At 69.5% G+C, this 55,914-nt stretch carries 50 protein-coding genes and 1 pseudogene (2 of these 51 cut by a window edge); 24 read left to right on the plus strand and 27 right to left on the minus strand.

The window, feature by feature from the left end:
* Positions 1–749 carry the 5' portion of a PilT/PilU family type 4a pilus ATPase gene (locus ACW5E8_RS01070; RefSeq protein ID WP_456963657.1) on the minus strand. It extends 370 nt beyond the left edge of the window, so only the first 749 of its 1,119 coding nucleotides appear in the window; the start codon lies at positions 747–749; the stop codon falls past the left edge of the window.
* 164 nt (positions 750–913) lie between these two features.
* Here ACW5E8_RS01070 and ACW5E8_RS01075 point away from each other — a divergent pair, with 164 nt between their 5' ends.
* The 10 genes from ACW5E8_RS01075 to ACW5E8_RS01120 all read left to right on the plus strand — a co-directional run bounded on the left by ACW5E8_RS01075 (position 914) and on the right by ACW5E8_RS01120 (position 13,718).
* A complete protein-coding gene (locus ACW5E8_RS01075) occupies positions 914–1,234 on the plus strand; it encodes a DUF4398 domain-containing protein (RefSeq protein ID WP_456963658.1) in 321 nt (106 codons plus the stop codon).
* Positions 1,231–1,833, plus strand: coding sequence for a hypothetical protein (locus ACW5E8_RS01080; protein ID WP_456963659.1), 603 nt, complete (start codon positions 1,231–1,233; stop codon positions 1,831–1,833). Before ACW5E8_RS01075 ends, ACW5E8_RS01080 begins: the two co-directional genes overlap by 4 nt.
* 355 nt (positions 1,834–2,188) lie before the next feature.
* Positions 2,189–2,407 carry a YdcH family protein gene (locus ACW5E8_RS01085; RefSeq protein WP_456963660.1) on the plus strand — a complete coding sequence of 73 codons (219 nt, stop codon included), beginning with the start codon at positions 2,189–2,191 and terminating at the stop codon, positions 2,405–2,407.
* Between the two features lie 157 nt (positions 2,408–2,564).
* The gene (locus ACW5E8_RS01090; protein WP_456963661.1) at positions 2,565–3,941 is read left to right on the plus strand and encodes a pyridoxal-phosphate dependent enzyme; all 1,377 of its coding nucleotides are present in this window, start codon (positions 2,565–2,567) and stop codon (positions 3,939–3,941) included.
* A gap of 83 nt (positions 3,942–4,024) precedes the next feature.
* A complete protein-coding gene (locus ACW5E8_RS01095; protein ID WP_456963662.1) occupies positions 4,025–5,209 on the plus strand; it encodes a cystathionine gamma-synthase in 1,185 nt (394 codons plus the stop codon).
* Positions 5,206–7,593: a glycosyltransferase family 2 protein gene (locus tag ACW5E8_RS01100; protein ID WP_456963663.1), complete on the plus strand. Its 2,388-nt coding sequence runs from the start codon at positions 5,206–5,208 to the stop codon at positions 7,591–7,593. Before ACW5E8_RS01095 ends, ACW5E8_RS01100 begins: the two co-directional genes overlap by 4 nt.
* 1 nt (position 7,594) lies before the next feature.
* Positions 7,595–8,419, plus strand: a complete 825-nt coding sequence (locus ACW5E8_RS01105) for an ABC transporter permease (protein ID WP_456963664.1) — start codon at positions 7,595–7,597, stop codon at positions 8,417–8,419.
* Positions 8,409–9,776, plus strand: a complete 1,368-nt coding sequence (locus ACW5E8_RS01110; protein ID WP_456963665.1) for an ABC transporter ATP-binding protein — start codon at positions 8,409–8,411, stop codon at positions 9,774–9,776. Before ACW5E8_RS01105 ends, ACW5E8_RS01110 begins: the two co-directional genes overlap by 11 nt.
* A complete protein-coding gene (locus ACW5E8_RS01115) occupies positions 9,773–13,123 on the plus strand; it encodes a glycosyltransferase (RefSeq protein WP_456963666.1) in 3,351 nt (1,116 codons plus the stop codon). Before ACW5E8_RS01110 ends, ACW5E8_RS01115 begins: the two co-directional genes overlap by 4 nt.
* 55 nt (positions 13,124–13,178) lie before the next feature.
* The gene (locus ACW5E8_RS01120; RefSeq protein WP_456963667.1) at positions 13,179–13,718 is read left to right on the plus strand and encodes a hypothetical protein; all 540 of its coding nucleotides are present in this window, start codon (positions 13,179–13,181) and stop codon (positions 13,716–13,718) included.
* 15 nt (positions 13,719–13,733) lie between these two features.
* Here ACW5E8_RS01120 and ACW5E8_RS01125 read toward each other — a convergent pair whose 3' ends face one another.
* Positions 13,734–14,729 (minus strand): glycosyltransferase family 2 protein, encoded by a 996-nt coding sequence (locus ACW5E8_RS01125; RefSeq protein WP_456963668.1) that lies wholly within the window; start codon positions 14,727–14,729, stop codon positions 13,734–13,736.
* Positions 14,730–14,772: 43 nt separating this feature from the next.
* Positions 14,773–16,422, minus strand: a complete 1,650-nt coding sequence (locus tag ACW5E8_RS01130; protein WP_456963669.1) for a DUF2142 domain-containing protein — start codon at positions 16,420–16,422, stop codon at positions 14,773–14,775.
* A gap of 141 nt (positions 16,423–16,563) precedes the next feature.
* Here ACW5E8_RS01130 and ACW5E8_RS01135 point away from each other — a divergent pair, with 141 nt between their 5' ends.
* The 3 genes from ACW5E8_RS01135 to ACW5E8_RS01145 all read left to right on the plus strand — a co-directional run bounded on the left by ACW5E8_RS01135 (position 16,564) and on the right by ACW5E8_RS01145 (position 20,483).
* Positions 16,564–17,295, plus strand: coding sequence for a CoA transferase subunit A (locus ACW5E8_RS01135; RefSeq protein ID WP_456963670.1), 732 nt, complete (start codon positions 16,564–16,566; stop codon positions 17,293–17,295).
* Entirely contained in the window at positions 17,295–17,927 is a 633-nt protein-coding gene (locus tag ACW5E8_RS01140) for a CoA transferase subunit B (RefSeq protein ID WP_456963671.1), read from the plus strand. The genes ACW5E8_RS01135 and ACW5E8_RS01140 overlap by 1 nt, the downstream gene beginning before the upstream one ends.
* Before the next feature lie 141 nt (positions 17,928–18,068).
* On the plus strand, positions 18,069–20,483 hold the full coding sequence (locus tag ACW5E8_RS01145; RefSeq protein WP_456963672.1) for an FG-GAP-like repeat-containing protein: 2,415 nt from the start codon (positions 18,069–18,071) through the stop codon (positions 20,481–20,483).
* 10 nt (positions 20,484–20,493) lie between these two features.
* Here ACW5E8_RS01145 and ACW5E8_RS01150 read toward each other — a convergent pair whose 3' ends face one another.
* From ACW5E8_RS01150 to ACW5E8_RS01170, 5 genes are read right to left on the minus strand one after another with little or no spacing between them, the layout of a single operon-like run.
* On the minus strand, positions 20,494–21,468 hold the full coding sequence (locus ACW5E8_RS01150) for a lysylphosphatidylglycerol synthase domain-containing protein (protein WP_456963673.1): 975 nt from the start codon (positions 21,466–21,468) through the stop codon (positions 20,494–20,496).
* Entirely contained in the window at positions 21,465–22,262 is a 798-nt protein-coding gene (locus tag ACW5E8_RS01155; protein WP_456963674.1) for a class I SAM-dependent methyltransferase, read from the minus strand. Before ACW5E8_RS01155 ends, ACW5E8_RS01150 begins: the two co-directional genes overlap by 4 nt.
* Positions 22,263–22,307: 45 nt before the next feature.
* Positions 22,308–23,474 (minus strand): glycosyltransferase, encoded by a 1,167-nt coding sequence (locus ACW5E8_RS01160; RefSeq protein ID WP_456963675.1) that lies wholly within the window; start codon positions 23,472–23,474, stop codon positions 22,308–22,310.
* A complete protein-coding gene (locus tag ACW5E8_RS01165; protein ID WP_456963676.1) occupies positions 23,471–24,409 on the minus strand; it encodes an electron transfer flavoprotein subunit alpha/FixB family protein in 939 nt (312 codons plus the stop codon). The genes ACW5E8_RS01160 and ACW5E8_RS01165 overlap by 4 nt, the downstream gene beginning before the upstream one ends.
* Positions 24,409–25,161 carry an electron transfer flavoprotein subunit beta/FixA family protein gene (locus ACW5E8_RS01170; RefSeq protein WP_456963677.1) on the minus strand — a complete coding sequence of 251 codons (753 nt, stop codon included), beginning with the start codon at positions 25,159–25,161 and terminating at the stop codon, positions 24,409–24,411. Before ACW5E8_RS01170 ends, ACW5E8_RS01165 begins: the two co-directional genes overlap by 1 nt.
* Before the next feature lie 206 nt (positions 25,162–25,367).
* On the opposite strand from ACW5E8_RS01170, the gene ACW5E8_RS01175 reads away from it, so the two are divergent.
* Entirely contained in the window at positions 25,368–26,852 is a 1,485-nt protein-coding gene (locus ACW5E8_RS01175; protein ID WP_456963678.1) for a hypothetical protein, read from the plus strand.
* Here ACW5E8_RS01175 and rffA read toward each other — a convergent pair.
* The 11 genes and pseudogenes from rffA to ACW5E8_RS01230 all read right to left on the minus strand — a co-directional run bounded on the left by rffA (position 26,849) and on the right by ACW5E8_RS01230 (position 36,856).
* Positions 26,849–27,982, minus strand: a complete 1,134-nt coding sequence (gene rffA / locus ACW5E8_RS01180) for a dTDP-4-amino-4,6-dideoxygalactose transaminase (RefSeq protein WP_456963679.1) — start codon at positions 27,980–27,982, stop codon at positions 26,849–26,851. The genes ACW5E8_RS01175 and rffA overlap by 4 nt on opposite strands.
* Complete coding sequence (locus ACW5E8_RS01185) at positions 27,979–28,854, minus strand: class I SAM-dependent methyltransferase (protein WP_456963680.1); 876 nt, start codon at positions 28,852–28,854, stop codon at positions 27,979–27,981. The genes rffA and ACW5E8_RS01185 overlap by 4 nt, the downstream gene beginning before the upstream one ends.
* The gene (locus tag ACW5E8_RS01190) at positions 28,851–29,225 is read right to left on the minus strand and encodes a hypothetical protein (RefSeq protein ID WP_456963681.1); all 375 of its coding nucleotides are present in this window, start codon (positions 29,223–29,225) and stop codon (positions 28,851–28,853) included. The genes ACW5E8_RS01185 and ACW5E8_RS01190 overlap by 4 nt, the downstream gene beginning before the upstream one ends.
* 31 nt (positions 29,226–29,256) lie before the next feature.
* Positions 29,257–29,889: a class I SAM-dependent methyltransferase gene (locus ACW5E8_RS01195; protein WP_456963682.1), complete on the minus strand. Its 633-nt coding sequence runs from the start codon at positions 29,887–29,889 to the stop codon at positions 29,257–29,259.
* Positions 29,879–30,868, minus strand: coding sequence for a glycosyltransferase family 2 protein (locus ACW5E8_RS01200; RefSeq protein ID WP_456963683.1), 990 nt, complete (start codon positions 30,866–30,868; stop codon positions 29,879–29,881). The genes ACW5E8_RS01195 and ACW5E8_RS01200 overlap by 11 nt, the downstream gene beginning before the upstream one ends.
* 25 nt (positions 30,869–30,893) lie before the next feature.
* Positions 30,894–31,592 (minus strand): WbqC family protein, encoded by a 699-nt coding sequence (locus ACW5E8_RS01205; RefSeq protein WP_456963684.1) that lies wholly within the window; start codon positions 31,590–31,592, stop codon positions 30,894–30,896.
* 19 nt (positions 31,593–31,611) lie between these two features.
* Positions 31,612–33,273, minus strand: a complete 1,662-nt coding sequence (locus ACW5E8_RS01210; protein WP_456963685.1) for a 4Fe-4S dicluster domain-containing protein — start codon at positions 33,271–33,273, stop codon at positions 31,612–31,614.
* A 96-nt stretch (positions 33,274–33,369) separates the two neighbouring features.
* Entirely contained in the window at positions 33,370–34,014 is a 645-nt protein-coding gene (locus tag ACW5E8_RS01215) for an ABC-type transport auxiliary lipoprotein family protein (RefSeq protein WP_456963686.1), read from the minus strand.
* Complete coding sequence (locus ACW5E8_RS01220) at positions 34,011–34,937, minus strand: MlaD family protein (protein ID WP_456963687.1); 927 nt, start codon at positions 34,935–34,937, stop codon at positions 34,011–34,013. Before ACW5E8_RS01220 ends, ACW5E8_RS01215 begins: the two co-directional genes overlap by 4 nt.
* Positions 34,938–34,940: 3 nt before the next feature.
* A pseudogene (locus ACW5E8_RS01225) lies at positions 34,941–35,711 on the minus strand (ABC transporter ATP-binding protein); the annotation flags it as partial.
* 35 nt (positions 35,712–35,746) lie between these two features.
* Positions 35,747–36,856 (minus strand): MlaE family ABC transporter permease, encoded by a 1,110-nt coding sequence (locus ACW5E8_RS01230; protein ID WP_456963688.1) that lies wholly within the window; start codon positions 36,854–36,856, stop codon positions 35,747–35,749.
* Between the two features lie 50 nt (positions 36,857–36,906).
* On the opposite strand from ACW5E8_RS01230, the gene ACW5E8_RS01235 reads away from it, so the two are divergent.
* Positions 36,907–38,151, plus strand: a complete 1,245-nt coding sequence (locus ACW5E8_RS01235) for a threonine/serine ThrE exporter family protein (protein WP_456963689.1) — start codon at positions 36,907–36,909, stop codon at positions 38,149–38,151.
* Between the two features lie 48 nt (positions 38,152–38,199).
* Here ACW5E8_RS01235 and ACW5E8_RS01240 read toward each other — a convergent pair whose 3' ends face one another.
* The 4 genes from ACW5E8_RS01240 to ACW5E8_RS01255 all read right to left on the minus strand — a co-directional run bounded on the left by ACW5E8_RS01240 (position 38,200) and on the right by ACW5E8_RS01255 (position 41,109).
* Entirely contained in the window at positions 38,200–38,559 is a 360-nt protein-coding gene (locus ACW5E8_RS01240) for an H-NS histone family protein (RefSeq protein WP_456963690.1), read from the minus strand.
* 62 nt (positions 38,560–38,621) lie between these two features.
* Complete coding sequence (locus ACW5E8_RS01245; RefSeq protein WP_456965200.1) at positions 38,622–40,349, minus strand: proline--tRNA ligase; 1,728 nt, start codon at positions 40,347–40,349, stop codon at positions 38,622–38,624.
* 76 nt (positions 40,350–40,425) lie between these two features.
* Positions 40,426–40,704 carry a DUF4124 domain-containing protein gene (locus ACW5E8_RS01250; RefSeq protein WP_456963691.1) on the minus strand — a complete coding sequence of 93 codons (279 nt, stop codon included), beginning with the start codon at positions 40,702–40,704 and terminating at the stop codon, positions 40,426–40,428.
* A 21-nt stretch (positions 40,705–40,725) separates the two neighbouring features.
* Positions 40,726–41,109: a DUF4124 domain-containing protein gene (locus ACW5E8_RS01255; RefSeq protein ID WP_456963692.1), complete on the minus strand. Its 384-nt coding sequence runs from the start codon at positions 41,107–41,109 to the stop codon at positions 40,726–40,728.
* A 134-nt stretch (positions 41,110–41,243) separates the two neighbouring features.
* Between ACW5E8_RS01255 and pssA the strand changes: the two genes are divergently transcribed.
* The 3 genes from pssA to rimI are packed head-to-tail and all read left to right on the plus strand — an operon-like array spanning position 41,244 to position 42,768.
* The gene (pssA, locus tag ACW5E8_RS01260) at positions 41,244–42,017 is read left to right on the plus strand and encodes a CDP-diacylglycerol--serine O-phosphatidyltransferase (protein WP_456963693.1); all 774 of its coding nucleotides are present in this window, start codon (positions 41,244–41,246) and stop codon (positions 42,015–42,017) included.
* Between the two features lie 5 nt (positions 42,018–42,022).
* Positions 42,023–42,289, plus strand: a complete 267-nt coding sequence (locus ACW5E8_RS01265; RefSeq protein WP_456963694.1) for a hypothetical protein — start codon at positions 42,023–42,025, stop codon at positions 42,287–42,289.
* Entirely contained in the window at positions 42,286–42,768 is a 483-nt protein-coding gene (gene rimI / locus ACW5E8_RS01270) for a ribosomal protein S18-alanine N-acetyltransferase (protein WP_456963695.1), read from the plus strand. The genes ACW5E8_RS01265 and rimI overlap by 4 nt, the downstream gene beginning before the upstream one ends.
* Positions 42,769–43,074: 306 nt before the next feature.
* On the opposite strand, the gene ACW5E8_RS01275 is transcribed toward rimI, so the two are convergent.
* The 3 genes from ACW5E8_RS01275 to ACW5E8_RS01285 form a co-directional block, all read right to left on the minus strand.
* On the minus strand, positions 43,075–45,930 hold the full coding sequence (locus tag ACW5E8_RS01275) for a valine--tRNA ligase (protein ID WP_456963696.1): 2,856 nt from the start codon (positions 45,928–45,930) through the stop codon (positions 43,075–43,077).
* 43 nt (positions 45,931–45,973) lie between these two features.
* Positions 45,974–46,417 carry a DNA polymerase III subunit chi gene (locus ACW5E8_RS01280; protein ID WP_456963697.1) on the minus strand — a complete coding sequence of 148 codons (444 nt, stop codon included), beginning with the start codon at positions 46,415–46,417 and terminating at the stop codon, positions 45,974–45,976.
* 70 nt (positions 46,418–46,487) lie between these two features.
* Positions 46,488–47,969: a leucyl aminopeptidase gene (locus tag ACW5E8_RS01285; RefSeq protein WP_456963698.1), complete on the minus strand. Its 1,482-nt coding sequence runs from the start codon at positions 47,967–47,969 to the stop codon at positions 46,488–46,490.
* Between the two features lie 144 nt (positions 47,970–48,113).
* On the opposite strand from ACW5E8_RS01285, the gene lptF reads away from it, so the two are divergent.
* The 6 genes from lptF to ACW5E8_RS01315 all read left to right on the plus strand — a co-directional run bounded on the left by lptF (position 48,114) and on the right by ACW5E8_RS01315 (position 54,886).
* A complete protein-coding gene (gene lptF / locus ACW5E8_RS01290) occupies positions 48,114–49,211 on the plus strand; it encodes an LPS export ABC transporter permease LptF (protein WP_456963699.1) in 1,098 nt (365 codons plus the stop codon).
* Positions 49,208–50,317: an LPS export ABC transporter permease LptG gene (gene lptG / locus ACW5E8_RS01295; protein ID WP_456963700.1), complete on the plus strand. Its 1,110-nt coding sequence runs from the start codon at positions 49,208–49,210 to the stop codon at positions 50,315–50,317. Before lptF ends, lptG begins: the two co-directional genes overlap by 4 nt.
* 176 nt (positions 50,318–50,493) lie before the next feature.
* Complete coding sequence (locus tag ACW5E8_RS01300) at positions 50,494–50,922, plus strand: hypothetical protein (protein WP_456965201.1); 429 nt, start codon at positions 50,494–50,496, stop codon at positions 50,920–50,922.
* A gap of 129 nt (positions 50,923–51,051) precedes the next feature.
* Positions 51,052–52,227 (plus strand): phosphoglycerate kinase, encoded by a 1,176-nt coding sequence (locus ACW5E8_RS01305; protein WP_456963701.1) that lies wholly within the window; start codon positions 51,052–51,054, stop codon positions 52,225–52,227.
* An 80-nt stretch (positions 52,228–52,307) separates the two neighbouring features.
* Positions 52,308–53,774 (plus strand): pyruvate kinase, encoded by a 1,467-nt coding sequence (gene pyk, locus ACW5E8_RS01310; protein WP_456963702.1) that lies wholly within the window; start codon positions 52,308–52,310, stop codon positions 53,772–53,774.
* A 104-nt stretch (positions 53,775–53,878) separates the two neighbouring features.
* Positions 53,879–54,886 carry a class I fructose-bisphosphate aldolase gene (locus tag ACW5E8_RS01315; protein WP_456963703.1) on the plus strand — a complete coding sequence of 336 codons (1,008 nt, stop codon included), beginning with the start codon at positions 53,879–53,881 and terminating at the stop codon, positions 54,884–54,886.
* A 79-nt stretch (positions 54,887–54,965) separates the two neighbouring features.
* Here ACW5E8_RS01315 and cysK read toward each other — a convergent pair whose 3' ends face one another.
* On the minus strand, positions 54,966–55,914 hold the 3' portion of the coding sequence (cysK, locus tag ACW5E8_RS01320) for a cysteine synthase A (RefSeq protein WP_456963704.1). Its footprint extends 8 nt past the window's final position; the window shows 949 of its 957 coding nt (coding positions 9–957); its start codon lies off the right edge, out of view; its stop codon occupies positions 54,966–54,968.

Genomic DNA, 55,914 nt, shown 5'->3' on the forward strand with positions numbered 1-55,914 from the left:
TTGTGCGCGGCCTCGGGGAAGAAGTTGAGGATGCGCTCGATGGTCTGGTCGGCGTTGTTGGAGTGCAGCGTCGCCAGGCACAGGTGCCCGGTTTCGGCGAAGGCGATCGCGGCCTCCATCGTGGTCGCATCCAGGATCTCGCCGATCAGGATGACGTCCGGCGCCTCGCGCATCGCGTTCTTCAGCGCGTTGTGGAAGGCGTGGGTGTCCAGGCCGACCTCGCGCTGGTTCACGATCGACTTCTTGTGCCGGTGCAGGTATTCGATCGGGTCCTCGATGGTGAGGATGTGCCCGGACGTGGTGCTGTTGCGGTGGTCGATCATCGACGCCAGCGTGGTGGACTTGCCCGAGCCCGTGGAGCCGACGATCAGCACCAGCCCGCGCGGGGCCATGATGATCTCCTTCAGCACCTGCGGCAGCTGCAGCTCCTCGATCGAGGGAATGGTGCTGCGGATCGCACGGATCACCATGCCGACTTCGCCGCGCTGCTTGAACACGTTCACGCGGAAGCGGCCGGACTCGGCCAGCGACAGCGCCATGTTCAGCTCCAGGTCGCGTTCGAACTGCGGCACCTGGCCTTCGTCCATCAGCGAATACGCGATCTTCTTGACCATGCCCGGAGGCAGGCCCGTGTTGCCGAGCGGGTAAAGCTTGCCCTCGACCTTGATATATACCGGCGCGCCGGTGGTCAGGAACATGTCGGAGGCGTTCTTCTCCGTCATCAGCTTCAGGAAGTAGCCGATGTCCATTTTGTGGGATTCCCCGTGTCGCGCCGCCGGACGATTGCGATCCGGGCGGATGCTGTTGACAATGGCCGGGCGTTTTCCCCAATCCGCGGCGGCCCCCTATGCGCACAAGCTTCGCACAATTCCCGAGACCCCTGCATGGCGCGTGTCTCGTTCTGGCCCTTGCCATGGCCGGCTGCGCCAGCCTGCCGCCGCCGACCGCCGAGCTTTACGCAGCGGGCCAGGCCGTCGCCCGGGCCGATGCGGCCGACGCCCAGCAGTACGCGCCACAGGACCTCGATCGCGCCCGAACGGCGCTCAGTCGCGCCCAGGCCGCGATGGCCGAAGGCAAGGAGCGCGATGCCCGCGCCCTGGCCGGGCTGTCCGAGGCGTCCGCCGATCTCGCCAGCGCCCGCAGTGCTCGGGCCCAGGCCGAGGCCGCCGTGGCGCAGCGCCGCGCCGAGGTGGCTTCACTCCGCCAGCGCCTTGGCATGGAGAACCCGCGATGAAGCGCCTGACCGCCGCCGCACTCGCGGCCCTGCTGATGCTCCCCGGCTTCGCGATGGCCCAGCAGCCGCGCGCCGCCACCGACGACGGCAGCGCCGCCCTTGAATCGCGTCTGCGCACGCTCGATTCCGATCCGGAGCGTGCCTCGCTGGCGGCCTATGAACGCCTGCGCGCGCGCCAGGCCATCGACGCACTGGTGGCCGCGCGCGGTGCCCAGGCCAAGGCCGACGCCCGCAACGTCGCCGAGTGGCGCGTGGACATCGTCGAAGCCGTCGCTGCCACGGAGCTGGCCCGGCGCGAGATCGACCGTCTCGACCGCGAGCGCAGCGAACTCCTGGTCGAGGCCAGCCGCCAGGACGCCGCCCGCGCCCGCGCCGAAGCCGAGCGCCTGCGCATCCAGGCCCGGATCCAGGCCGAGGAGGCCGAACGCCTGCGCCTGGAGGCGGAGATCGAGACCGGTGCCCGCCAGCGTGCCGAAGGCGTGCTCGACGACGTCGCCAGCACCCAGGCCGCGCGCCTGCGGGCCGCGCGCGAGCGCGAGGCCGAGCTCAAGCGCCAGGAAGCGGAGCTGCTGAAATCCCTGGAAGACACCCCGCGCTGAGGCGCGTCGCGGGGCGTTTCGGCAGCGGATTCCGGCTTCCCAGGCGCCGCTGGACGCTCCTTGAACGGATCCCCCGGGCGACCCTTGCCGCCCTTCCCGGGGAGGAGTAGGGTCGGTCCCAGAGGCGGATTCCACCCTCCGGCGGAACCGCCTCGCTGAAGGGTGACTCTGTGACGGAATCCAGCGACTCCAACGGGAATGTCGCCGCGGGCAAGCCCCCGCGGATGCTCCCGAGGGAGGGTGTCTGGAGCCTGCAGCGTCCCCTCCCCCCGATACGCCCCGTGCCGCAAGGCCCGGGGCGTTTTTGCATGCCCGTGCCCGATGCAGGCGCGGGCCCTGGCTGAAGGAGGTCTCCATGTTCGAAGGGCAACCCCAGGCGGAACTCGACGCGCTGTTCAAGGACAACCCCGAGTTCCGGCAGCTCTACCACCACCACAAGGAGCTGGACAAGAAAGTGCTCGATGCCGAGCTCGGCGTGCTGCCGATCGACGACACCACGCTCTCGCGGATGAAGCGCGAGAAGCTCGCCGCCAAGGACAAGCTGTCCGTGATGTACCAGACCCTCACCCACTGATTCCTGCGTCCCCCACGTAAGAAGCCCGGACTGTCGCGGGCGGCGGTGACCTTCCTCGTCGGAGGCCGCCGCCCGCGCCGGAGTGCTGGCCCCGGGCCTGCCCCGGCCGGCAGGCGATGCGATAATCGGCGCCCCACCGCACGACAGGCTGCCACGCATGCCGATCCACGATTCCGTCCTCGGGCTCATCGCCGACACGCCCATCGTCAAGGCCCGAGGCCTCGATGCCGGCCGCTGCGAGATCTATTTCAAGCTCGAGAGCCAGAATCCCGGCGGTTCCATCAAGGACCGCATCGGCCTGAGCATGATCCAGGCGGCCGAGAAGCGCGGCGACATCAAGCCCGGCGACACCCTGGTCGAGGGCACCGCCGGCAACACCGGCATCGGCCTGGCGCTGGTCGCCCAGCAGAAGGGCTACAAGCTCATCCTGGTGGTCCCGGACAAGATGAGCCGGGAGAAGATCTTCAACCTCAAGGCGATGGGCGCGGAAGTCGTGCTGACGCGGTCCGACGTCGCCAAGGGCCACCCCGATTACTACCAGGACCTCGCCGAGCGCATCGCCCGCGAGACCCCGGGCGCCTACTTCATCAACCAGTTCGGCAACCCCGACAACCCGGCCGCGCACCAATTCGGCACCGGTCCGGAGATCCTGCGCCAGATGGCCGAGGTCGGCGGCGTTGATGCCGTGGTCTTCGGCTGTGGCAGCTCGGGCACGATGAGCGGCCTCTCGCGCTGCTTCGCCGAGCACGCGCCGGATGTCGAGATGGTGCTGGCCGACCCCGTGGGTTCGATCCTGGCCGAGTACATCAACGAAGGCACCCTGTCCGAGAAGTCGGGGAGCTGGATGGTCGAGGGCATCGGCGAGGACTTCCTGCCGTCGATTTCCGACTTTTCCCGCGTCAAGAAGGCCTACGCGATCAGCGACAAGGAGAGCTTCCTGGCCGGGCGCGAGCTGCTGGCGAAGGAAGGCATCCTCGGCGGCTCCTCCACCGGCACCCTGCTGGCGGCGGCGCTGAAGTACTGCCGCGAACAGACGGAGCCGAAGAAGGTGCTGGTGTTCGTCTGCGACACCGGCAACAAGTACCTGTCGAAGATGTACAACGACTACTGGATGCTCGACAACGGCTTCATCGAGCGCGAGCAGCACGGCGACCTGCGCGACCTGATCCTGCGCCCGTTTTCCCAGCGCGACACCGTGGTGGTCGGCCCCAACGACCTGCTGGTGACCGCCTACCAGCGCATGAAGCTCTACGAGATCTCGCAGCTGCCGGTGATGGATGGCGAGCGCCTGGCCGGCATCCTCGACGAGTCCGACGTGCTGCTTCACGTCTACGGTGACGAGGCCCGGTTCCGCGACCCGGTGTCAACGGCCATGGTCAGCAAGCTCGAAGTGCTGGACGTGAAATCCCCGGTCGAGGCGCTGCTGCCCGTGTTCGACGGCGGCAAGGTCGCGATCGTGATGGACGGGGACCATTTCCTGGGCCTGATCACCCGGATCGACCTGCTGAACTGGTTGCGTCGACGGGTCAGCTGAGGGTCAGTTTGCGGGCGCCGGAGGGGCGGGGGCGGCAGGGGGCGGTGCTACAATTCAGGGTCTTTTACAGCGGAAATACAGCCATGCATGACGATCACGGCCGGGATGGCGCGGACTCCTCCGAGTGGGGCCACGGCACCAGGGCGATCCATGCCGGGCAGTCGCCGGATCCGTCGACCGGGGCGGTGATGGTGCCGATTTACGCGACCTCCACGTACGCGCAGTCCAGCCCCGGCGTGCACCAGGGTTTCGAGTATTCGCGCACGCACAACCCGACCCGCTTCGCCTACGAGCGTTGCGTGGCCGGGCTTGAGCGCGGCAGCCGCGGCTTCGCCTTTGCGTCGGGCCTGGCGGCGTCCTCGACGGTGCTCGAGCTCCTGGACAGCGGCGACCACGTGGTCGCCATGGATGACCTCTACGGCGGCAGCTACCGGCTGTTCGAGGGCGTGCGCCGCCGCAGCGCGGGGCTGGACTTCAGCTTCGTCGACCTGTCCGACGCCGCGGCCTTCGAGGCCGCGATCACGCCGAAGACCCGCATGGTGTGGATCGAGACGCCGACCAACCCGACGCTCAAGATCGTGGACATCCAGGCGGTCTCGGCCGTTGCACGCAAGCACGGGCTGCTGGTCGTGGTCGACAACACCTTCGCCTCGCCGATCCTGCAGCGTCCACTCGAACACGGCGCCGACCTCGTGCTGCATTCGGCCACCAAGTACCTCAACGGCCATTCCGACATGGTCGGCGGCATGGTGGTGGTGGGCGACAACACCGAACTTGCCGAACGGCTTGCCTACCTGCAGAACTCGGTGGGCGCGGTGCAGGGGCCGTTCGACAGCTTCCTCGCGCTGCGTGGCCTGAAGACGCTGCACCTGCGCATGCGTGCGCACTGCGACAACGCGCTGGCGCTGGCGAAGTTCCTCCAGGACCATGCCGCGGTCGCCGACGTCATCTATCCCGGCCTGCCATCGCACCCGCAGCATGCGCTGGCGATGCGGCAGATGGACGGCGGTGGCGGCATCATTTCGGTGCGCGTGAAGGGCGGCTACGAAGGCGCGAAGCGTTTCTGCGAGCGGCTCAAGCTGTTCACCCTGGCCGAGTCGCTCGGCGGCGTGGAAAGCCTCGTCAACCATCCCGCGGTGATGACGCACGCGTCCGTTCCCGCGGAGCGTCGCGAGGCGCTGGGCATCGGCGACGACCTGGTCCGCCTGAGCGTGGGTGTGGAGGACGTCGCGGACCTGTGCCGCGACCTCGACGAAGCGCTCGCATGAAGCGAGCGGTCGGCAGCGGTGCGATCGAACTCCTGCTGGAGCCGACGCACCACCTCGAGGCGGTTCAGGACGAGGGCGGGGGGCAGGCATGGGCCGCAGTGGGCGTCGATCCGCAGTTCCTCGTCCGCCACGGCGGCGGTGAGCGCTTCGCCGCCGGCTGGTACCTGCTGGAGCTCGATATCGAAGTCGCCGACGGCTACTTCGACAACCCCTGTTTCTACCCCGACTATGGCGCGGGTGCCGGCGACGGCAGCCGCATCAATTTCGCGCCGACGGTGCAGGGCGGCAGGCCGCTGCGCGCGGTGGTCCGCCTGGACCATGACGTCGTCTCGCTGCGCTTCGATCCCTCGACCGCACCGTGCAGCTTCACCATCCGCCGCGCGGCGCTGGTGCCGATGGGCACGGTCACCGCGGCGGCACGCATGCTCGCGAAGCTGTGGACACGGCTCAACCGCGACCGGTCACTGTGGTCGTTCGCCGCGCGCGAGGCCTTCGACAGCTTCCGGGAAGGCGGCCTCGGCGGCTTCGGCGACTGGCTTTACCTGATGCACGAGGAGCGCGCGCGTGGTGGCGTGGTATCGCTCGACTACGGCGCATGGATCGAGCGCTTCGACCGGCTGTCGGACTCGGATGTGAACCTGGTGCGGCAGCGGTGCGAGCGCCTGGCCAGGCGTCCCCTGGTGTCGGTGCTGGTGCCGGTCTACAACACATCCGAAGCCTACCTTCGGCGCTGCATCGAAAGCGTCCGCGCGCAGTTCTATCCGCACTGGGAGCTGTGCCTGGCCGACGACGCCTCGCCCGATCCGCGCGTGGCCGAAGTGCTGGCCGAGTACGCGGCGCTGGATCCGCGCATCCGCGTGGTCCACCGCGAGCGCAACGGACATATCTCCGAAGCCTCCAACACCGCCCTGGAAGTCGCCCGCGGGGAATACGTGGCGCTGCTTGACCACGATGACGAGATCGCCCCGCACGCGCTGTACCTGATCGTGAAGGCGATCAACGAACAGCCAGGGCTCAAGCTGCTGTATTCCGACGAAGACAAGCTCGACGCGAACGGGATCCGCTTCGACCCGTACTTCAAGCCGGACTGGAACCCGGAACTGCTGCGCAGCCAGAACTACCTGTGCCACCTGGGGGTCTACGACGCCGCGCTCGTGCGCGCCGTGGGCGGCTTCCGCCGCGGCTTCGAGGGCAGCCAGGACCACGACCTCGCCCTGCGCTGCGCCGCGCGCCTGTCTCCGGCCGAGATCGGGCACGTGCCGCACGTGCTGTACCACTGGCGGGCCATCGAAGGATCGACCGCACTGTCGGGCAGCGCCAAGGAGTACACGGAGGCCGCAGGCCGCAAGGCGATCGAGGAGCATCTGGAAGCCACCGGCGACCGGGGTGCGCGCGTGGAATGCGTCACCGGTGGGTACCGCGTGCACTATGCAGTCCCGGCCCCGGCGCCACGGGTCAGCCTGGTGATCCCGACCCGCGACCGGGTGGACCTGATGCGCACCTGCCTCGAAAGCATCACCCGCCTGACCCGGTACCCGGACTACAACCTGCTCATCGTCGACAACCAGTCCAGCGACCCCGAGACGCTGGAGTACCTGCGTGCGATCGACGGCAACGGGCTGGTCCGCGTGCTGCGCGACGACCAGCCGTTCAACTACTCGCGCATCAACAACGCCGCGGTGCGCGCGAGCGACGGTGCCATCGTGGGCCTGGTCAACAACGACATCGAGGCGATCCATCCCGGCTGGCTCGAAGAGATGGTCGGACATGCCGTCCGGCCGGGCACCGGCACGGTCGGCGCGATGCTCTATTACCCGGACGACCGCATCCAGCATGCGGGCGTGGTCATCGGGCTGGGCGGCGTCGCCGGCCACGCCTACGTCGGGCTGCCGCGCGGCTACCCCGGCCAGCAGAACCGTGGCCTGCTCGCGCAGAACATGACGGCGGTGACTGCCGCGTGCCTGCTGGTGCGACGCGAGGTCTTCGACGAGGTCGATGGCCTGGACGAATCCCTGGAAGTCGCGTTCAACGACGTGGACTTCTGCCTGCGGGTTGCGGAACGCGGTTACTACAACGTCTGGACGCCCTGGGCCGAGCTGTACCACCACGAATCGGCGTCGCGCGGCTACGAGGACAGTCCCGAGAAAAAGGCGCGCTTTTCGCGCGAGGTGAACGCCATGGTCGCGCGCTGGGGCAAGGCACTGCGCTGGGATCCGGCATACAACCCGAACCTGGGGCTGGAAGGACACGATTTCCCGCTGGCGATCCCGCCGCGACTGCCGTTGAAACAGGCGCTGCGCGGCAGCGTCGCCGCCTGCGTCCGGCCCGATCCCGCGCTGCGCCGCGGCGTCGACATGTCGAGCCTGCGCCAGGCGGGGGGCTGAGATGGGGGCGGTACGTCCGCTGCCATGGCCGCTGGCGCCCTGGGGCGCCTTTGGCCGCTATCGCGACCTGACGAAGGAGCTCGTGCGGCGCGATGTGCTCGGGCGCTACCGCGGTGCCAACTTCGGCATGCTCTGGTCCCTGATCGGGCCGCTGATGCTGCTGGCGATCTACACCATCGCCTTCGGCGAGGTCCTGGGCAGCCGCTGGAACCAGGCCTCGGGCGACACGGCCGCGTTCGGTATCGTGCTGTTCCTTGGCATCATCGTGCACGGCTTTTTCGCGGAGTGCTTCGCGCGTTCGCCGCGGTTGATGATGGACAACGCCAACTACGTCAAGCGCGTGGTGTTCCCGCTCGACATCCTGGCCTGGTCGGTGGTGCTTTCGGCGCTGTTCCACATGGTGATGAACCTGATGGTGTTCGCGGTGCTGAACTGGCTGTTCTTCGGCGGATTCTCGCCCACCATCTGGTTGCTGCCGGTGGTGCTGGCGCCGCTGGTACTGCTGACCGTGGCCACCTGCTGGCTGGTGTCCTCGCTTGGTGTGTACATCCGTGACATCAGCCAGGCCGTGCCGGTGGTGGTCACCGCGCTGCTGTTCCTCTCCTCGGCGATCGTGCCCGTCGACACGCTGCCGCCGAAGTACCAGTTCGTGTTCTCGCTCAATCCGCTGACCTTCTTCATCGACGAAGTGCGCGAAGTCGCGCTCTGGGGCCGCTACCCCGACTGGGCCGGGCTGTCGCGCTACGCGCTGGGCAGCGTGCTGGCCGCCTACGTTGCCCACGCGTGGTTCCGTGTCACCAGCAAGGGGTTCGCCGATGTCCTCTGAGGTGGTGATCAGCCTGCGCGGGATCGGCAAGTCGTTCCCCGTCGCCGACAAGCCCTACAAGCGCCTGGCGCAGGTGCTGCTGCCCGGCCTGGCGCGAGGCGGCGAATTCCATGCGCTGCGCGACGTCGACCTGGAGGTGCGGCGCGGGGAGGCCGTGGGCATCATCGGCCGCAACGGCTCGGGCAAGTCCACGCTGCTGCAGGTGATCGCCGGGATCCTGCAGCCGGGCACCGGCACACTGAAGGTGTCTGCGCGGATCGCGGCGCTGCTGGAACTGGGCGCCGGCTTCAATCCCGAGTTCACCGGCCGCGAGAACATCCGCCTCAACGCCAGCCTGCTTGGCCTGGACGCGCGCCAGATCGACGAGCGCATGGACGCGATCATCGGCTTCGCCGAGATAGGCGAGCATGTCGACCAGCAGGTCAAGACCTACTCCAGCGGCATGTTCGTCCGCCTGGCCTTCGCGGTCGCGGTGCACACCGATCCCGACGTGCTGATCGTCGACGAGGCGCTGTCTGTCGGCGACATCTACTTCCAGCGCAAGTGCCACCGCCGGATCGAGGAGCTGCGCCAGCAAGGCTGCACGCTGCTGTTCGTGACCCATGCGATCGACTCGCTGCTGCGGCTGTGCGATCGCGGCGTCGTGATCGATGCCGGACGGGTGCTGTACGACGGCGAGGTCGGCCAGGCGGTCAAGGAATACCTGCGCCTGGTATTCGGCGACAACAGCACCGGCGGCGGGGACGAACCGGTGCCCGCACAGGTCCTCGCCGGTGGCGGCGACAGTGACGGCGCGGATGAAGCCGACGACGAACTGGCCGTGTTCCTCCGCGGCGGCGGACGCGACCACTTCGCGAAGCGTGCCGGCTACAACCGCGACGAGACCCGCGTGGGCAACGGGGAAGCGATCACCTGCGACTACCTGGTCACCGGCAGCCATGGACACGGGCCGGTGGTCGCCGCGCGCGAGCCGTTCACCGTGCGCGTGCGCTACCTGTTGCCGACCGCGCTCGACAATCTGGTCTTCGGCGTCCGCCTGTGCACCATCAGCGGCACCGTGCTGTACAGCTGCAACACGATGGTTTCCAGCGGCTGCCTGTATCGCGCCGAGGCGGGCACGGTCGCGGTGGCGGCGTTCGACATGCGCTGTTCGCTGCTGCGCGGCCACTATTTCCTGACGGTCGGCGTGTCGCGCTACGACCCGTCGGGCAACGAGTACGTCGCGCTCGACCGGCGCGTGGATGCGATCGTCCTCACGGTGACCGGCCCGGACACGCATGCGGAGGGCGTGACCGACCTCGAGGCCGGGATATCGATGTCCGCGGCCGGCGCCGGCGCGATCGGGATCATGCGATGACGGGACCATTCCAGGACCGGCTGCTGGTGTCGTGCCCCAACGCCAATGGCGGCCTGCTGCTGCTGGACGGCATGGAGGTGGAGCGCCTGTCCCCGATCCAGACCACCGGCATCTGCGCAGTGCCCGGCGGCTTCCTGTGGGCGCGCCAGTCGGGCGACAGCAACGTGCTGCGCCGCGCGGTCGACGGCGGGTTCTCCACCACCATGCTGGCCGAGGATGTCCTCGACCTGCATGACGTTGCCTGGCATGGCGGGCAGGCCTGCGTGGTTGCCACCGCGCGCAACGCGGTGCTCCAGCTTGACGCCGACATGCGCGAGACGCGGCGCTGGGCGCTGCGCGGCGAACGCGACAGCGCGCACCTGAATTCGATCTGCTTCCACGACGGCCGCCTGCTTGCGTCGAGGTTCGGGCAGTTCGACACCCATCGCGGCTACAAGGGCGCCACCGCCGGCGCCGGCGAGGTGTTCGACGTCGAGACCGGCGAGGTGCTGGTCGCGGGCCTGTCGCAGCCGCATTCGCTGGCATCGCAGGACGGTGTGCTCTGGTTGTGCGATTCCGAGGCGCGACGCATCGTCGCCTGGCGGGGTCCGGACCAGCCGCTGCAGGCGCAGGGGCTCGACGGGTATGCGCGCGGACTGGCCTTTGGCCGTGACCGGATCTACGTGGGCCTGAGCCGCAGCCGCAACGCGCCGGACCCTGCGCTGGCGCGCGCGCGCATCGTGGTCCTGGACCGGCTGACGCTCGAGGTGCTGGGTTCGGTCGAGCTTCCGGCGGACGAGGTCTACGACATCGTGATCGTCGACGGTGATGTCGACGCGCTGCGCAGGTCCGCGCTGGCGGAGGTGAATGCCGAACTCGTGGCCACGGAGCAGCAGCGCGGGGCGGTCGATGCGGTCGTGGCCGACCGCGACGCGCGCCTGTCCGCGATGGGAGGGCGGTTGGCCCTGGCCAGTGAGGCCCACGCCGCAGCCCAGGCCCACCTCGTCCAGGTCCTGCACCGCGAGGAAGAGAAGGAATTCCGCCTGCAGTGCCTCGAGGCGGACGCGCTGTCGGACGCCGAATGGGTCAAGTTGCTCGAAGCCGAAGCCGTGCGCCTGCGCAGCGGGGTCGATGCGCTGCAGGGCGCGGTGCGCGAGCAGTCACGGCTGCTGCAGGCATGGCAGCAGACGGTGTCGGCGCTTCGTGGGTCGCGCTCGTGGCGGGTCACCCGGCCGCTGCGCTGGCTGGCCACGAAGCTCGGCCGTCCCGCGGAGGACGACGGAAACCCGGCGCTCCCGGTGGCGCTTCCCGCACCGATCGACCTCGCGGAGCCCCGGCGCGCCGGCCTTCCGATCCACGGCCTCCAGTTCGCCACCCACGATGCCCCGCTGGTCAGCATCGTCGTGACCGCCCACGGCGGCTTCGCCATGACCCTGGCCTGCCTGCGGTCGATCCGTCGCCATGCCGGCGACATCGTGGTGGAAGTGCTGCTGATCGAGGACGCCTCGGGCGAAGCGGAGATGGAGCGCTTCCGCAGCGTGCCCGGGCTGCGCTACGTCGAGAATCCCGCGAACCTCGGGTTCCTGCGCTCGGCCAACCAGGCCCTGGTGCTCGCGCGCGGCGAGTACATCCACTTCCTCAACAACGACACGATCGTCGGCGCCGGCTGGCTTGACGCATTGCTGCAGACGTTCGCGCGCTTCCACGATTGCGGCCTCGCCGGATCGCGGCTCGTCTATCCCGATGGCCGCCTGCAGGAGGCGGGCGGCGTGGTCTGGAACGACGGTCGCGCGCTCAACTACGGCCGCGACGGCGATCCCGCAGGCCCGGACCATGCCTTCGTGCGCGAGGTCGACTATGTCTCCGGTGCCGCGATGCTGGTGCGCAGCGGTCTGTTCAGGCACCTGGGTGGCTTCGACGAGCGCTACGCACCCGCGTACTACGAAGATACCGACCTGGCCTTCCGCATCCGCGAGGACGGCGGCTTCCGGGTCTACTACCAGCCGGCTTCGGTGGTGCGCCACGTCGAGGGCGCGTCCCACGGCACCGACGTCGATGCGGGCGGCAAGGCGGGACAGGAAGCCAACCGCGCCACCTTCGCCGCGCGCTGGAAGGACGTGCTTGCGCGGGACCAGTTGCCGCCCGGCGCGCACCTGTTCCTGGCCCGCGAGCGCGCCCAACGCAAGCCGGTCGTGCTGGTGGTGGACCGGACGCCCCCGCGCCCCGACCGGGACGCGGGATCGCGCGCGATCTGGCAGCTGATGCGGGTGCTCGGCCTGCACGGCATGCTGGTCAAGTTCTGGGCCGAGGAAGCCGATGCCGACGGTGTCTACGCCGCGAGCCTCGCCGCGCACGGCATCGAACTGGCATCGGGCACCGGCGCCGGCTTCGGGGAATGGATGGCGGCCAACGGCGCCTACCTCGACCTCGTGGTGCTCAGCCGTCCGCTGGTCGCGCATCGCCACCTTGATGCGGTGCGCAGTCACAGCGCCGCGAAGATCCTGTTCTATGGCCACGATATCCACCATCTGCGCTACATCAGCCAGATGCGCGTGGATCCGGACCCCGACCTCGCCGGCCACGCCCACCATGCACGCGAGGTCGAGGAAGCCCTGTGGCGCAGCGCCGACCTGGTGGCCTATCCGTCGGACGAGGAAAGCAGGCACGCCGGCCAGTGGATGCGCCAGCACGATGCGCCGGGCCAGGCGGTGACGGTGCCCCTGTTCGCCTACGAGGGCTTGCCCGACGAGGTGGGCGAGGATCTCGCCGCGCGGCGGAACATCCTGTTCGTCGGCGGCTTCGGGCACGCACCCAACGAAGACGGTGCGATCTGGTTCGTGCGGTATGTCTGGCCGTTGATCCAGCGAGGACATCCCGGCTACCGGCTCTGCCTGGTCGGGTCCGATCCGCCGGACACCGTCGCTGCTCTTTCCCGCTCGGACGTGCTGGTGACGGGACATGTTCCCGAACACGAACTGGTGAACTATTACCGCAGCGCCAGGCTCGTGGTGGCACCGCTGCGCTTCGGCGCGGGCGTCAAGGGCAAGGTGCTCGAAGCGATGCGCCACGGCGTTCCCTGCGTCACCACCGGCGTCGGCGCGCAGGGACTGGGCGCTGCCGATTGCCTGCGGGTGGCCGACGATCCGGCGACGTTTGCCACGCTGGTCGGTGACCTCATCGATGACGATGCCGCGTGGATGGATGCTGCGCGTGGCGGGCTCGATTTCCTCGCCCGGAACTTTTCGGTCGACGCGGTATGGCGTGCGCTGTCGCCGGTGGTCGATGGTGCCGGGCATGCCGACGTCGCCGCTCGCCTGGCCGCGGTGGAGGCCGCGGGGCGCCGACGGCACGATGGGCCGGTCGGTTAGAATCGGCGCCCCGGGCCCGCGTTTACGGCCTGGACCCCCACGACAGGATCGCCGCATGAGCACCTACACCACCGCAGCCTGGCTGGCCCCGCTCGCACTCGTCCTGCTTGCAGGCTGCGGGCGCCAGGATGAAGGAACGGCCACCCCGAACCCGTCGCCGTCCATTGCAGGAGTGGCGGACACGGCCTTCGTCGCAACGACGCTGCCGGCGCTCGACCCCACCGCGGTCGCGCGCTGTTCCATCGACAAGGTGGACGGGCAGCCGAAGCAGCAGGGACCGCATGCGGCCACCGGCACCACGGTGCTGGTCGAAGGCTGGGTCGCCGACGCCGCGCTGAAGGTTCCGGCCGAGTTCTCCGTGGTGCTCACCGGCACCGGCACCTATGCCGTCCGGAGCGAGGCCAAGGTTGCACGCGAGGACGTCGCTTCGGTGCTGGGATCCCCCGACCTCGCCATGTCAGGCTTCGGAGTCAGCGGCTCGCTGGCGCAGGTGCCCGCGGGCGAATACACCATCGAGCTTCTGGTCGCGCATGGCGACGGCCGCCATTCGCTCTGCGCCACCGGCGCGCGCCTGGCCGTGGATCCGGCGGGCTGAGCGCGACGCCCCGGCTCAGGCCGGGGTCGGACCCCCGTCGCGCCGCGGTGCCGGCGCCGCGGCGGCACCGCCTGCGGAGTACTCGAGGCGCTGCATCCTCAGGTCGATGCGCTCGAGCAGCTTGCGGTTCACCGTGATCATGTCGGCGATCAGCGCGATCATGACCATCAGCGCGCCCAGGATCAGCATCACCGCGCCGAAGATCAGCGACTGCACGTGGCCGCCACCCGAGCCGGTGGCGTAGTAGTACAGGAAGCGGCAGGCCAGCAGCAGGCCGCCCAGCATCAGCGCGAAGCCGGGCAGCATGAAGAACGTCACCGGCCGGTAGATCACGAAGATCCTGAGGATGGTCACCAGCGAGCGGCGCACGTAGCTGGAGATGCTCTTGACCAGCCGCGACGGGCGCAGGTCCTCGTTGGTGCGGATCGGCACCGAGACCACCCGCATGTTGCTCTGCCCCGCCTGGATGATCGTCTCCAGGGTGTAGGTGTAGGGGTTGAAGACGTTGAGGCGCATGGCGGTCTCGCGCGAGATGGCGCGGAATCCGCTGGGCGCGTCGCGGACGTCGGTCATGCTGGCCTGGCGCACCGCCCAGCTGCCGAGGTGCTGGAGCTTCTTCTTGATCCAGGAGAAGTGCTCGGTATCCGCGATCGGGCGCGCACCCACCACCATGTCCGCGCTACCGGCCAGGATCGGCGCGGTGAGCTTGGGGATATCGCGCGCTTCGTACTGGTTGTCGGCATCGGTATTGACGATGACATCGGCACCCAGTGCCAGGCCGGCCTCGAGGCCGGTCATGAACGCCGCCGCCAAGCCCCGGTTCACGGGATGGCGCACCACGTGGTCCACGCCGAGTTCCACGGCGAGCTCGGCGGTGCCGTCGACCGAACCGTCGTCGATCAGCAGCCACTCCACGCTGTCGAATCCAGGCACTTCGCGGGGCAGGGCGCCGATGGCGATCGCCAGCGTGCCTGCTTCGTTGAGGCACGGCATCTGGATGATGAGCTTCATCGTGCGGGAGACCCGGTTCCAAAGGGGCCGATATGGTAGCTGATCACTCGCAACCGGCCGGCGACAGGATGAGATCGCCGCCGCCGGCGGCTTCCACCACCAGCGAGAGCTGGCAGGTGGAGGTGCCGGCGGGCACATCCGGCACTTCGATCTCGAAGCCCGAGGTACCGGCGTTGTCGCTGCCCAGGGCGGCAGCCACGTCGGGTCGCGCCATTCCGGTCGCGAAGCGTCCCAGCGCTTCGCCCCCGGCCATCACCACCAGCGCGTCGACGTCGCACATGCAGCGCGTGTCGAAGGCCCAGCCGCGCAGGCGCGCGCGGTCGCCGGTGATCCCGGCCTCGTCGAGACTGCCCCGCAGCCTGTCCGCAGGAGGCGGTGCCGGTGCCGCGGCTGCCGCCGCCGCGGCCTCGGCGACTGCCCCGACCTGGTCCACCAGGAGGCGCGGCACCGACGCCCAGAAGGCGACGATGGCCGACACGGTGAATGCAACAGCGAGCAGCCGTCGCGGCCGGCGCCGGGTCTCCAGCAGGAAGGCGGGCATCCACAGCCCCGGCAGCAGGAACAGGAAGTAGCGCGGCTGCAGACCGGCCAGGAGACCGGTGGCCCGGTACCCGATGTAGGTCGTGTACCAGTGCACGGCGGCCATCCCGATGATTGCGAGGCCGAATGCATCGGTGGCGCGCGCCACCGCCGGTGCCACGCCACGCCGCGCCGCGCGTGGACGGGCCACAAGCCAGGCCAGGAGGGGCAGCACGAACATCAGCTGGAGCACGTGCTCGCCGGCGGGCGTGAACGGCTTGAACGGCGCGTGCGACATCACCAGGGGCAGGCGGTCGAACATGATCTGCGCGTAGCGCTGCGCGAAGCGCGCCGGAACCATCGGGTCCGCCGGGGGCACGGCATCCGTGTACAGGGTGCCCGGGGCCGGCAGGAACGTGCCGTGCACGAACCAGGCGTAGGCGTACCAGGCCACGCACACCGCGCCCGCCAGGCCCAGCCACGCCACGCAAGCGGCGTGGCGGCGGAGCAGCGCGGGCAACTGCCGCCAGAACGGCGCCAGGCTGGCGGCGACGAACATCACGAGGAACGCGGCCACCGTCGCCTTCGTGAGCATGGTGACTACCAGTCCCGCGGCCATTGCCACGTGCGCACCCCGGCCGGGGCGCCCCGACACGAACTCGCGCGCAGCCCCGAGCAGGAACAGCGGCGGACCCACGGCCGCCAGGGTGTCGTTGTTCACGCTGCCGGCCAGGAACCCGTACATCGGTACCGCCGCCGTGGCCAGCGCCAGCAGCCAGGGCGCGCCGCGGCCCAGGCCCAGTTCGCGGCCGAGCAGCAGCCACAGCGCGAACGCGCACGCCGCGAACACGGCGCTGACCGCGCGCAGGGGCACAAGGTCGGTAAAGGGGTCGAGGCCGGCCATCGCCGCCACTGCGCCAAGGGCGGTGTAGTACAGCGGCGGGTGCGTCAGGTAGTTGGCCTGCGACGAATCGCGGATGCGGCCCTCCGCGTAATCGGGCAGGCCCGCCTGGGCGGCGTCCCGCACGTAAGAGAGGTGCGCCAGCTCATCGGGTGGGATCCCCGGCGGCGTGGCCTGCAGCAGGACCCAGGCCTGCATCAGGATGAACAGCGCGGGCAGGGCCACCCACCAGGCGGGCCAGCGTCCGCCGGACGTGTCGCGGATCGGGTTCATCAGGGTGGTGACTCGGAAACGGAGCGGCAAGGATGCCGGGAAGCCAGGATCAAGTCGAACCGCGGCATTGTCCGAAGGGGCGATGGGGCACCGTCCCGGGCGTGGCTAGAATGTGGTGTCCGGTCACCCCGAGGATCCACCATGGTTGCAGCCAGTTCCCAGCATTCCGCCGGAAAGGTCCGGCCCGACGCGGTCGCCGCCCTGGCGGACATCGTCGCCGACGGGCAGACGCTCGCGGTCGGCGGGTTCGGCCTGTGCGGCATCCCCGAGGCCCTGATCGCGGCCCTGCGCGACTCGGGGGTGTCGGGGCTTACCGTGATTTCCAACAACGCCGGCGTCGACGGCTTCGGACTCGGCCAGCTGCTGGAGACCCGGCAGATCCGCAAGATGATTTCGTCCTACGTGGGCGAGAACAAGGAGTTCGAGCGCCAGTTCCTGGGCGGCGAGCTCGAGCTCGAGTTCAATCCGCAGGGCACCCTGGCCGAGCGCCTGCGCGCCGGCGGCGCCGGGATCCCGGCCTTCTTCACCGCCACCGGCTACGGCACGGTGGTGGCGGAAGGCAAGGAAACCCGCGAATTCGACGGCAAGCATTACGTCATGGAGACCGCGCTGGTCGCCGACGTGGCGCTGGTCAAGGCGTGGAAGGCGGACAAGGCCGGCAACCTGGTCTTCCGCAAGACCGCGCGCAACTTCAACCCGGCCTGCGCCATGGCCGGCAATGTGTGCGTCGTCGAGGTCGAGGAACTGGTGGAGGTGGGCGACATCGAACCCGACCAGGTCCATCTGCCCGGCATCTACGTCGACCGCATCGTGGTCAACGCTTCGCCCGAGAAGCGCATCGAGCAGCGCACCGTGCGCGAAGGAGGCAAGTAATGGCCTGGACCCGCGACCAGATGGCACAGCGCGCCGCGCGTGAGCTTGCCGATGGCATGTACGTCAACCTCGGCATCGGCCTGCCGACGATGGTGGCCAACCACATCCCCGAGGGCGTGGACGTGTGGCTGCAGTCGGAGAACGGCCTGCTGGGCATCGGCCCCTTCCCGACCGAGGACGAACTCGACGCCGACCTGATCAACGCCGGCAAGCAGACCGTGACCGCGCGCGCTGGCGCCAGCTACTTCGGCAGCCACGATTCCTTCGCGATGATCCGCGGCGGCCACATCGACCTGGCCATCCTTGGCGCCATGGAAGTCACCGACAAGGGCGACCTCGCGAACTGGATGGTGCCGGGCAAGATGGTCAAGGGCATGGGCGGTGCGATGGACCTGGTCGCCGGCGTGAAGCGCGTGGTCGTGCTGATGGAGCATTGCACCAAGGGCGGCGAGCCGAAGATCCTGCCCGAGTGCACGCTGCCGCTGACGGGGGTGGGCGTGGTCAGCAGGATCATCACCGACCTGGCGGTGTTCGACGTGACGCCCGGTGGGCTGGTGCTCGTGGAAACCGCCGAGGGCGTGGACGAGGCGCTGCTGCGCGAACGCACGGGCGTCCCCATCACGATCGGCTGAACGGGCCGGCTGCGGCCTGCGGCGGGGACCCGGGCGCCCGTCCCGTGACAGACGAACCCGGCCGCCGCCCGGCGGGACGGAGCACTGCATCGAAGCCCCGGCACGGGTACTCTTGAGGGCCCTGTAGCCCGGATCCGACCCATGACGCGACGTCCGACCCCCTTGTTAGCCACGGCCCTGGCGACCGCCTTGCTGGCCGCGTGCGCTCCCGAATCCTCGACCACTGCGGCCCACCCGGCCAATGCCGCCGCGGCTGCGGCAGCCGGTGGCGTCGTCGATGCCCGGCGGGGCGCCGCCAGCCGGCAGTCCGGCAGTCTCCAGTCGCACCTGGCGGCGGTCCGCACCGCAGATGCGATCGCTGCCCACCCCAACCGCGGCGACCTGGTCGGCTACGACCGCGTGCGCGTGCCCACGCAGCGCGGCGCGCACACCTTCTACCCGGTGCGGGTGAGCGAGGCGCATGCGCTGGAAGCGATCGGCACGGGCACCCTGTTGCTGACCGGTCCCGACGACCGCCGGGTGGCACTGAAGTACGAGCGCCACGTCGAGCACCGCAGCGGCGACTGGAGCTGGATCGGCCGCGACGAGCACGGCGTGGAAGGCATCCTGACGTTCGGCGAGCAGGCCGTGTTCGGGGTGGTGCCCTATGGCGAGGGCGATACCCTCCGCCTGACCACGCAGGCCGGCCAGACCTGGATGGCAACGACGGACCGCAGCGTGCGGTCGCCGCTGCAGCAGCGCATCGATGCCGGACTCACCGGGCCGGACTTCCGTATTCCGCAGCTCACCGATGACGACGACGACGGCATTTCGGCGGCGGCGCTGGTGTCAGCGGCCACGGCCTCCGCGGCAACGCACGGGGTGCGCGCGGAGGGTGCGCCGGCACGGGCGGCCACCGGAGGCACCACGATCGACGTGCTGCTGGGCTACACCGCGGGCTTCGTCTCCATGATGGGCGGGGCGTCGCAGGCGCAGACCCGCCTCAACCACATCATTACCGTGGGCAACCAGACCTTCGTCAACAGCAATGTCGCGGTGAACCTGCGCCTGGTGGGCACGCTGCAGGTCAGCCATCCCGATACCGGCAGCAACAAGACCGCGCTGGAGCAGCTCACCGGCAGCAACGGCCAGTCGAACGTGACGGTCCCGGCCTCGCTGCAGCCGCTGCGCAATGCGCGCGAGACCTACGGCGCAGACCTGGTGGCGCTGGTGCGACGCTTCCGCGACGCCGACCACGAAGGTTGCGGCATCGCGTGGCTGGTCGGTGGCGACCAGGCCCCGATCACGCAGCCCTACGAGAAGTTCGGCTACTCGGTGATCAGCGACTCCAATGGCATGCAGTCCCCGGACAACAGCCATTACTGCCGGGACGAGACCCTGGTGCACGAGCTCGGGCACAACATGGGTTCACAGCACGACAGGGAATCGGCGACGGACGACAACGACCAGCTCGGCTACGGGCGCTATCCGTACTCCTTCGGCTACAAGACCAGCGCGGCGAACGGCAACTTCTACACGGTGATGGCTTATGGCGACACCGGGCAGACCGCCTATCGCATCTTTTCCAACCCGCAGTCGACCTACTGCGGCGGTCGCGCCTGCGGCATCGCCAACGAGGCCGACAACGCGCGCAGCCTGCGCCAGACGGCACCGCTGATCGCAGCCTTCCGGGCCGGTACGTCCGATGGAAACGCGCGTTCGGACTTCAACGGCGACGGCGTCTCCGACCTCCTCTGGCGCAAGTCCAGCAACGGCAGCAACTCGATCTGGCTGGGTGGCAACTCGGCGACGCAGCAATCGATCCTGGCGGTGACGGACAGGAGCTGGCGCGTGGTTGGCGCCGGGGACTTCGACGCCGATGGCCTGACCGACATCGTCTGGCGCCACGACGCCAGCGGCCGCAACACCATCTGGCGTGGAGGCAACGGCAACTCCACCATCAGCGTGACCACGGTGACCAGCCGCTCCTGGCAAGTGGTGGGCGTTGGTGACTTCAACGGCGACGGCCGGGCCGACCTGCTGTGGCGCGACGCAGCGAATGGCCGCAATGCCATCTGGCTTGCGGGCAATTCCGCCACGCAGCAGGCCATCATCGATCTTCCCGACCTCCGTTGGCAGGTCGCCGGCGTGGGTGACGTCGACGGCGACGGCGTGGACGACATTGTCTGGCGCCATGCGCTGGGTGGCCGCAACGTGGTCTGGCGCAGCGGCAACGGCAACTCGACGATCCCGATGTCCACGGTCGCGGATGGCAACTGGCAGGTCGTCGCGGTCGACGACTTCAATGGCGACGGTCGGGCCGACGTGTTCTTCAGGCATATGACCGCCGGCCGCAACGCGCTGTGGCTGAACGCGAACTCGGCCACGCAGCAGGCCATGCCCAACGTCGCCGGCGCCTGGAAGGTCGAAGGCAGCGGTGACTTCAATGGTGATGGCAGGGCCGACCTGGTGTGGCGCAAGATCACCGGCGAGAACACCATCTGGCTGTCGGCGAACCCGAACAACACGCTGTCCCTGGCCACGGTCGCGGACCGGGCCTGGGACATCGTGCCCTGATGCCAGCGCGTTATCCGGCGCCGCCGGGTGACGCGGCTTCGGGGGAAGTGGAACGGGCACGCAGGCGGCGCAGCAATGCGCCGCCTGCGGCGAAATGGATGAGGTCGCCCAACGTGGTGACCGCCCGCAGCAGCGCGATCATCACGACCGCATCGGCGGCCGGCATGACGTCACCCACCAGCGCGAACAGCACGCCCTCGCGGACGCCGAGCCCCGCGGGGGCACCGGGGACCAGCAGGCCGATCACCCACGCGGCCGCGAATGCACCGCACAGCGCGAGGTACGGGAAGCCGACGCCAGGCGCGATCACCGGCGCCATCGTCGTGAAGCCGAGGCCGACGACGAGGAAGCTGCACAGGGCAATGCAGTAGCAGGCGAGCAGGGTGCCGGCATCCGGCGTGATGCCCCTGCCTGGCACCGCGGGAGCGCCGCGAAGCCGCTGTACCCAGGAGACCAGATGCCGCAACAACACCAGGCCGGCGGCTGCGCCCACGGTTGCGGCAAGAAACAGCCACGGGCGCCACGCGGTGGGCAGCCACTGCTCGAGCGCGGGGACCGGCCGCAGGACCAGCAGGACCACGGTGAGATGCGCCGCCGCCAGGGCATTGAGCAGGTTTTCGTACACCACCGAAAGCGACAGGCGGGGAAGGTCGCCGCCCACGGGGCGTGCAACGACCACTCGCCCGACGTGGTGGGCCACGTTTCCCGGAAGATATTTTCCGAACTGCGTGAAGGCGACGATGCCGTAGGCCCACGCCGGCGTGAACGCGACATCGACCGCGCGCAGCAGGCGCCGCCACATCAGGGCGGCGAGCGGCACCGCCAGCAGGTAGGCGGGCAGCATCACCGCAAACGCGGCCGCCATGCGCGCCGGCGACAGCTCGGAAGCGCGCACCGAACCGAACGCCGCCACGGCGTGGCGGAGGAAGTAGGCCCCGGCCAGGATCGCCACGGCGAACCCCAACCAGCGTACTGCCCGCTTCATCGCGCCTTGGCCAGCACCAGGTAGCCGTTGCCGAGTTCGGTGGAGAGGAACGGTCGCTGCGCGAGCTCAGCCATGGCGATGGCGGTCTTCCCCAGCGGGTTGTTGATCAGCGGGAACCACTTCATCACGTGCCCGCGCTCGATGCCGCTCCGGTGCGAGTTGGCCTGCTTGCCCTCGACCGTGTCGTCGTCGCCCGGATTCACGGCGCGCGCATAGCGCCCGGCGGTGAGCTTTTCGGACACGGTGGCCAGTGGGAACCCGTAGCATTCGATGACCTCCGGTTCGAAGCCGGCATCGCGCAGGAGTGCCGCAAGCGCGTCGCGCTCGTATCTCCGGAAATGGCCCGCCCAGACGTCCGACGGATTCCACTTGGCCATGTGCGCGGGGACCGACAGCAGCAGCGTGCCGCCGGCCGGCATCCAGGAACGCCAGACGTCCAATGCCTGCCGGTCGTGCTCGATGTGTTCCAGCACCTCGAAGGCCATCAGCAGCGGGAACCGCCCTTCCCAGTCCGATTCGGGGGCGTCCACGATCGGGATGTCGATGCCGGCATCGGCGGCCAGGCGTTGTGCCAGCGCGCGCGCCTCGGGCGAGCTCTCGAGCGCGGTGCAGCGGAATCCGCGCGCGGTCAGCTCGTGCAGAAGCACCGCGGCACCGCAGCCGATCTCCAGCGTTTCACAGGGGGCGATTCCCGCCAGCTGCCGCAGGATACGTGCACGGCGGAGCAGGTAGCGCGGGGCGGGGACCCAACCCGCTTCGGGAGCCGCCGGGCCAAGGTTTCCGTATGTCTTCATTGCATTTCCAGATCGCTGTGCGCCGTGGAGGGGGGCGACGCCAGTCTACTTGCTGGCAGGCCCGGCCCGTAGCAGCGCGAGGAGTTGCGCGCCGATCGCCGGCGGGTGCGTCGCACCCGCGATGGCGGCACGGGCCGGGTCGGCCGCTGGAGGCATCGCATGCCAGTCCGCGACCGCGGCCGCGAGCGCTGCTGCGTCGTGGGGCGGGATCAGCCGGACGTCGTCGAGATGCGCCACGGGAAGTTCCCGGACCGCCAGTGAGTCGCGGCTGATGAGCGGCCTGCCGGCGGCAAGGATCTGGAAGACCTTGTTGGGGATCACGCTGGCCGCCTTGTCCGACGAGCCGAAGATGCCCAGGCAAATATCCGCGGCGTCGATCGCAGTCACCAGTTCTGCATAGGGAATCCAGTCGTCCCACTCCAACCGTTCCAGCGGCTGCTCTTCAAGCATGGCGCGGATGTGGCCGGATTCCTGCCCGCGGCCGACGATTCGCCACTGCACGGGCTCGTCGCGCAGGATCCGCGCGGCCTCGATGATCGTGGGAATGCCGTGGAGCGGGATGAACTGCCCGTAGAAGAGGACGCGGGTGGGCGCGTCGGCTCGTGGGGCCGGCGCGGGGGTGGCATCCGCCTTGCCCAGGAATCCCTGTTCCACGCCCACCCAGACATGGCCGCAACGCCCCTGCGCCAGCCCGAACAGCCGCTCCATGCGTCGTGCGTGCGTCGCGGTGTCCATGAACGGCGCATCCGCGAGTCTTACCGCCAGCCATTCGATGGCATGGACCAGCCATGCCAGCGGATGCCTGGGCGTCACCAGCCGTCGGTCCAACACGATGGTGTCGTAGGCCGACAGGAACCAGTCCATGGCGATGGGCGTACCGCGCAGCCAGGCCAGCAGGCGGATGACGAAGATGTCCGGCATTGCCGGGTACCCGAGCAGGACCCAGTCGTGGGCTGGCGCTCGCATATAGCCCCAGGCGAGCTTCGGATAGGCAAGCAGCACGCTCGCCAGCAATCCGAGCCAGCGGCCGATGCCCTTGACCTGGCTCTTGTCCTCGATTCCGCGCCACGGATTGGCGCGGACCTCGATCACTTCGACACCCTGCGCGCGCAGCCCTTCGATCAGGATGCGCACGCGCGGCTTGCCCGTATCGCACGTCCCCCAGAGCACCACCCGGCGGATGCCGGGCGCCGCGTGCGGGGATTCGCTCAAAGCGCGGCTTCCAGCTCCTGCAGCACCTGGAACAGGTCGCCCACCAGGCCGATGTCGGCGATCTCGAAGATCGCGGCATCCGCGTCCTTGTTGATGGCAACGATGGTGCCCGCATCCTTGATGCCGGTCAGGTGCTGGATCGCGCCGCTGATGCCGATCGCGACGTAGAGCTCCGGCGCGATGATCTTGCCGGTCTGGCCGACCTGCATCTCGTTGGGGCAGTAGCCGGCGTCGACCGCGGCACGCGAGGCGCCCACGGCGGCGCCGAGCTTGTCGGCAAACTTGTAGATGACGTCGAAGTTCTCCTTCGACCCCACGCCGCGTCCGCCGGAGACCACGCGCTTCGCGCCCTGCAGGTCGGGGCGGTCGGAGCTGCCTGCGGCCAGGCCGATGTAGCGGGTGTGGGCCGGCACGTCGGCTTCGACGCTGGCGGCTTCAACCGCGGCGCTGCCGCCCTTGCCGGCTTCCTTCCACGACGCGGTGCGCACGGTGGCGACCACGGTCTGGCCCGCCGGTGCCTCGACGGTGACGATGGCGTTGCCGGCGTAGATCGGGCGCTTGAACGTGTGCTCGCCCTCGACCGACATCAGGTCCGAGACCTGCGGCGCGTCGAGCAGCGCGGCCACGCACGGCATCAGGTCCTTGCCGAAGGTGGAGCTGGGGCCGAACACGTGGCTGTAGCCTTCCGCGAGCTTCGCCACCTGCGGCGCCAGCACCTGCGCGATCGGGTTGGCGTTGGCGTCATTGGCCACGGTGAGCACGCGGGAGACGCCGGCGATCTGCGCGGCTTCGGCGGCCACGGCGGCGGGGTCGGCCGCGAGCACCACCACATCGATGGCTTCCGGCGACAGCGCCTGCGCGGCGGTGACGCACTTGGCGGTGGAGCCGTTGAGCTTGCCGTCCAGGTGTTCGGCGACGATCAGTACCTTGGCCATCAGAGCAGCCCCTTGTCCTTGAGTGCGGCAACGAGCTCGGCCGCGTCCTTCACCATCACGCCCTTGCTGCGCTTTGCCGGCGCGGCATGGTGCGTGGTCTTGAGGCCGGCACCGGCTTCGACGCCGAGGTCGGCCCAGGCAATGGATTCCATCGGCTTGGATTTGGCCTTCATGATGTCGGGCAGCTTGATGAAGCGCGGCTCGTTGAGGCGCAGGTCGGTGGTGACCACGGCCGGCAGGTCGACTTCGAGCGTTTCCAGGCCGGCGTCGACTTCGCGGGTGACGGTGGCCTTGCCGTCGGCGACCTCGAGCCTGCTGGCGAAGGTCGCCTGCGGGCGGCCCCAGATCGTGGCCAGCATCTGGCCGGTCTGGTTGGCGTCGTCGTCGATCGCCTGCTTGCCCAGGATGACCAGGTCGGGCGACTCCTTCTCCACCAGCTTCAGCAGCGCGCGCGCCGCGGCCAGCGGCTGCACCTCCTGGCCTGCCTCCGTGACCACGTGGATGGCGCGGTTCGCGCCCATGGCCAGGCCGTTGCGCAGGTGCGCCTGGGCGTCGGCGGGGGCGATGGTGGCGACGATGACTTCGGTGGCGATGCCCTTGTCGCGCAGGCGAAGGGCCTCTTCCAGCGCGATCTCATCGAAGGGATTGGCCGAGAGCTTGACGCCATCGGTGACCACGCCGGAGCCGTCCGGCTTGACCTGGATGCGGACGTTGTAGTCCACCACTCGCTTGTAGCCGACGAGGATCTTCATCGTTGCGGTGCGTCCTTGGGGGTAGGGCGGAAACCCCCGATTTTAGCTGGCGCGGGCTCCCCATGCGAGCCGGGCCGCGGGAACGCCGCGCCCGCGGCGAGGGAACGCTGTTAAGGTTGGCGCGCGGCCCAGGCCCCTCGCGGGGCCGGGGCCGCTGCCCATGGCCCCTGTCACCGTCCTCCATGACCCCATCCCCGGATGTTCCCGTGCGTTCCCCGGCCTGGCCCCGCTGGCTGATGTGGGCGCTGGTCGCGCTGGCGACCGCCAACGTGCTCGCGTTCGCGCGCACGGTGGCCAACCCGATGATCATGGCCGACAACTGGATCTTCGTGGACACGTTCCTGCGCCACGTGATCGATGGCGGCGGCGATATCGGCGATTTCCTGGTCAAGCGCACCGGGTTCGACCATGGGCTGCCGCACTACAAGTTGATGATGCTGCTCAATGCCTGGTGGTTCGATCTCGACTTCGTGTACGAGTCGATCGCCGGTGCGGTGTTCGCCTTCCTCGGCTGGGGGGTGCTGTGCCGCGCGGCGCTGTCGGATGCGCCGGCCTCTGCGCGGCCGCCCGCCCTGTACCTGGTGCTCGCGGCGATGGCCGCGGTGCAGCTGTCGCTCAATGCCTTCTACACCTGGCTCTACTCGATGGTGGCCCTGGGCTTCCTCGACTACCTGCTGGCCTTCCTCGCGTTCGCGGGCGCATGGACGGCGCTGCAGGGCGGGCGCCGCTGGCCGTTCGTCGCCTGGATCGCGCTCTATGCGTTCTGTGCGGACACGTCGGCCACGATCACCGGGCTGGCGCTGTCGATGGCGCTGGTGTTCGCGGGCTGGAAACTCGGACAGCTGCGCCGCGCCTTCGCGCTGGTCGCGGTGGTGGTCGCGGCGCTGGTCGCGTCGCGGATCGTCTATGCGGCCTTCGGCGAAATCCGCGGCGAGACGCTGGCGGTGTTCGATGCGTCGTTCGGCGAACGCGTTGCGGGCCTGGCGGGACAGGGACTCGAAGCCTGGCGCTGGGCGATCAGCCCGATCGCATCCGGCGTCGCCTGGCGCAATGCCTTGAGGTGGGCCTTCGGCGACCAGTGGCAGGCAGCGCAGGTGGTGCTCGGCCTGCTGTTGCTGGTCGCGCACGGCTGGTTCTGGTGGCGCGCGCTGCGCGACCGCCCGCGTGCCGCGAGCTTCGTCGCGATCTGCCTGATGCTGCTGTTCTACGGCTACATCGCCGGCGTGCTGTACGGGCGCGTGTTCGTCCGGGGCGCGGCGTACTTCGACCAGGGACGCTACGTCAGCCTGTACCAGATGGGCGTGCTGGCGCTGCTGATGATGGTGGCGGCGCGCCTGACCGACCGTCCGCGCGCACCGCGGTTGCAGCCCGTCGCGATCCTGGCCGCGACCGCGCTGCTGCTGGTGCAGGTGCCGCTGTCGCTGCACTCGTGGTCGCAGCTGACCGGCATCCACAACTATTTCCTGGTGATGGCCACGCAGTACGGGGAAGTCGCGCGCAATCCCGCACCGGACAGGGACTGCGTCGACCAGCTCACGGTCTGCGGGCTTGGACCGGACCTGCGCCTGCGGGCCCTGGACATGCTCTGGCGACACCAGCTGGGCGTGTTCTCGCCGCGCTTCGCCATACGCCACCCGGAACTCGCGGCCGCGGCCGGTCCGCTGCCACCACCACCGCCGCCCGGGGACTAGTCCAGGGCGAGCAGCGCGCGGTCCGCGGCCTCGAGCACGCGCGGCAGGTGTCCTTCCAGCCCGATCCACAGGGGCAGGCGCAACAATCCATCACCGGCGGTATCGGTCACCGGCAGTTCCCCGTGGCTGCGGCCGAAGCGGCGGCCCGCGGGCGAGGAATGCAGCGGCACGTAGTGGAACACCGCGTTGACCCCGTCCTCGCGCAGCGCATCGATCATCGCCGTGCGCGCCGCGAGCGAGGGCAGCAGCAGCCAATACATGTGTCCGTTGTGCTCGCAACCCTCGGGCACGTGCGGTCGGCGGATGCGCCCGGCGCGCGCGTGCGGCTCCGCCCAGGCGTGGTAGGTGTTCCAGATCGCGAGTCGGCGCCGGGTGAGCGTTTCGGCCTCGTCGAGCTGGGCCGCAAGGAACGCGGCGGTGAGCTCGCCCGGCAGGTAGGACGACCCCCGCGACACCCAGGTGTACTTGTCGACCTGGCCGCGGAAGAAGCGGCTGCGATCGGTGCCTTTCTCGCGCACGATCTCGGCACGCTCGATCAGCGCGGGATCATTGACCAGCAGCGCACCGCCTTCGCCGCAGATCACGTTCTTGGTCTCGTGGAAGCTGAGCGCGCCGAGATCGCCGAGATTGCCGGCCGGCCGGCCGCGGTAGCGCGACATGATGGCCTGCGCCGCGTCCTCGATCACCACCAGGCCATGGCGCCGTGCGATGTCCTGGATGACGTCCATCTCGCAGGGCACGCCCGCGTAGTGCACCACGCAGATCGCGCGGGTGCGCGGGGTGATCGCCGCTTCGATCAGCCGTTCGTCGATGTTGAGCGTGTCCGGGCGGACGTCGACGAACACCGGTATGCCGCCGCGGAGCACGAAGGCATTGGCGGTGGACACGAAGGTGTAGGAGGGCAGGATGACCTCGTCACCCTCGCCGAAGTCCGACAGTATCGCCGCCATCTCCAGCGCCGCGGTGCACGAGTGGGTGAGGAGGGCACAGGGACTGCCGGTCATCGCACGCAGCACGTCGTGGCAGCGCCGGGTGAAGGGGCCGTCGCCGGACAGGTGCATGTTGAGATGCGCCTGGCGGATGTTGTCGATCTCGGCGCCGGTCATCCAGGGCTGGTTGAACGGGATCATCGCGCCTCCTGCCTGCGCGCGAGCACGAGCCGGCTGCCACCGACGGGGAACCGCAGGCCCAGTGCGATGGCGCGGCGCTCCAGCGCCATCACCGCGCCCAGGGCGCGGCCGAGGAGGCGCGGCGGCGCCAGCTCGGCCTGGTTGTCGCCGGCGGCATCCGCGCCGGCGAGGCGACGCGAGAGCCACATCGCCGGCAGCAGGAGACTGGTGAACGAGGTGCTGTCGATGATCCGGAAGCCGGCGGCACGCAGCTTGGCTTCCAGCTCGCCGCGGCGGTAGCGGCGGACGTGCCCGCCGACGTCGTCCTCGGCGCTCCACAGCCACCGGTGCTGCGGCACGGTGAGGATCACGCCGCCACCGGGGCGCAGGGCGCGATGGAACCGCGCCAGCACCGCTTCGTCCTCTTCGATGTGTTCGAGCACGTCGAAGGCTCCGATGACGTCGAACGCGGCCTCGAACGGCAGCGCGCGCGCGTCGAGCTGCAGCATGCGCGCGCGTGGCACCCGGGGCACCGCGTGGGCGAGGCCCGAGGCCAGCACCTCGCTTGCCGTGAGTGCCATCGCCGGGAACGCCTTGGCGATCGCGGACAGTACGAACCCGGTGCCGGCGCCCACCTCGAGATAGTCCCGGGCCCCGGCAAACACGGCGCGGAAGCGATCGACGATGAGCCGGTTGCGGGCCTCGAACCAGAAGTGCCCCGCTTCGTTCGCGGCAAGGCTCGCGATCGCACGGTCATCGAAGCCTTCGACCTCGGCGGCCAGCGCGGGGGCGAGCAGCGGTACGCCGTCCTGCACCGTCGGCCGGTAAGCGCAGTGGGGGCAGTTGAAGTCGGCGTCCGCGTGTCCGGCGCCGCAGGCCGGACACAGGATCACCAGCGGCTCCCGACCACCAGTCCGGCCATGATCAATCCCACCCCGACCACGCGACCGGTGCTGAGCGGCTCGGAAAATACCAGCGCGCCACCGAACACCACGCACGCGAACACCAGTGCGGTCAGCGGATAGGCTTCGCTGAGCGGCAGCCGCGTCATCGCCAGGATCCAGGTCAGCGAAGCGCCAAAGGCCGCGACGAACGCGCTGATCACCCAGGGGTTGAGCAGCAGCCGGAACACGAAGCAGGCGCGGGCGGCGGTGCCGTCCGGCAGCGGGCCGGCCAGATTGACCTGCCACTTGATCACGAACTGGCCGTAGACGGTCATCGCGATCGTCAACAGCACGCAGACCCAGGCCATGCCCCTGGTCATCGCTGGCCTCAGTCCGGCCGCGGTGCACGGGTCACGGCGACTTCCTCACCAGGATGGTGAAGTCGTACAGCTCGTAGTCGTGCAGCAGCGCCACGTTGCGCGAGTAGCGGCGCTTGCAGAGATCGAACAGCACGCAGGGGTCGGCGTAGAAGAGCTCGTCGCGCATCTTGTCGGCGTCGGAATAGATCGTCAGCGAGTTGAACGCGAAGCCGTGGCGGCTGTTGCGATCCAGGCCGTCGAGGACCGATTCGACATAGGCCAGCCATTCCTCGTCGCTGCGGCCGACGCGCAGGCTGAAGATGCCGCTGGCGATGCTGTAGTCCGCCGGCTGCAGTTCACTGGACAGCACGAAGCGCGCGCGGTCGTCGCTGGCGTGGCGCGCGCCTGCCGCCTCGATCATGGCGTCGGAGACGTCGTAGCCGGCGTAGTCGAACGCGCCGTGGCGCGGACGCAGGTAGTCGAGCAGCGCGCCATAGCCGCAACCGAGGTCGTTGAGCGAAAACCCGGTGTCGTGGCGGATGATCTTCGCCAACTGTTCGAAGCGGGTCGCCTGGGCCGGCTCGCCGTTCCAGCCGGCACCCCTGGGGTTGACGCCGTGTTCGGCGAGCTTCTCGCTGTGGAAGCTCGCCAGGTCGGCATGGATGGTGTCAAGGTCAGCGGCCATCGCCCTGCGCTCCGTGGATGCGACGTACGATGGTATAGGGCCGCCGTTTGATCTCCAAGAACATCTTCGACAGGTAGATGCCGATGATGCCGAGGAACAGGATCATGAGTCCGCCAAGAAGCCAGATCGAAGCCATCACCGAGGTCCAGCCGCTGAGCGGCGCGGCGACGAACAGCTTCAGCAGCAGCAGATAGGCGATGTTGGCCGCGGCGCCCAGCGAGATCGCAAGCCCGGTGTAGAAGATCGCCACCAGCGGCTTGCTGCTGAACGACGTCACCGAGTTCACCAGCAGCGAGACCTTGCGCGCGAGGGTGTAGGTGGTGGCGCTGGTGGCGTGCTTGTCGACGACCTGCGGGCGCTGGTCGAAGCCGGTGATCACCTGCAGGCCGCCGATGTCGAGCTCGCGTTCGTCGTGGCTGACCAGCGCCTGCACGTAGGCGCGCGACATCAGTCGCGCGGTCACCACGTTTTCGGGCAGGTCGATGCCGGTAAGGGCGTGGAAGTAGCGGTAGAACAGCCGCCCGCTGGCGCGCTCGAGGAAACCGCCCTTGCGCGAACGCTGCACGCCGTAGACCACGTCGCAGCCGTCGCGGTCGTACTGCTTCGCGAAGGCCTGGAGCCATTCGGGATCTTCCTCGAGGTCGCTGTCGATCAGGAACACCCGCTCGCCGCGCGCATGCGCCATGCCGGTCATCATCGCCTTGTGGTGGCCGAAGTTGCGCGACAGGTCGACCACGGTCAGCCGCGGCTCGCGTTCGCACCAGGCCACCGCGCGCGCCAGGCTGTCATCCGGCGAGCCATCGTTGACGAGCACGATCTCGTAATCGTCACCCGCGACCGCACGCGCGGCGGCGGCGGCGCGGGCCAGGAACTCGTCGATATAGGCGGCCGACTGGTACAGGGTGGCCACGACCGACAGCCGCGGCGACGAAGCGGCGGCGCGGGCCTGGTCCGGAAAGGTTGTCGGTTGGGCGTTCACGGCGATATCCCCGGTGTGTCCACGATCAGGCGATGCGCCGGTTGGGCGCGGTGCTCTTCAGCGCCGGGCGCGCGTCGCCGCCGAGGTTGAACAGCAGGTCGAGGATGGTCACTTCGCCCAGGAAGGCGCCGTGCAGCTGCGGATAGTCTACATATTCGTAGGACTTGGCCTCGAGCCCGATGCCGGCATCGCGGAAGGCGTCGGCGGGCGTGTAGTCCAGCGCCGTCGGGCCGGTCAGGTAGTCGGTGGCGCCGAGCTCGCGCAGCATGTCCAGCGGCCGCGTCGACCTGTCGCCGGTGACGCCGACCTCGCGCGACATCATCGTGCGGGTCGTGATGCCCAGCGCCGCCATCGCCCACTGGCAGGCGCGGACATTGAGCTCGGAAATCGTTCCCGGGCGGCTGCGCAGGATGTCGAAGAAGCCGCCGGAAAGCTGCTCGAAGTGGGGCGCTTTCGCATAGGCCAGTTCGAGGCTGCGCACGTGCTTGTCGATCCAGCGGCTGTCGTAGGCGATGCGTGCCGCTTCGATGGTGGTATCGCGGTCGTGCAGCACCGGCACTGACAGCCACGCCGGACCGTTGGCGGTCTTGATCCGGTTGCGGTTGCGCCAGCCCTTGTGCGTGTACTGCACGTCGTCATAGAAAACGAACAGGTCGCAGTCGTCGATGAAGTCGAAATATCCGCGCCACGGGATGTAGTTCGACTGGATCATGCCGACGCGCATGTGTCCTCCGCGGCAGTGTTCAGAGGTTCTGGTAGTTCGGACCCGAACCACCCTCCGGCGTGACCCAGGTGATGATCTCGTAAGGATCCTTGATGTCGCAGGTCTTGCAGTGCACGCAGTTGGCGGCGTTGATCTGCAGCCGCTTGCCGGTGCCCGCGGGGCCATCGGGATCGTCGACGATTTCATACACGCCGGCGGGGCAGAAGCGGGTGCAGGGATTGCCGTATTCCTCGGCGCAGCGGGTGACGCAGACCTCGGTGTCGTGCACCAGCAGGTGCACGGGCTGGTCTTCGTCGTGCTCGGTGGCGGCAAAGTAGACGCCGGCCAGACGGTCGCGCGGTGCCAGCTCGCGCTGTCCCCAGTCGCGCTCGGGCTGCGTGCGCGTGCCCAGCTTGTCGAGTGACGACCAGTCCGGGGTGACCTTGAGCGTCCACGGCGAGTGCCCGCCGACCGCGGTTTCCCAGGCGCCATTGAGCAGCCCGAACCACAGCCCCTTCTTGAAGCCCGGCTTGATGTTGCGCACCGCGCGCAGCTCGCGCATGGCGTCGGAGTCGCGCAGCTTCGCATCGAACCCTTCGGGCACGAGGTCGCCCGCGGCCAGGTGTTCGGCGGCGAGCATGCCGGAGCGGATCGCCTGGTGCGTGCCCTTGATCTTGGGCACGTTGAGCAGTCCGGCGGTGTCGCCGATCAGGAGCGCACCCGGCATCTCCACCTTCGGCAGCGACTGCCAGCCGCCGGTCACGATGGCACGCGCACCGGCGGAGAGGATGTTCCCGCCCTCGAGCAGCGGCTTCACCGTCGGATGGTTCTTCCACTGCTGGAAGGCCTCCCAGGGCTTGAAGTCCGGGTCGCTGTAATCGAGGCCGCTGACGTAGCCCAGCGCCACCTGGTCGTTTTCCAGGTGGTACAGGAAGCTGCCACCGTAGGTGTTGTTGTCGGCCGGCCAGCCAAGCGAGTGCACGATCTTTCCGGGCGTGGCGCGTCCGGCGGGCAGCTGCCACAGCTCCTTGATGCCGATCGAATAGGCCTGCGGGTCGCTGTCGGCGTCCAGCTTGAAGCGCTTCACCAGCCGCTTGGTGAGGTGCCCGCGCGCGCCCTCGGCAAGCACGGTGACCTTGGCGTGGATGTCGATGCCGGCGGTGTAGCCCGGCTTCTCGGAGCCGTCGCGGGCGATGCCCATGTCGCCGATGCGCACGCCGGTGACGCGGCCGTCTTCGGCGTGCAGGGTCTGCGCGGCGGCGAAGCCCGGATAGATCTCCACGCCCAGGGCTTCCGCCTGCGGCGCCAGCCAGGCGCACATCGCGCCGAGGCTGACGATGAAGTTGCCGTGGTTGCGCATGCCCGGCGGCACGATCGGGAATTTGCGGCCGCCATCCTTCGTCAGGTACCAGAGTTCGTCTTCGGTCGCGGCCACGCAGACCGGTGGCGGGTTGTCGCGCCAGCCGGGGAGCAGCGCATCCAGCGGACCCGGTTCGATCACCGCACCCGACAGGATGTGCGCGCCGATGGTGCTCGACTTCTCGATCACGCAGACCGAGATGTCCGGATTGATCTGCTTGAGCCGGATCGCGAACGCCAGGCCCGCGGGGCCGGCGCCGACGGTGACGACGTCGTACTCCATGACGTCGCGCGCGGGCTGGGGAACCTCGACGGTGGTGCTGGGATCGGCTTGCTGGTTCATGCTGGCGGCCCGTGTGGCGATGCGGCGATTGTCGCGGCTGTGCACGCGCGCGGCAAACCGCGGCCGTACCGCGCGCCGCGATGCGGCGGCACCGCGTCAGTCGATCGTGCTGCGCGCGTGCGCGTCGCCCGCGGTGAGGGTCCAGGCGGCCACGTCCCGTCCCAGCGATTCCAGCGCGCGCTCGTAGGCCACGGCGACGCTGCCCACGTCGGTGGCGGCCGCCGGTTCGGCGATCAGGAAGGTGCGCGCCGCGACGATGCCCTGCTCGCGCGCGTGCAGCAGCTTGGCGTGCAGTTCGATGGTCGCGGAGGGAACGGCGCTCCCGGCGTAATCGGCCTCGAAGCGGCGCAGGTCCAGCAGCAGCCGGTAGTCGGGCGCGATGCCGCTGCCGCGGCGGGCCACGCCGGGGACGTGGCCGGAGTCCTCGAGCGTGCGCAGCACCACCTCTTCGACCATGTCCGAGGGCGAGCGCGCCCAGGTTGCGCCGCCGTAGACCTGGAGCTCGCCCGGGACCGGACGCACGGCGATGCGGAACGTGTCCACGGTGCGCCCCGCGGTTGGCGGATTCACCGAGAGCTGCCAGTCCACGCGCGGCCAGGCGGGATCGGCCTGCACCTGCGGGCTGGGCGAATAGATCGTGCCGCGCTCGCGTTCGCCTGCACCGCCAAGCAGCGAGCAGGCGCCCAGGGCCAGCACGGCGGCGGCCAGCGCACCGCGCCCGAAGAGGTTGATCGGCTTCATTCGGGTTCGAACTCCTTGGGTGCGTCGCGGCCGAGCAGGTAACGCGCGGGGTTGGAATCGAAACGGTCGCTGATGCGGCGCAGGTCGCGCACCAGCGAACGCAGTTCGGCAAGCGTCGGGCCCAGCTGCGCCAGGCCGTCGTTGGCGAAGCTGTTGATGGCGTTGCGGTTCTCGCCAAGGATCGCGTCGGCGCTGCCGGCGGCGGAGTCGATCCGCGCCAGCGTGGACTCCAGGCGCTCCACCATGCCGGGCAGCTTCTGCACCAGTTCGCGGTCGATGCCTTCCATGGCGCGGTTGGATGTCTCCACCGTCTCGATCAGCTTCTCGCTGGCCACGCGCGCATTGGTGATGAACACGGCGAGGTCTTCGCGCTGCCCGGCCACGGCGCCGGTCATGCCTTCGATGTGCTCGAGCGTGTTGGCGATGCGCTGGACGTTCTCGTCGCTGAGCACCTCGTCCAGCCGCGCCACCAGGCGATTGGCGGTGTCGGCGATGTTCTGCAGCGCGGAGGCTTCGGTGAGGATCACCGGGATCGCATCGCTGTCGCGCGCGGCCAACCGCGGCGCGTCGGGGCTGCCGCCGGTGAGCTGGATGAAGGGCGAGCCGGTGAGGCCGGCCATCGACAGCTTGGCGCGGGTGTCCACCTTCACCGGCACATCGGCCAGCACGCGGATCCGGGCCACCACGCGCCGTGGATCCTGCGGCGCGAGCGCAAGCGAATCGATGGTGCCGACCGCGATGCCGTTGTACTGCACCGTGCCGCCTTCGGTCAGGCCGGTCACCGGCTCGTCGAAGACCACGTGGTAGATCTGCCAGTTGCGGTCGCTGGAATACTTCGCCGCCCACAGGCCGAACAGCAGCATGGCCACCGCCACGAGCAGGGTGAAGGCACCGATGAGGACGTAATTGGCCTTGGTTTCCATTGCTCAGGGCTCCACGGCGGCGCGTTCGCCCGCCTCTCGTGCCGCACGGCCACGCGGGCCATTGAAGTATTCCTGCACCCAGGGGTGGTCGAGACGTTCGATCTCGTCCACCGGGCCGGTCGCCACCACCTTGCGGTCGGCGATCACCGCGATGCGGTCGCAGATAGCGTACAGGGTGTCCAGGTCGTGGGTGATGATGAAGACCGTCAGTCCCAAGGCCTGGCGCAGGGTCAGGATGAGGTTGTCGAATGCCGCGGCGCCGATCGGATCCAGGCCTGCCGTCGGCTCGTCGAGGAACAGCAGTGGCGGGTCCAGGGCCAGCGCACGCGCGAGCCCGGCGCGCTTGCGCATGCCGCCCGAGAGCTGCGACGGCAGCTTGTTGATCGCATCGGCCGGCAGGCCCGCGAGCTTCACCTTCAGCAGGGCCAGTTCACGGCGCAGGCCGTCGGACAGGCCGGGGTGGTGTTCCTTCAGGGGCAGCTCGACGTTCTCGCCAACGGTGAGCGACGAGAACAGCGCGCCGTCCTGGAACAGCACGCCGGTATTGCGTTCGATGTGCTGCCGGTTCGCCGGCTCGGAGGAACGGGCGTCGACGCCCAGGACTTCGATGCTGCCCTCGTTGGGCGTGCGCAGGCCGATGATCGAGCGCATCAGCACCGACTTGCCGCTGCCCGACCCGCCGACCACGCCCAGGATCTCGCCCGTGCGCACGTCGAGGTCCAGCCCCTCGTGCACCACTTGGCTGCCGAAGCGATTGGCCAGCCCGCGCACGTGGACGATGGGCGGCGTGTCACCCGCCTGCCTGCCGCTCACCAGCCCACCTGCATGAACCAGATCGCCGCGAACGCGTCGAGGATGATCACCAGCGAGATCGTCTGCACCACGCTCGAGGTGGTGCGCTCGCCCAGCGACTGCGCCGTGCCCTGAACCTGCAGGCCCTCGAGGCAGCCGATCAGGCCGATCACCAGCGCGAACACCGGTGCCTTGGACATGCCGACGAAGAAGTGCCGCAGTTCGACGGTGTCGTTCAGGCGGGCGAGGAAGGCCTGCGGCGGGATCCCGAGTTCGAACGCGCCCACGGCCATGCCGCCCAGCAGGCCGGAGATCATGGCGATGAAGGTCAGCAGCGGCAGCATCACCAGCAGCGCCAGCAGCCGCGGGATCACCAGCAGTTCGATCGGGTCCAGGCCCAGGGTGCGGATCGCATCGACCTCTTCGCGCGTGACCATGATTCCGATCTGCGCGGTGAACGCGCTCGCGGTGCGTCCGGCGAGCAGGATCGCGGTGAGCAGCACGCCGAACTCGCGCAGGAAGGCGAAGCTGACCAGTTCCACCACGAACAGCGTCGCGCCGAACTCGGCGAGGATGGTGGAGCCGAGGAACGCGATCACCGCGCCGACCATGAAGGACAGCAGCGCCACCAGCGGCATCGCGTCCAGGCCCACCTGTTCCATGTGGTGCACGGTGGAGGTGAGGCGCAGGCGCCGCGGCTGGCGCGCGATCCGTGTGGTCTTGGCCAGGCTCTCGCCGAGGAAGCTCACCAGCGCCACGATCTCGCGGCTGTTCTCGTGCATTGCGCGGCCGAGCCGGGCGAGGGCGGCTGCGACGCCGTATTCGCGCCGCTTCTTCGGGCGGTCGTCGGCCACGTCTTCGATCGCGGACACCAGTGCGAGGTGGTCCTCGCGGAAATCCAGCGCGCCGTCATCCAGGCCGCGGCGGTGGGCGAAGCGCAGCAGCTGCAGCACACCCATCGTGTCGAGGCGGCTGACGTCGTTCGCATCCACGTGCGCGGCGCCATCCGGTGCGTCGGCCAATGCCGCCGCGACCGCACCGGCATGGTCCAGCGTCCAGCTGCCCGACAGGCGCAGCGTGGCACCGTCGAGTGAGAGCGCGGGTGGACTGGCGGGGTCTGCGGGCATCGGGCGAGGATACCGAACACCGGGTGTGCTGCGCGTGCCATGCTTTACGCATGTCACGCCCGTTTCCCCAGGAAGCCTACGCCGCCCGCATCGCCTTCATGGTCGAGCTGGCGGAGCATCTGCACGCCTATGGCACTACCTGCCCGCGCCTGGAAGCCGCGCTGGAGATGGTGGCGCAGAAGCTTGCCCTGGAGTGCGAGGCCTGGACCAATCCCACCGGGATGGTCCTGTCCTTCAGCGATCCGATGCGACCTCCCGGCGACAGCGACACCACCCGCGTGATCCGGATGTCGCCGGGCGACAACGACCTCGGCCGCCTCTCCGACGTCGACCGCATCGCCGAGGATGTTTTGGCCGGACGCATCGGCTTGGCCGAAGGCCATGCCGCGCTGCGCGCCCTGGACCGGCCGCCGACCCGGCGCCAGAACCTGATGCAGGCCCTTGCATTCGGCCTCGTGGCTGCCGGCGTCGGCGGGCTCCTGCGGCTGCCCTGGCTGGACATCGCCACTGCGAGCGCGATCGGGCTGGTGATCGGCTTCCTGTACGTGGCGGCGCGCAGCCGGCCGCGGCTGCGCGAGGCCGGCGATGCCGTGAGCGCGATGATCGCCGCGGCCATCGCGATCCTGGTCGCGGCCTACGTCGCGCCGATCAACCTCAATACCGTGATCATTTCCGCGCTGATCGTGCTGATGCCGGGACTGATGCTCACCAACGCCATCAACGAGCTCACAAGCCAGCACCTGATGTCGGGCACCGCGCGCTTCGCCGGCGCCGTGGCGACGATGATCATGCTCACCGTGGGCACCATGGTGGCGATGGTGGCCGCCGAGATGGCCGGCATCGAACCGCAGGTCCGCGCCCTGCGTCCGCAGCCCGAGTGGGTGGAATGGAGCGCGTTGGCACTGACCTCGTTCGCGTTCGCGGTGCTGTTCCGCGCGAAGCTTCGCGACTACTGGCTGGTGGCCGCGGCCGCTGCCACCGGTTACCTGGTGTCGCGTCTGGCCGGGCAGGCCTGGGGAAGCGAGTTCGGGATCTTCCTGTCGGCGCTGGTGATCACCGCCGCGGGCAACGGCTATGCGCGCTGGGCCTGGCGTCCGGGCGCGATCATCAGGGTGCCGGGCATCATCCTGATGGTGCCGGGTAGCGCCAGCGTCCGAACCCTGATCACCTCGGTGCAGCAGCAGGACCTGGACGTGGGCCAGTCGGCCGCGATGGCGGTGATCAACATCCTGATCGCCATCGTCGCCGGGCTGATCTTCGGCAACCTGCTGCTGCCCGCGCGGCGGAGCCTATAGGAGCGGCTATAGCCGCTCCCACAGGATTGTCGGGCCTTCGGTGGGCGCTCAGACGATCAGGAAGTCCTGCGGGGTCTTGCCCTGCGCCACTTGCTCGGCCATCCAGCGCGGCTGGCGGCCACGGCCGGTCCAGGTTTCTTCAGGCTTGGCGGGATTGCGGTACTTCGGTGCCACCTTGATGCCGGTCTTGCGCGGCGCCTTGGCCGGCTTGGCGGCGCGGGTCGCGGTGCCGGCGGCGGTGCCGAACAGTTCTTCGATCGTGTAGCCCTCGGCGGCGGCCGCGGACTTCAGGCGCGCGCGCACGGTGGTGATCGGCTTGCGCTTCTTGAGCGTGGTCTTGCGCTTCTTCGCCTTGTTGATCAGCGAGTCGAGTTCCTTGGCCGAAAGGGCGTTGAGGTCGATTGCCATGGTGTCTCCGGGTATTTGCAGAAGGGTGCCGGGAGTCCCGGCGACGTCGTGATGGTAATCCGTCAGCCCGACAGGCGTGCCAGCAGCGCGTCCCGATCCAGGTTTTCAGATTCCGCGGCGCTGCGCGCGCGGTATTCGAAGCTGCCGGCTTCCAAGCCGCGTGCGGAGACCACGACGCGGTGCGGAACGCCGATCAGCTCCATGTCGGCGAACATCGGGCCCGGGCGCAGGCCGCGGTCGTCGAGCACCACGTCGACGCCGCGGGCCGCCAGTTCGTCGTGCAGCGCGGTGGCCGCCGCGACCACCGCGGGATCGCTCTTCGGGTTGATCACGCACACGGCCACCGTCCATGGGGCCATCGCTTCGGGCCAGATGATCCCGGCCTGGTCGTGGTTCTGCTCGATGGCGGCCGCGACGATGCGCGAGACGCCGATGCCGTAGCAGCCCATCAGCGGGATCGCGGCCTTGCCGCCCGCGTCGAGCACCTTGCAGTCCATGGCGCGTGCGTAGGTGTCGCCGAGCTGGAAGATGTGGCCGACCTCGATGCCGCGCATGATGCGCAGCGTGCCGCCATCCTCGGCGCGGTCGCCCTCGACCACGCTGCGGACATCGGCGACGGTGTCGGGTTCAGGCAGGTCGCGGCCCCAGTTGACGCCGGCGATGTGCTCGCCCGGGCGGTTGGCGCCGACCACGAAGTCGGCCATCGCCGCCACTTCGGCGTCGGCGACCACGCGGATCGGTTTCGCCGGCGCGACCGGCCCGAGGAAGCCGGGCTCGCTGCCCAGGTGGGCGAGGATCTCGGCTTCGGTGGCCATGCGGTAGTCGCCAAGGCCGGCGACCTTCGCCAGCTTCACCTCGTTGGCCTCGTGGTCGCCGCGCACCAGCACGAGCACGAACTGCTCGCGGCCTTCGGCGTCGTGGCCGACCACCGCCACGGACTTCACCGTGCGCGCCAGCGGGATCCCCATCAGCTCCGCCACGGCCTCGCAGGTCTTCTGAGTGGGCGTGTCGATGCTGCGCATGGCCTCGGCGGGTGCCGGGCGCGGGCCGGGCGCGGCGGCGCGCGCGGTCTCGACGTTGGCGGCATAGCCGGCGGAGTCGCCGTCATTGCCGCTGTCCGACCAGGCGATCGCGTCCTCGCCGGAATCGGCCAGCACGTGGAACTCCTGCGAGGCGTCGCCGCCGATCGCGCCGGAGTCGGCCAGCACCGCGCGGAAGCGCAGTCCAAGGCGGCTGAAGATGCGGGTGTAGGCGGCGTGCATGCCCGCGTAGGAACGCGCCATGCCCTCGGCGTCGATGTCGAAGGAATAGGCGTCCTTCATCAGGAACTCGCGCGCGCGCATGACGCCGAAGCGCGGCCGGATCTCGTCGCGGAACTTGGTCTGGACCTGGTAGAAGGTCACCGGCAGCTGCTTGTAGCTCGCCAGCTCCTGGCGCGCGAAGTCGGTGATGACCTCCTCGTGCGTCGGGCCGTAGGCGTACTCGGCATCCTTGCGGTCGCGGATCTTCAGCAGCTGGCCGCCGAACTTCTCCCAGCGCCCGGTCTCGTCCCACAGCTCGCGCGGCTGGATCGAGGGCATCAGCACTTCGATCGCCCCGGCGGCGTCCATTTCCTCGCGCACCACCGCCTCGACCTTGCGCAGTACGCGCAGGCCCAGCGGCGACCAGGTGTAGATGCCGGCGGCAAGCTTGCGGATCATCCCCGCCTTGAGCATCAGCTTGTGGCTGACGAGCTCGGCCTCGGCCGGGGTTTCCTTTTCGGTGTGGAGGTGGAACTGCGACAGGCGCATCGGCGGCATCATCGGTCTGGTGGTTCGGCCGGTGATTGTGCCATGCAGCACGCGCCGTGCCGCCGCGACGCCGGGGCTATTGCCGGCTGCCGTCGACCTCGATGCCTTCGCGAGGCTGGATGTCGACCTTCTCGAAGCGCCGGCCGCGCTGAGGAGGCTCCTGGGTCACCTGCACCACGCCGGCGTCGTCGGTCCAGCGATACAGCACCGGGCGCGTGTCTTCAAGCGTGTCCGCGGCGGCCTGGTCGGCGCGCTCACGACGCGCCTCGGCGGCTTCGGGCGCCTCGCGCGAAAACCACCATGCCACCGCGATTCCGGCGGCAAGGCCGGCGACGATGGCCCAGCGCGTCTGCACGGCGGCGTCTGTCCGCGTGCGTCAGGGCGTGCAGTAGGCCTTGACGGCAGCCTGGGCCAGGTCGAGCTGGGCGCTGCGCTGGTCGGCGTCGAGCACGCTGTCGGGCTTGCCGTCACCGTCGGTGTCCTGCTGGACATCGCCCTCGCCCTGCAGGGCTGCGATGTTGGCGCGCGCGGTCGCACACTGCGGGTTCTCGACCGCGGCCGCAGGCTCGGTGGCCGTCGTGGCGGCCGCCCCGGACGATGTGATCAGGCGGTGCTCGTAGCGGCCCTTGTCCGGAGGCGTCTGCGAGTAGTGGGTGACGCCGCTGGCGTCGGTCCACTGGTAGACCTCGCCCGCGGTCTGCTGTGCGATGGCCGGCGACGCGGCAAACGCCAGGATGGCGGCGAAGACGAAGCGATGCATGCGGAGCTCCTGCCTTTGGGGGCGTGGGCGCTGATTGCAGCACCGGGGGCAGCCTGGCGCAAGCGCCGGCACGTGGTTCCGTGACCGCGGCGCTGCCTGCGGCAGGCACCACGGCGGCGGGTACACTTGCGGCCATGGACGAGACCAGCCCCAAGGCACGCCGCGGACGCGGCATCTACCTGCTGCCCAACCTGCTCACCACGGGCGGGCTGTTCGCGGGCTTTTTCGCGATCATCGCGGCTACGCAGGGGCGCATCGAAGCCGCCTGCATCGCGATCTTCGTCGCCGCCATCCTCGACGGCCTCGACGGCCGCGTGGCGCGGCTGACCAACACCCAGAGCGAGTTCGGCGTGCAGTACGACTCGCTCGCGGACCTCATCAGCTTCGGCATGGCGCCGGCGCTGGTGATGTACCACTGGTCGCTCGTGGCGATGAAGCTCGACGGCAACACCCTGGGCAAGATCGGCTGGCTGGCGGCGTTCCTCTATGCCGCCTGCGCGGCGCTGCGCCTGGCGCGTTTCAACAGCCAGGTGGGCAAGGTCGACAAGCGCTGGTTCATCGGCCTGGCCAGCCCGGCGGCGGCGGGCGTCATGGCCAGCTCGGTGTGGACCTTGCACAGCCTGGATCTCAGCGGCGAGTCGCTGCGCTACGTGGCGCTGGCGATCACGGTGGTGTCCGGCCTGCTGATGGTCAGCCTGTTCCGCTACACCAGCTTCAAGGGCAGCGGCAGCGGGCCGGGCTCGGACCGGGTGCCGTTCTTCGCGCTGCTGCTGGTGGTGGCGGCGCTGATCGCGCTGTGGATTGATCCGCCCAAGACCCTGCTTGCGGTGCTCGGCGCCTATGCGCTGTCCGGGCCGCTGACCTCGTTGTGGCGGCTGCGCGGTCGCCGCGGGGCGCGGACGGAGTGAGCGCGGTGGCCTGGGATCCCTGGCAGCGCGAGGTGCTGGAGGCGATGGGCCACCGGGTCTATGCGCGTGCGCCGCGCGCGGAAGACGTGGTTCCCGACGATCCGCTGGCGCATGCCCTGCTGCGCGCGGCCGGGCGCAGCGCCGGTTCCGACGACGCTGCGGCGCTGCTGCGCGGCCTGCCGCCGCTGGCCACGCTGCGCACCGATCCGGCCGCCAAGCGCGCGCTGTGGCCGAAGCTGCGCGCCCTGCGCCGCGGGACCCCGCCGGGATGAACGCCGCGGTGGTGGCCGACGCCGGGGAACGGCCGGTCATGCGGCCGATGCGCATCGAGGACCTCGATGCGGTGATGGTGGTCGAGCGCCGCGCCTATCCCTACCCGTGGTCGATCGGCATCTTCCGCGACTGCCTGTTCGCCGGCTATCCGGCCTGGGTGCTGGTCGAGGGCGGGGCCTTCATCGGCCACGGCGTGCTGAGCATCGCCGCCGACGAAGCCCACGTGCTCAATGTCTGCGTCGATCCTGCGCGCCAGGGCCGCGGATTCGGTCGCGGCCTGCTGCGGGCGATGATCGATGTCGCGCGCGGGCGCGGCGCCTGCCGCGTGTTCCTCGAGGTGCGGCCCTCGAACCCCGTGGCCGTGGCCCTGTACGAGGACATGGGCTTCAACGAGATCGGCCGTCGTCCGCGGTATTACCCGACGGACAATGGCCGCGAGGACGCGATCGTGATGGCGATGGAGCTGTTCGCTTCGTGAGGGGGCTGCTTGGCCGGGGCAAAGACAAAGAGCCTTTTTGCCACGGATTTACGCGGATAAGAGCGGATTTGCGCGGATAAAGCAGACGCGGGCAAAGAAAGGGCGTTCATCAGGAAATGCGCTTGCGTGGGTCAGCTGCTCGCGGAGCGCAGCTCGCGAAGAACGATCCGGCTTTTTCTCCAGCCCCCCACGACCTTGCCTCGGCCTGATCCGTGTAACTCCGCTCTTATCCGCGTAAATCCGTGGCAAAAAAAGCTTTTCAAGCCGTGGCGACCATAGCCGCCCGCAGCGAACTTGCGCGCGCGGTCAGAGACGGGCGCGCTGCGCGGCGAGGGCCTCGTGCTGGCCTGTCCAGTCGGCCAGGCGCGTGCGCTCCTGCTCGACCACGGCCGCCGGTGCGTTGGCGACGAAGGTTTCGCTGGCGAGCTTACCTTTCGACTTCGCGAGTTCCCCGGCCACGCGCTTGAGCTCCTTGTCCAGGCGCGTGCGCTCCGCGTCGAGGTCGACCAGGCCTTCCAACGGCACGAACAGCTTCAGCTCTCCGACCAGCGCCGCCGCGGCCGGCGGCGGGTCGTCGGTGATGGCTTCGACGCCCTCGATCCTTGTGAGGAAGCCCAGCTGCGTAGCGAAGCGCGCGATGCGGTCGGCATCGTTCGCGCTGCCGCCCGACACCAGCAGGCGCACGGGCTTGCCCGGCGACACGCCAAGCTCGCTGCGGATGCGGCGCAGCGCGGACACCATCGCCTTGAGCCATTCCACGTCGGCGGCGGCCGCGGCGTGGTCCTGCCCGGCGAAGTCCGTAGCCTGCGGATAGCGGCGCGCCATGATGCTGTCGCCTTCGATGCCCAGGCGCGGCGCGACCTGCTGCCACAGCTCCTCGGTGACGAAAGGCACCAGCGGGTGCAGCAGGCACAGCAGGCGTTCGAGCACGTGCAGCAGGGTGTGGCGGGTGCTGGCGGCGGCGGCTGCGTCGTCGCCGTTGAGGGCGGGCTTGGCGAGCTCGACGAACCAGTCGCAGAACTCGTTCCACGCGAACTCGTACAGGCACTGCGAGAGGAGGTCGAAGCGGTAGCTGGCGAAGTGGGATTCGGCCTCGGCGGTGACGGCGGCCAGGCGGGAAAGGATCCACTGCTCCGGTGCAGTGTGCGCTGCGGGCGTGCCGGCCATCGCGTCGGCGCCCTCGGTGTTCATCAGCACGAAGCGGGTGGCGTTCCAGAGCTTGTTGCAGAAGTTCTTGTAGCCCTCGGCGCGGGCGAGGTCGAACTTGATGTCGCGGCCGGGGCCGGCGAGCGCGGCCATGGTGAAGCGCAGGGCGTCGGCGCCGAAGGCGGGGATGCCGTCCGGGAACTCCTTGCGCGTGGCCTTCGCGATCCTGTCGGCCATCTTCGGCTGCATCAGGCCGGCCGTGCGCTTGGCGACCAGGTTGTCGATCGAAATGCCGTCGATGATGTCCAGGGGGTCGAGGATATTGCCCTTCGACTTGGACATCTTCTGGCCGTCCTTGTCGCGTACCAGGCCGGTGATATAGACGTCGCGGAACGGCACCTGGCCGGTCAACCGGTCGGTCATCATGATCATCCGGGCGACCCAGAAGAAAATGATGTCGAAGCCGGTGACCAGCACGCTGGACGGCACGAACCCGTCGAAACCGCGCGTGGCCATGGCGTCCGCGTCGGGCCAGCCCATGGTGCTGAACGGCCACAGGGCCGAGGAGAACCAGGTCTCCAGCACGTCGGAGTCCTGTTCCAGCGGGCCGGTGTAGCCGTCGGCCTCCGCACGCGCGCGCGCCTCGGCCTCGTCGCGGCCGACGTATGCCTTGCCGTTGGCGTCGAACCAGGCCGGAATGCGGTGCCCCCACCAGAGCTGGCGGCTGATGGTCCAGTCCTGGATGTTCTCCATCCAGTGGCGGTAGGTGTTGATCCAGTTCGGCGGCACGAACTTCACCGCGCCCGGCTTTCCATCGACGCTCTCGACCAGCTCCATGCCACGCCGGCCCATCGCGTCCATGCGCACGAACCACTGGTCGGTGAGCCAGGGCTCGATCACCTGGCCGCTGCGGTCGCCGCGCGGCACCTGCAGCTTGTGCGGCTTTGTTTCGATCAGCAGGCCCGCGGCCTCGAGGTCGGCCAGCACCGCGGTGCGCGCATCGTAGCGGTCCAGGCCGAGGTAGCGTCCGGGGATACCGTCGACGTCGGACACGATCCTCGCGTCGGCGGTCAGCACGTTGATCATCGGCAGGCCATGGCGCTGGCCGACGGCGTAGTCGTTGAAGTCATGCGCCGGGGTGACCTTGACCACGCCGGTGCCGAAATCGCGGTCCACGTAGTCGTCGCTGATCAGCGGGATGCGGCGGCCGGTGAGCGGCAGCTCGACGGAGGCACCTTCCAGCGCGGAATAGCGCGCGTCGTCGGGATGCACCATCACCGCGGTGTCGCCGAGCATGGTTTCCGGTCGCGTGGTGGCCACGACCAGGTAGTCGCGCGTCTCGCGCATCGTCTCGTTGCCGTCGGCATCGCGCTCGACGTGTTCGTAGGTCACGCCATTGGCCAGCGGATAGCGGATCGACCACAGGAAGCCGTCCTCCTCCTCGCTCACGACCTCCAGGTCGGACACCGCCGTCTGCAGTACCGGATCCCAGTTGACCAGGCGCTTGCCGCGGTAGACCAGGCCGTCCTCGTGCAGGCGCACGAAGGCCTCGATGACCGCCTTCGACGGCATCGCATCCATGGTGAACACACTGCGAGACCAGTCCCCGGAAGCACCCATGCGACGCATCTGGCGCTCGATGGTGTCGCCCGATTCGGCCTTCCACTCCCAGACCTTGGCGATGAAGCCGTCGCGGCCGAGCGAATCACGGGTCTCGCCGCGGCCCTCGCGGTCGAGGTTGCGCGCCACCACCATCTCGGTGGCGATGCCGGCGTGGTCGCTGCCCACCTGCCACAGGGTGCGGAAGCCGCGCATGCGGTGGTAGCGGACGAGCGCGTCCTGCAGCGTGTGCTGGAACGCGTGCCCCATGTGCAGGGTGCCGGTGACGTTGGGCGGCGGCAGCAGGATCGAATACGCCGGGCCATCGCCAGCCGGCGCGAACGCGCCGCTGGATTCCCACTGGGCGTAGAGGCGGGATTCGAAGGACTTCGGGTCGTAGCCGGTGGCGAGGGTCATCGATGGGCTCGGATTCGGGGCAGGACGGGGCAAGCGCCCCGCGTTACATGTCGTACTTGTTCAGCGTGAAGCCGCGCGCCTTGTACTGCTTCCAGCGCTCGCGCAGCGGCTCGCGGGCGGACGGGTCGGCGGGCACCACTTCCAGCACGCGCTGGAACGCGCCCTCGACGGCCGCGTCGCGCAGGTTGAGCACCAGCGGGCGCAGCGGCGCATCGATCTCTGGCGGGGCGATCAGCACATCGGCTTCGTCCTCGCTGCCGTCGCCGTCACCGTCGTCGAAGCCGGTCCCGGCGATCTCGTGCGGGATGAAGGCATCGGGCTCGAAGGACCACAGCAGGTCGTCGAGGCGTTCGGCCTGTTCCATGTCGCGCGCGAGAACCAGCAGCGGCTGGTTCGCAGCGTGCGCTTTCTTCGCCAGCTCGCAGACCAGCAGCAGCGGCTCGTCGCGGAAGCGGGGCTTGGCAATCAAGTAGAAGTCGGCGCGCATGCGGGCTCCCGGTCAACGGCAGGGGCCGGGCGGCTTTCGCGGACGAAAGCCGGTGCCGGCCCCGCGCGGCTTACTGTGCGGTCTGGTCCAGCAGCCACTGCGACAGCAGGCCGACCGGACGGCCGGTGGCCAGCCCGTTCTTGCCGCTGTGGCTGGCGCTGCCGGCGATGTCGAGGTGCGCCCAGCGCTGGCCTTCGGTGAAGCGCGCCAGGAAGCAGCCCGCGGTCACCGCGCCGGCCCAGCGGCCGCCGATGTTGTAGACGTCGGCGAAGCTGGAGTCGAGCATGGTCTGGTACTCGTCCCACAGCGGCAGGCGCCACGCGCGGTCGAAGACCTGCTCACCGGCGGCCAGCAATTCCTGCGACAGGTCGTCGTGCTTGGACATCAGGCCGGTGGCGAAGCTGCCCAGGGCGACCATGCAGGCGCCGGTGAGCGTGGCCACGTCGACCAGGGCCTGCGGCTCGAAGCGCTGCGCGTAGGTCAGCGCGTCGCACAGGATCAGGCGGCCCTCGGCGTCGGTGTTGCCGACCTCGATGGTCTTGCCCGACATGCTGGTGACGATGTCGGACGGACGGTAGGAATTGCCGTCGATCGCGTTCTCGACCGCCGGCACCACCACAACGAGGTTCACCGCAAGGTCCATGCCTGCGGCGGCAACGAAGGTGCCCATCACCGAGCCGGCGCCGAGCATGTCGTACTTCATCTCCTCGATGCCGCCCTGGGTCTTCAGGTTCACGCCGCCGGTGTCGAAGGTGATGCCCTTGCCGACCAGCACGTAGGGCTTCGAATCGCCGCCGTTGTTCCACTTCAGCACGATGAGCTTCGGCGCGTTGGCCGAGCCGCGGGCGACCGCGAGCAGCGAGCCCATGCCGAGCTTCTCCATGTCCTCGCGCTCAAGCACTTCACAGGAGGCTTTCTCGAAGCGGCCCGCGAATTCCTGTGCCTGGCTGGCCAGGTAGGCCGGGTTGCAGATGTTCGGTGGCAGGTGGCCGAGCTCGCGGGTGAAGGCAACGCCGGCGGCGATGGCCTGGCCCTGGGTCAGCGCGGCAGCGTCGGCACCGGCGATTTCGAGGCGCTCAAGGCCCTTTTCGCTGCGCTTCTTGTTCTTCTCGCCCAGCGTGGCGGTGTAGCGGTAGGCGGCGTGGCCGGCGGCGATGGCGGCCTGGCGGATCGTCCAGGCGGCGTCGCGGCCGGGAACCTCGAGTTCCGACAGGGTCAGCAGGGCGGAGCGCACCGGGCCGGTCTTCAGCGCGCGCACGGCGTCGGCCACGGCCTTGAGGTACTGCGGCACCGCGAACTTGCCGGGATCGCCCAGGCCGACCACCAGCACCCGCGGCGCGGTCACGCCGGCCAGGTCGAGCAGCACCGACGTGCGGCCGGTGGCGCCGTCAACGTCGCCGCGTGCGGCCAGGGCCGTGAGGCGGCCGCCGCTGGCCTCGTCGATGGCGCGGGCGGCGGGCGTCAGGGTCTTGTCGGCATAGGCGCCAACCACCACGCAATCGACGTTGGCGGAGGCGGGGGCGGCGGTGTTGAGGGCGAGTTCGAGGGTCATGGGATCCTGTTCTGGGGTTTGGCGTGAAGTGTTCCTTACAATCCGCGGTCCAGAATGCGGCGATGCGCCGCGGCGCCAGTGTCCCGGCGCGGCCGTAAGCGGTGTATGGACGAACCCCCGATTCTAATGCAAGGCCGCCCCCGGATGCCGAAGCTCGACAGTTACCTGTTCCGCGAATTCACCCAGTCCACCTTCGCGGCCGTCGTGGTCCTGATGATCGTGAGCCTGGGCGGCGTGTTCGCCGAGGTGCTGGGCGACATCGCCCGCGGGCGGGTCCCGGCGGGGCTGATGCTGTCCCAGCTGGGGCTGCAGGTGCTCAATTACCTGCCGCTGATCCTGCCGCTGGGCCTGATGCTGGGGCTGCTGATGGCCGTGGGCCGGCTCTACCGGGACTCCGAAATGCCTGTCCTGGTGGCCACCGGGGTCGGCCCGGGTCGGCTGCTGCGGCCGCTGATGATGCTGGTGTTGCCGGTGGTTGGCTTCATCGGCGCCTGCTCGCTGTGGCTGGGCCCCTGGGCGAATGACTATTCGCAGCGGATGGTGGCCGAGGGCAACCGCAACCTGCTGCTGGCGGGCCTGGAGGCCGGGCGCTTCGTGGAGCTGCCCGGCGGCAGCGGCGTGGTCTACGTCGGCGCGATGTCGGGCGAGGGCTCCGCGCTGGGGCGGGTGTTCGTCTACCGCCAGGACGAGGAGCGCATGGACGTCACCACCGCCCGCACCGGGCTGCTGACCGTGGACGGCGCCGAGCGCTACCTCGACCTGGGCGAGGGCTTCCGCGTGGAAGGCCCGCTGGCCGACACGCTCGACTTCCGGATGATGCGCTACCAGCGCAATGAACTCCGCCTGCCCGATGCGCAGACCCGTCCGGCCGACGAGAACCCCGAGTTCGATTCCACGTTCGCGCTGTTGGGCGACCCGCGGCCCGAAGCGCGCGCGCAGCTGCATTCGCGCATCGCGCCGCCGCTGCTGGCGCTGGCCTTCGCCCTGCTCGCCGTGCCGCTGGCGCGCAGCCCGCCGCGGCAGGCCCGCTACGGGCGGATCGCCCTGGGCTTCCTGGCCTACGTGGTCGGGATCAACCTCATGCTGCTGGGGACCAAGTGGCTGGCCAACGGGGTGATTCCCCTGGGCCTGGGTCTGTGGTGGCTGGTGCTGCCGCTGCTCGGGGTCGGTGCCTGGCTGTACTTCCGCGACGGCCGCGTGGCCGTGCCGCGTCGACGCCGCGTGGCGGAGGCGGCGCGATGATGCCCTTCCCGAAGATCCACGACCTCCACGTCGCCCGCGTGGTGGTGGTCACCGTGCTCCTGGTGTGGACGGTGCTGGTCGGCCTGGACGCGGTGCTGGCGGCGGTGGACCAGATCGACGACATGGGCGAGGGCGACTACGGCTTCGTCAGCGTGCTGACCTACGTGGCGTACACGCTCCCGCGACGCGCCTACACCATGTTCCCGACCGCGGCGGTCATCGGCACGCTGATGGGCCTGGGCCAACTGGCGGCTTCGTCGGAGCTCACCGCGCTGCGGGCGCTGGGCGTGTCCCGGCGCCGGCTGAGCATCTCGGTCGCGGTGCCGCTGGCGGTCCTGACGGCGGTGATGATGCTCAGCGGGGAGACCCTGGGTCCAGCCGCGCAGCGCAGCGCCGATGCCATGAAGGCGGCCGCGCGCTCCAGCGACATGATCGTCGCGCAGTATTCGGGGCTGTGGGCGCGCGAGGGCAATACCTTCCTCAACGCCCGCGACGGCCGCGAGCGCAGCGAAGGCGACCAGGCCTGGCTGGAGCTCAACGATGTGCGCCTGTTTGAATTCGACCGCGACGGGCGGCTGGAATCGATCGCCCAGGCGGGCGTGGCCGAGCACCGGGGCGGCGGCTGGCACCTGCGCGACGTCCGCAGGGTGACCTTCGAAGAGCGCTCGGTGACCGAGATCCACGTCGACGAGGAGCGCTGGGATTCCCAGCTCGATGCCGCCGCGCTGGCGGCCAGTGCCGGGGGCGCCTTCCGCCCGCGCTACATGTCCGCGCGCGACCTGGCCCAGGGCATCGATTACCGGCATCGCAACCGGCTCGATGCCAGCGAGTTCGAGGAACACTACTGGGGCCGCTGGTTCTACCCGGTCAACGTGCTCGCGCTGTGCCTGGCCGCCATGCCCTTTGCGTTCGGCTCCCTGCGCAGCGGCGGACTGGGGCGAAGACTGTTCATCGGCGTGGTGTTCGCGCTGGGGTTCTGGATGCTGCAGAACCAGGTGGCCAAGCTCGCGGCGGTCTACGGCTTCGACTACCGGCTTGCGTACGCGGCGCCGCCGCTGTTGATGCTGACAGTGTCCTGGCTGCTGTTCCGACGGCGCAGTGGCTGACGCCGCGGTTGCGCCGGCGTGCCGTCGCGATGGAGAATCGCGGCCGACGCCGTGGAGTGGTTGGCCCCGATGCCCGCGGCGGGCGTTTGCAAGGGGGGGCACAATCACAGGGAGAGCAAGTAATGCACAGCAAGATGCGAGTGATCGCCGTCGCGGCGGTGATCGTCGGCGCAGGCCTGTTCGTGGCCGGGGACGCCGATGCGCGCCGCGGTTCGAAGGCCAAGGAAGCGCCGGCGTGGATGAACGCCGAAGGTGAAGTGACCGATTCCGCCGCGGTCGAGGCCGGCTACGGCGAGACCGTCACCGGCGTTGGCGACTGGGAGGGCGAGATCACCGGCAAGCCGGCGCCCGGCAGCAAGTTCACCCAGCTGCAGATCGGCATGCCGATGAAGCAGGTGACCGACATCGCCGGCGAACCGACCGACCAGGGTGCCTACGTGACGGGCAAGGCGTTCATCCCGTTCTACTTCGGGTCCGACCGCCACCGCTACGAGTTGGCCTACAAGGGCCAGGGCCGGCTGATCTTCGCCGGCAGGGGCTGGGACACCGGCGGCAACCTCATCTGGATCATCCACAACAAGGACGATTCCGGATATCGCAACTGAGGCCATAGCAGCCTGACCGGGGCCCCGCGCAAGCGGGGCCTTTCCGTTTTCGGCGGCTTGGACCGGCGGTTTGAATATGGCTCCGGCGGCGCCGACAATGGCCGCCCCGCAGACCACCGGCCCTCGCACATGCCCATCCTCCGCATCACCGACCTCGACCTCGCCGGCAAGCGCGTGCTCGTCCGCCAGGACCTCAACGTGCCGGTGGCCGCGGGCCGCGTGACGTCCGACCAGCGCATCCTGGCCTCGTTGCCGACCCTGCGCGCGCTGCTCGACGCCGGCGCGGCGGTGATGGTGATGTCGCACCTCGGCCGTCCCGAGGAAGGAACCTGGAGCGAGGCCGATTCGCTGACACCGGTCGCGGCACGGCTGTCGGAGCTGCTCGGCCGCGAGGTGCCGCTGGTCCGTGACTACCTCGACGGCGCCGATGTCGCCCCGGGCCAGCTGGCGCTGCTCGAAAACTGCCGCATGAACATCGGCGAGAAGGCCGACGACGAGGCACTGGCGAAGCGCTATGCCGCCCTGTGCGACGTGTTCGTGATGGACGCCTTCGGCACCGCACACCGCGCCCAGGCCTCGACCCATGGCGTGATCCGCCACGCCGCCCGCGCCGCGGGCGGCCCGCTGCTGATGGCCGAACTCGATGCGCTGGGCAAGGCGCTGAAGGCCCCCGCGCGCCCGCTGCTCGCGATCGTGGCCGGTTCCAAGGTCTCGACCAAGCTCGAGCTGCTGTCGTCGCTGGTGGGCAAGGTCGACCAGCTGATCGTGGGTGGCGGCATCGCCAACACCTTCATCGCCGCCGAAGGCCACGCGGTCGGCACCTCGCTGCACGAGGCCGACCTCATCGATACCGCGAAGCAGATCATGGCCGATGCCCGCGCGCGCGGCGCCGACATCCCGGTGCCGACCGACGTGGTGGTGGCGCCGGCCTTCGCCGCCGACGCCCCGGCGACGGTGAAGGCGGTCGACGCCATCGACGCGGGCGACATGGTGCTCGACATCGGACCGGAGACCGCGGCGCGCTACGCCGCGCTGATCGCGAAGGCCGGCACCGTGGTCTGGAACGGCCCGGTGGGCGTGTTCGAGTTCGACGCCTTCGGCAAGGGCACGGAGACCCTGGCGCGTGCGATCGCCGCGTCTGATGCGTTCTCGATCGCCGGCGGCGGCGACACCCTGGCCGCGGTCGACAAGTACGGCATCGCTGGTGGCGTGTCCTACATTTCCACCGGTGGCGGCGCGTTCCTGGAGTTCCTGGAAGGCAAGACGCTGCCGGCGGTGGCGGCGCTGGAGCAGCGCGGCGGCTGAGGCGGACGGCGGGCCGCCGTTCGCCATGCGGCTCGGCTAGCATTGGGGCGCGTTCCCCGATCCGCTCCCACGAGACCCGCATGTCCGAATACCGCCGCGGTACCCGCATCCTCGCCACCCTCGGTCCGGCGACGGATGCGCCCGGAGTGCTCGACGCGCTGGTGCGCGCGGGCGTCAACGCGGTGCGGCTGAACCTGTCGCACGGCGAGCCGGCCGACCACGTCCGTCGCGCGCAGGAAATCCGAGACGCCGCGCGCCGGGCCGGGGTCGAGGTCGGCATCCTCGCCGACCTGCCGGGCCCGAAGATCCGCATCGACCGCTTCGCCGGAGGGCGCGTGCAGCTGCGCGCCGGCGAGCGCTTCGACCTCCACGCCCGCGCGGATGCCGCGCCGGGCGATGTGCATGGCGTCGGCGTGAGCTATCTCGGCCTGCCCGGTGATGTCGCCGAGGGCGACGTGCTGCTGCTCGACGACGGCATGGTGCAGCTGGGCGTGCTGGGGGTCGAGGGCGACACCATCGCCACCACCGTGCTCAACGACGGCGTGCTCTCCGACCGCAAGGGCCTCAACAAGCAGGGCGGCGGGCTGTCGCTGGGCGCGATCACCGACCACGACCGCGAGCTGATCGGCGTAGCCGCGGCGATCGGCGCCGACTTCATCGCGGTGTCGTTCTGCCGCAATGCCGAAGACATGCACGAGGCGCGTCGGATCGCGGAGGCCCACGGCAGCAATGCCGCCCTGGTGTCGAAGATCGAGCGCGCCGAGGCGATCGAGAACCTGGCCGAAATCATCGAGGCCAGCGACGTGGTGATGGTCGCCCGTGGCGACCTTGGCGTGGAGATCGGCGATGCGGAGCTTCCCGGGCTGCAGAAGAAGATCATCCGCGAGACCCTGGCCCGGCAGCGCGTGGTGATCACCGCCACGCAGATGCTGCAGTCGATGGTCGAGAGCCCGATGCCCACCCGCGCCGAGGTGCTCGACGTCGCCAACGCGGTGATCGACGGCACTGACGCGGTGATGCTGTCGGCCGAGACCGCGGCCGGCGCCTATCCGGTGAAGGCAGTGGAGGCGATGGCGCGCATCTGCGTCGGCGCCGAGAAGCAGTTCGAGCACGACACCGACTTCGAGCAGGCCCAGCGCGGCCTGCAGCGCGCCGACCAGGCGATCGCCATGGGCGCGATGTTCCTCAGCGAGCACATCGGCGTGGCGGCGATCGTGGCGATGACCGAGTCCGGCGGCACCGCTCGCTTCCTGTCGCGCTTCCGCTCCAGCGCGCCCATCTACGCCTTCTCGCGCCATGCCGATGCCCGCCGGCGCATGAGCCTGATGCGCGACGTGTTCCCGATGGCGCACGACAGCCGCGGCCAGAGCGCGCGCCAGGCCGCGCACGACGCCATGGGCCTGCTGGTGGCGGCCGGCCTGCTGTCGGCCGGGGACCGGGTGGTGTTCACCAGCGGGGAAACCATGGAAACCCACGGCGCGACCAATACGCTGCGCCTGCTGCAGGTGGGCGCCGACGGCGCCGCCCAGGGTCTCGGGACGCTCTGACCGCTCCCACAACAGCAGGCCTGGGGGTGGCTCCCTGCAAGGGCCGCCACCTGGGCAAACGGCTATACTGGGCGGCCCCGTCGCCAGCCCGGAGTTCCACAAGAATGAGCATCGAACAGCTTGCCGAGACCGCCCTCGCCATGGTTGCCCCGGGCAAGGGCATCATCGCGATCGACGAATCCACCGGCACGATCGCCAAGCGTTTCGCCGGCGTCGGCATCGAGAATACCGAGGAGAACCGCCGCGCCTACCGCGAGCTGCTCCTGACCACGCCGAACCTGTCCGACCACATCAGCGGCGCGATCCTGTTCGACGAGACCCTGCGCCAGAAGACGAAGGACGGCGTGCCCTTCGCGCAGTACATGTCCGACAACGGCATGATCCCGGGCATCAAGGTCGACAAGGGCACCCATGCCCTGGCCGGTTTCCCGGGCGAAGTGGTCACCGAAGGCCTCGACGGCCTGCGCGCGCGCCTCGAGGAGTACTACAAGCTCGGCGCCCGCTTCGCCAAGTGGCGCGCGGTGATCAACATCGGCGAGGACGTGCCCTCGGGCACCTGCATCGAGGCCAATGCCCACGCGCTGGCGCGCTACGCCGCGCTGTGCCAGGAGCAGGGCCTGGTGCCGATGGTCGAGCCCGAGGTGCTGATCGACGGCGACCACGACATCGACACCTGCTTCGAAGTCTCCGAGGTCACCCTGCGTGCGCTGTTCGATGCCCTGTACAACCAGAACGTGGCGCTCGAGGGCACGATCCTGAAGGCCTCGATGGTGCTGCCTGGCAAGGACAGCGACGACACCACCAGCGTCGAGGAAGTGGCCGAAGCCACCCTGATGTGCCTGAAGTCGTCCGTGCCGGCGATCCTCCCGGGCATCGTGTTCCTGTCCGGCGGCCAGTCCGACGATGACGCCACCGCGCATCTGGACGCCATGAACCGCATGGGCCCGAACCCGTGGCCGCTGTCGTTCTCCTACGGCCGCGCGATGCAGTCGGCCGCGCTGAAGCTGTGGTCGCAGGACCTGGTCAACAACTACGACAAGGCGCAGGCGACGGTGTTCGAGCGCGCCAAGGCCAACGGCCTGGCGGCCCTGGGGCAGTGGACCCGCGGCTGAGTGTTGCAGCGGCTGTCGCCGCGATTCCATGAAAAAGGGCGGCCCCAGGCCGCCCTTTTTCGTTGGACTACAGGGGCGGTCAGGGCAAGCCGGCCAACCATTCGTCATCACTCCCGTCGGACACGCCCTCGAACAGCGGCGTCGAGAAGTAGCGTTCGCCGGTATCGGGCAGCATCGCCAGGATCACCGCGCCGTCCTTCGCGCCCTTCGCCACCTCCAGCGCCGCCGCGACGGTGGCGCCGGCCGAGATCCCGACGAAGATGCCTTCCTCCGCCGCCAGCCTGCGCGCGGTGGCGATGGCCACGTCGTCCGCCACCGACAGCACGCGGTCGGCGATGTCGCGGTTGAGCACGTCGGGCACGAAGTCCGGGGTCCAGCCCTGGATCTTGTGCGGCGTGAATTCCGCGCCCTGCAGCAGCGCCGCCACGGCCGGCTCCGCCGCCACGACCTCGACTTCGGGACGCGCCAGCTTGAGCATCTCGCCGACGCCGGTGAGGGTGCCGCCGGTGCCCCAGCCGGTGACGAAGTGGTCGAGCCGGCGGCCGGCGAAGTCCTGCAGGATCTCCGCGGCCGTGGTGTTGCGGTGGTACGCCGGATTGGCCGGGTTGGCGAACTGGCTGGCGAGGAACCAGCCGTGCTCGTCGGCGAGTTCCTTCGCCCTGCGCACCATGCCGGTGCCGCGCTCGGCGGCGGGGGTCAGGATCACCCGCGCGCCGTAGGCACGCATCAGCTTGCGGCGTTCGACCGAGAAGCTTTCGGCCATCGTCGCCACGAAGGGATAGCCGCGCGCGGCGCAGATCATGGCCAGGGCGACGCCGGTGTTGCCCGAGGTCGCCTCGACTACGGTGTCACCGGGCTTCAGTACGCCGCGCTGCTCGGCGTCGAGGATGATGGCCAGTGCGAGACGGTCCTTGACCGAGCCGCCGGGGTTGAAGGATTCGACCTTGGCGTACAGCGCCACGCCGTCGGGCGCGAGGCGGTTCAGGCGCACGATGGGCGTGCGGCCGATGGTGTCGAGGATGCTTTCG

The organism is Luteimonas sp. A649 (genome assembly GCF_054072735.1).

Excerpts from the sequence above, each read along its gene's own strand:
- ACW5E8_RS01075 (WP_456963658.1), top strand. The coding sequence starts at position 914 with ATGGCCGGCTGCGCCAGCCTGCCGCCGCCGACCGCCGAGCTTTACGCA.
- ACW5E8_RS01080 (WP_456963659.1), top strand. The coding sequence starts at position 1,231 with ATGAAGCGCCTGACCGCCGCCGCACTCGCGGCCCTGCTGATGCTCCCC.
- ACW5E8_RS01085 (WP_456963660.1), top strand. The coding sequence starts at position 2,189 with ATGTTCGAAGGGCAACCCCAGGCGGAACTCGACGCGCTGTTCAAGGAC.
- ACW5E8_RS01090 (WP_456963661.1), top strand. The coding sequence starts at position 2,565 with ATGCCGATCCACGATTCCGTCCTCGGGCTCATCGCCGACACGCCCATC.
- ACW5E8_RS01095 (WP_456963662.1), top strand. The coding sequence starts at position 4,025 with ATGCATGACGATCACGGCCGGGATGGCGCGGACTCCTCCGAGTGGGGC.
- ACW5E8_RS01100 (WP_456963663.1), top strand. The coding sequence starts at position 5,206 with ATGAAGCGAGCGGTCGGCAGCGGTGCGATCGAACTCCTGCTGGAGCCG.
- ACW5E8_RS01105 (WP_456963664.1), top strand. The coding sequence starts at position 7,595 with ATGGGGGCGGTACGTCCGCTGCCATGGCCGCTGGCGCCCTGGGGCGCC.
- ACW5E8_RS01110 (WP_456963665.1), top strand. The coding sequence starts at position 8,409 with ATGTCCTCTGAGGTGGTGATCAGCCTGCGCGGGATCGGCAAGTCGTTC.
- ACW5E8_RS01115 (WP_456963666.1), top strand. The coding sequence starts at position 9,773 with ATGACGGGACCATTCCAGGACCGGCTGCTGGTGTCGTGCCCCAACGCC.
- ACW5E8_RS01120 (WP_456963667.1), top strand. The coding sequence starts at position 13,179 with ATGAGCACCTACACCACCGCAGCCTGGCTGGCCCCGCTCGCACTCGTC.
- ACW5E8_RS01125 (WP_456963668.1), bottom strand. The coding sequence starts at position 14,729 with ATGAAGCTCATCATCCAGATGCCGTGCCTCAACGAAGCAGGCACGCTG.
- ACW5E8_RS01130 (WP_456963669.1), bottom strand. The coding sequence starts at position 16,422 with ATGAACCCGATCCGCGACACGTCCGGCGGACGCTGGCCCGCCTGGTGG.
- ACW5E8_RS01135 (WP_456963670.1), top strand. The coding sequence starts at position 16,564 with ATGGTTGCAGCCAGTTCCCAGCATTCCGCCGGAAAGGTCCGGCCCGAC.
- ACW5E8_RS01140 (WP_456963671.1), top strand. The coding sequence starts at position 17,295 with ATGGCCTGGACCCGCGACCAGATGGCACAGCGCGCCGCGCGTGAGCTT.
- ACW5E8_RS01145 (WP_456963672.1), top strand. The coding sequence starts at position 18,069 with ATGACGCGACGTCCGACCCCCTTGTTAGCCACGGCCCTGGCGACCGCC.
- ACW5E8_RS01150 (WP_456963673.1), bottom strand. The coding sequence starts at position 21,468 with ATGAAGCGGGCAGTACGCTGGTTGGGGTTCGCCGTGGCGATCCTGGCC.
- ACW5E8_RS01155 (WP_456963674.1), bottom strand. The coding sequence starts at position 22,262 with ATGAAGACATACGGAAACCTTGGCCCGGCGGCTCCCGAAGCGGGTTGG.
- ACW5E8_RS01165 (WP_456963676.1), bottom strand. The coding sequence starts at position 24,409 with ATGGCCAAGGTACTGATCGTCGCCGAACACCTGGACGGCAAGCTCAAC.
- ACW5E8_RS01170 (WP_456963677.1), bottom strand. The coding sequence starts at position 25,161 with ATGAAGATCCTCGTCGGCTACAAGCGAGTGGTGGACTACAACGTCCGC.
- rffA (WP_456963679.1), bottom strand. The coding sequence starts at position 27,982 with ATGATCCCGTTCAACCAGCCCTGGATGACCGGCGCCGAGATCGACAAC.
- ACW5E8_RS01190 (WP_456963681.1), bottom strand. The coding sequence starts at position 29,225 with ATGACCAGGGGCATGGCCTGGGTCTGCGTGCTGTTGACGATCGCGATG.
- ACW5E8_RS01195 (WP_456963682.1), bottom strand. The coding sequence starts at position 29,889 with ATGGCCGCTGACCTTGACACCATCCATGCCGACCTGGCGAGCTTCCAC.
- ACW5E8_RS01205 (WP_456963684.1), bottom strand. The coding sequence starts at position 31,592 with ATGCGCGTCGGCATGATCCAGTCGAACTACATCCCGTGGCGCGGATAT.
- ACW5E8_RS01210 (WP_456963685.1), bottom strand. The coding sequence starts at position 33,273 with ATGAACCAGCAAGCCGATCCCAGCACCACCGTCGAGGTTCCCCAGCCC.
- ACW5E8_RS01215 (WP_456963686.1), bottom strand. The coding sequence starts at position 34,014 with ATGAAGCCGATCAACCTCTTCGGGCGCGGTGCGCTGGCCGCCGCCGTG.
- ACW5E8_RS01220 (WP_456963687.1), bottom strand. The coding sequence starts at position 34,937 with ATGGAAACCAAGGCCAATTACGTCCTCATCGGTGCCTTCACCCTGCTC.
- ACW5E8_RS01230 (WP_456963688.1), bottom strand. The coding sequence starts at position 36,856 with ATGCCCGCAGACCCCGCCAGTCCACCCGCGCTCTCACTCGACGGTGCC.
- ACW5E8_RS01235 (WP_456963689.1), top strand. The coding sequence starts at position 36,907 with ATGTCACGCCCGTTTCCCCAGGAAGCCTACGCCGCCCGCATCGCCTTC.
- ACW5E8_RS01240 (WP_456963690.1), bottom strand. The coding sequence starts at position 38,559 with ATGGCAATCGACCTCAACGCCCTTTCGGCCAAGGAACTCGACTCGCTG.
- ACW5E8_RS01245 (WP_456965200.1), bottom strand. The coding sequence starts at position 40,349 with ATGCGCCTGTCGCAGTTCCACCTCCACACCGAAAAGGAAACCCCGGCC.
- ACW5E8_RS01255 (WP_456963692.1), bottom strand. The coding sequence starts at position 41,109 with ATGCATCGCTTCGTCTTCGCCGCCATCCTGGCGTTTGCCGCGTCGCCG.
- pssA (WP_456963693.1), top strand. The coding sequence starts at position 41,244 with ATGGACGAGACCAGCCCCAAGGCACGCCGCGGACGCGGCATCTACCTG.
- rimI (WP_456963695.1), top strand. The coding sequence starts at position 42,286 with ATGAACGCCGCGGTGGTGGCCGACGCCGGGGAACGGCCGGTCATGCGG.
- ACW5E8_RS01275 (WP_456963696.1), bottom strand. The coding sequence starts at position 45,930 with ATGACCCTCGCCACCGGCTACGACCCGAAGTCCTTCGAATCCCGCCTC.
- ACW5E8_RS01280 (WP_456963697.1), bottom strand. The coding sequence starts at position 46,417 with ATGCGCGCCGACTTCTACTTGATTGCCAAGCCCCGCTTCCGCGACGAG.
- ACW5E8_RS01285 (WP_456963698.1), bottom strand. The coding sequence starts at position 47,969 with ATGACCCTCGAACTCGCCCTCAACACCGCCGCCCCCGCCTCCGCCAAC.
- lptF (WP_456963699.1), top strand. The coding sequence starts at position 48,114 with ATGCCGAAGCTCGACAGTTACCTGTTCCGCGAATTCACCCAGTCCACC.
- lptG (WP_456963700.1), top strand. The coding sequence starts at position 49,208 with ATGATGCCCTTCCCGAAGATCCACGACCTCCACGTCGCCCGCGTGGTG.
- ACW5E8_RS01305 (WP_456963701.1), top strand. The coding sequence starts at position 51,052 with ATGCCCATCCTCCGCATCACCGACCTCGACCTCGCCGGCAAGCGCGTG.
- pyk (WP_456963702.1), top strand. The coding sequence starts at position 52,308 with ATGTCCGAATACCGCCGCGGTACCCGCATCCTCGCCACCCTCGGTCCG.
- ACW5E8_RS01315 (WP_456963703.1), top strand. The coding sequence starts at position 53,879 with ATGAGCATCGAACAGCTTGCCGAGACCGCCCTCGCCATGGTTGCCCCG.